This window comes from Thermocatellispora tengchongensis (genome assembly GCF_014202315.1).
GTDB classification, from domain to species: domain Bacteria; phylum Actinomycetota; class Actinomycetes; order Streptosporangiales; family Streptosporangiaceae; genus Thermocatellispora; species Thermocatellispora tengchongensis.
The window spans coordinates 57672-104696 of sequence record NZ_JACHGN010000033.1 but is presented as its reverse complement, the minus strand read 5'-3'; the positions used below and the strand labels follow the sequence as shown (position 1 = coordinate 104696).

Annotated in this window: 41 protein-coding genes and 2 pseudogenes (1 of these 43 cut by a window edge); 27 read left to right on the top strand and 16 right to left on the bottom strand. The window is 69.7% G+C overall.

What is annotated here, in order from left to right:
* Positions 1–85 (top strand): annotated as a pseudogene (locus HNP84_RS47150) (IS5/IS1182 family transposase); the annotation flags it as partial.
* A gap of 621 nt (positions 86–706) precedes the next feature.
* On the opposite strand, the gene HNP84_RS47140 reads toward HNP84_RS47150, so the two are convergent.
* Positions 707–1420, bottom strand: a complete 714-nt coding sequence (locus tag HNP84_RS47140; protein ID WP_185056662.1) for a hypothetical protein — start codon at positions 1418–1420, stop codon at positions 707–709.
* A 949-nt stretch (positions 1421–2369) separates the two neighbouring features.
* Here HNP84_RS47140 and HNP84_RS47135 point away from each other — a divergent pair.
* The gene (locus HNP84_RS47135; protein WP_185056661.1) at positions 2370–2738 is read left to right on the top strand and encodes a hypothetical protein; all 369 of its coding nucleotides are present in this window, start codon (positions 2370–2372) and stop codon (positions 2736–2738) included.
* Between the two features lie 157 nt (positions 2739–2895).
* Here HNP84_RS47135 and HNP84_RS47130 read toward each other — a convergent pair whose 3' ends face one another.
* The 3 genes from HNP84_RS47130 to HNP84_RS47120 form a co-directional block, all read right to left on the bottom strand.
* Entirely contained in the window at positions 2896–3141 is a 246-nt protein-coding gene (locus HNP84_RS47130) for a hypothetical protein (RefSeq protein WP_185056660.1), read from the bottom strand.
* Positions 3142–3296: 155 nt separating this feature from the next.
* A complete protein-coding gene (locus HNP84_RS47125; RefSeq protein ID WP_221337653.1) occupies positions 3297–4532 on the bottom strand; it encodes a ThuA domain-containing protein in 1236 nt (411 codons plus the stop codon).
* A 770-nt stretch (positions 4533–5302) separates the two neighbouring features.
* Positions 5303–6010, bottom strand: coding sequence for a FadR/GntR family transcriptional regulator (locus tag HNP84_RS47120; protein ID WP_185056659.1), 708 nt, complete (start codon positions 6008–6010; stop codon positions 5303–5305).
* A gap of 257 nt (positions 6011–6267) precedes the next feature.
* Between HNP84_RS47120 and HNP84_RS54440 the strand changes: the two genes are divergently transcribed.
* Both HNP84_RS54440 and HNP84_RS47110 read left to right on the top strand, forming a co-directional pair.
* A complete protein-coding gene (locus HNP84_RS54440; RefSeq protein WP_185056658.1) occupies positions 6268–8250 on the top strand; it encodes an alpha-L-fucosidase in 1983 nt (660 codons plus the stop codon).
* Positions 8251–8540: 290 nt separating this feature from the next.
* Positions 8541–9974, top strand: a complete 1434-nt coding sequence (locus tag HNP84_RS47110) for a glycoside hydrolase family 43 protein (protein ID WP_221337652.1) — start codon at positions 8541–8543, stop codon at positions 9972–9974.
* 546 nt (positions 9975–10520) lie between these two features.
* On the opposite strand, the gene HNP84_RS56580 is transcribed toward HNP84_RS47110, so the two are convergent.
* The 8 genes and pseudogenes from HNP84_RS56580 to HNP84_RS47075 all read right to left on the bottom strand — a co-directional run bounded on the left by HNP84_RS56580 (position 10521) and on the right by HNP84_RS47075 (position 19675).
* The gene (locus HNP84_RS56580) at positions 10521–11396 is read right to left on the bottom strand and encodes a carbohydrate ABC transporter permease (protein ID WP_221337651.1); all 876 of its coding nucleotides are present in this window, start codon (positions 11394–11396) and stop codon (positions 10521–10523) included.
* Positions 11393–12340 (bottom strand): carbohydrate ABC transporter permease, encoded by a 948-nt coding sequence (locus HNP84_RS47100; protein WP_221337650.1) that lies wholly within the window; start codon positions 12338–12340, stop codon positions 11393–11395. Before HNP84_RS47100 ends, HNP84_RS56580 begins: the two co-directional genes overlap by 4 nt.
* Positions 12341–12403: 63 nt before the next feature.
* Complete coding sequence (locus HNP84_RS47095; protein ID WP_185056657.1) at positions 12404–13723, bottom strand: ABC transporter substrate-binding protein; 1320 nt, start codon at positions 13721–13723, stop codon at positions 12404–12406.
* A gap of 60 nt (positions 13724–13783) precedes the next feature.
* Positions 13784–15877: an alpha-galactosidase gene (locus tag HNP84_RS47090; RefSeq protein WP_185056656.1), complete on the bottom strand. Its 2094-nt coding sequence runs from the start codon at positions 15875–15877 to the stop codon at positions 13784–13786.
* A gap of 117 nt (positions 15878–15994) precedes the next feature.
* Positions 15995–17146: a LacI family DNA-binding transcriptional regulator gene (locus HNP84_RS47085; RefSeq protein ID WP_185056670.1), complete on the bottom strand. Its 1152-nt coding sequence runs from the start codon at positions 17144–17146 to the stop codon at positions 15995–15997.
* 321 nt (positions 17147–17467) lie between these two features.
* Positions 17468–18622, bottom strand: coding sequence for a hypothetical protein (locus HNP84_RS54430; RefSeq protein WP_246519517.1), 1155 nt, complete (start codon positions 18620–18622; stop codon positions 17468–17470).
* Between the two features lie 444 nt (positions 18623–19066).
* A pseudogene (locus tag HNP84_RS56980) lies at positions 19067–19318 on the bottom strand (nitrilase-related carbon-nitrogen hydrolase); the annotation flags it as partial.
* Positions 19319–19417: 99 nt separating this feature from the next.
* Positions 19418–19675, bottom strand: a complete 258-nt coding sequence (locus HNP84_RS47075) for a hypothetical protein (RefSeq protein WP_185056655.1) — start codon at positions 19673–19675, stop codon at positions 19418–19420.
* Between the two features lie 652 nt (positions 19676–20327).
* Between HNP84_RS47075 and HNP84_RS47070 the strand changes: the two genes are divergently transcribed.
* From HNP84_RS47070 to boxB, 16 genes are all read left to right on the top strand, one after another.
* Complete coding sequence (locus HNP84_RS47070; RefSeq protein ID WP_185056654.1) at positions 20328–21335, top strand: amidohydrolase family protein; 1008 nt, start codon at positions 20328–20330, stop codon at positions 21333–21335.
* On the top strand, positions 21328–21615 hold the full coding sequence (locus HNP84_RS47065) for a NifU family protein (protein ID WP_185056653.1): 288 nt from the start codon (positions 21328–21330) through the stop codon (positions 21613–21615). The genes HNP84_RS47070 and HNP84_RS47065 overlap by 8 nt, the downstream gene beginning before the upstream one ends.
* Before the next feature lie 90 nt (positions 21616–21705).
* Positions 21706–22521: a FadR/GntR family transcriptional regulator gene (locus tag HNP84_RS47060; protein WP_185056652.1), complete on the top strand. Its 816-nt coding sequence runs from the start codon at positions 21706–21708 to the stop codon at positions 22519–22521.
* 82 nt (positions 22522–22603) lie between these two features.
* Positions 22604–23392, top strand: a complete 789-nt coding sequence (locus HNP84_RS47055) for an SDR family NAD(P)-dependent oxidoreductase (RefSeq protein ID WP_185056651.1) — start codon at positions 22604–22606, stop codon at positions 23390–23392.
* Positions 23385–24401, top strand: coding sequence for an alcohol dehydrogenase catalytic domain-containing protein (locus HNP84_RS47050; RefSeq protein WP_185056650.1), 1017 nt, complete (start codon positions 23385–23387; stop codon positions 24399–24401). Before HNP84_RS47055 ends, HNP84_RS47050 begins: the two co-directional genes overlap by 8 nt.
* A gap of 203 nt (positions 24402–24604) precedes the next feature.
* The gene (locus HNP84_RS47045) at positions 24605–25444 is read left to right on the top strand and encodes a fumarylacetoacetate hydrolase family protein (RefSeq protein ID WP_185056649.1); all 840 of its coding nucleotides are present in this window, start codon (positions 24605–24607) and stop codon (positions 25442–25444) included.
* A 97-nt stretch (positions 25445–25541) separates the two neighbouring features.
* Complete coding sequence (locus tag HNP84_RS47040) at positions 25542–26630, top strand: amidohydrolase family protein (RefSeq protein ID WP_185056648.1); 1089 nt, start codon at positions 25542–25544, stop codon at positions 26628–26630.
* A complete protein-coding gene (locus tag HNP84_RS47035; RefSeq protein ID WP_185056647.1) occupies positions 26627–27025 on the top strand; it encodes a metal-sulfur cluster assembly factor in 399 nt (132 codons plus the stop codon). The genes HNP84_RS47040 and HNP84_RS47035 overlap by 4 nt, the downstream gene beginning before the upstream one ends.
* A complete protein-coding gene (locus HNP84_RS47030) occupies positions 27022–28410 on the top strand; it encodes an FAD-binding oxidoreductase (RefSeq protein WP_185056646.1) in 1389 nt (462 codons plus the stop codon). Before HNP84_RS47035 ends, HNP84_RS47030 begins: the two co-directional genes overlap by 4 nt.
* A 90-nt stretch (positions 28411–28500) precedes the next feature.
* A complete protein-coding gene (locus HNP84_RS47025) occupies positions 28501–29475 on the top strand; it encodes an ABC transporter substrate-binding protein (RefSeq protein WP_185056645.1) in 975 nt (324 codons plus the stop codon).
* Positions 29472–30287, top strand: a complete 816-nt coding sequence (locus tag HNP84_RS47020; protein WP_185056644.1) for an ABC transporter permease — start codon at positions 29472–29474, stop codon at positions 30285–30287. Before HNP84_RS47025 ends, HNP84_RS47020 begins: the two co-directional genes overlap by 4 nt.
* Positions 30251–31042: an ABC transporter permease gene (locus HNP84_RS47015; protein ID WP_185056643.1), complete on the top strand. Its 792-nt coding sequence runs from the start codon at positions 30251–30253 to the stop codon at positions 31040–31042. The genes HNP84_RS47020 and HNP84_RS47015 overlap by 37 nt, the downstream gene beginning before the upstream one ends.
* A 2-nt stretch (positions 31043–31044) precedes the next feature.
* Positions 31045–31863, top strand: a complete 819-nt coding sequence (locus tag HNP84_RS47010; protein ID WP_185056642.1) for an ABC transporter ATP-binding protein — start codon at positions 31045–31047, stop codon at positions 31861–31863.
* A 9-nt stretch (positions 31864–31872) separates the two neighbouring features.
* Entirely contained in the window at positions 31873–35394 is a 3522-nt protein-coding gene (locus HNP84_RS47005; protein WP_185056641.1) for an indolepyruvate ferredoxin oxidoreductase family protein, read from the top strand.
* 367 nt (positions 35395–35761) lie between these two features.
* Complete coding sequence (locus HNP84_RS47000; protein WP_185056640.1) at positions 35762–35902, top strand: hypothetical protein; 141 nt, start codon at positions 35762–35764, stop codon at positions 35900–35902.
* A gap of 19 nt (positions 35903–35921) precedes the next feature.
* Positions 35922–37400, top strand: coding sequence for a benzoyl-CoA 2,3-epoxidase subunit BoxB (boxB, locus tag HNP84_RS46995; RefSeq protein ID WP_185056639.1), 1479 nt, complete (start codon positions 35922–35924; stop codon positions 37398–37400).
* Here boxB and HNP84_RS46990 read toward each other — a convergent pair.
* Positions 37397–38278, bottom strand: coding sequence for a PaaX family transcriptional regulator (locus HNP84_RS46990; RefSeq protein ID WP_221337647.1), 882 nt, complete (start codon positions 38276–38278; stop codon positions 37397–37399). The two genes, boxB and HNP84_RS46990, sit on opposite strands and share 4 nt — an antisense overlap.
* Before the next feature lie 190 nt (positions 38279–38468).
* Here HNP84_RS46990 and boxC point away from each other — a divergent pair, with 190 nt between their 5' ends.
* The 6 genes from boxC to HNP84_RS46960 are packed head-to-tail and all read left to right on the top strand — an operon-like array spanning position 38469 to position 44366.
* Positions 38469–40142: a 2,3-epoxybenzoyl-CoA dihydrolase gene (boxC, locus tag HNP84_RS46985; RefSeq protein ID WP_221337646.1), complete on the top strand. Its 1674-nt coding sequence runs from the start codon at positions 38469–38471 to the stop codon at positions 40140–40142.
* A 2-nt stretch (positions 40143–40144) separates the two neighbouring features.
* Positions 40145–41710, top strand: coding sequence for a benzoate-CoA ligase family protein (locus HNP84_RS46980; protein WP_185056637.1), 1566 nt, complete (start codon positions 40145–40147; stop codon positions 41708–41710).
* A complete protein-coding gene (locus HNP84_RS46975; protein ID WP_185056636.1) occupies positions 41707–42684 on the top strand; it encodes an NAD(P)/FAD-dependent oxidoreductase in 978 nt (325 codons plus the stop codon). The genes HNP84_RS46980 and HNP84_RS46975 overlap by 4 nt, the downstream gene beginning before the upstream one ends.
* Before the next feature lie 15 nt (positions 42685–42699).
* A complete protein-coding gene (fdxA, locus tag HNP84_RS46970; RefSeq protein ID WP_185056635.1) occupies positions 42700–43029 on the top strand; it encodes a ferredoxin in 330 nt (109 codons plus the stop codon).
* A gap of 5 nt (positions 43030–43034) precedes the next feature.
* Positions 43035–43895, top strand: a complete 861-nt coding sequence (locus tag HNP84_RS46965) for an amidohydrolase family protein (RefSeq protein ID WP_185056634.1) — start codon at positions 43035–43037, stop codon at positions 43893–43895.
* Between the two features lie 3 nt (positions 43896–43898).
* Complete coding sequence (locus tag HNP84_RS46960) at positions 43899–44366, top strand: gamma carbonic anhydrase family protein (protein ID WP_185056633.1); 468 nt, start codon at positions 43899–43901, stop codon at positions 44364–44366.
* Here HNP84_RS46960 and HNP84_RS46955 read toward each other — a convergent pair.
* Positions 44357–45004, bottom strand: a complete 648-nt coding sequence (locus HNP84_RS46955; RefSeq protein ID WP_312927272.1) for an SUMF1/EgtB/PvdO family nonheme iron enzyme — start codon at positions 45002–45004, stop codon at positions 44357–44359. The two genes, HNP84_RS46960 and HNP84_RS46955, sit on opposite strands and share 10 nt — an antisense overlap.
* A gap of 4 nt (positions 45005–45008) precedes the next feature.
* Between HNP84_RS46955 and HNP84_RS46950 the strand changes: the two genes are divergently transcribed.
* On the top strand, positions 45009–45257 hold the full coding sequence (locus HNP84_RS46950) for a hypothetical protein (protein ID WP_185056631.1): 249 nt from the start codon (positions 45009–45011) through the stop codon (positions 45255–45257).
* Between the two features lie 63 nt (positions 45258–45320).
* On the opposite strand, the gene HNP84_RS56575 is transcribed toward HNP84_RS46950, so the two are convergent.
* Together HNP84_RS56575 and HNP84_RS46940 are read right to left on the bottom strand one after the other, a co-directional pair.
* On the bottom strand, positions 45321–46496 hold the full coding sequence (locus HNP84_RS56575) for a glycoside hydrolase family 1 protein (RefSeq protein WP_185056630.1): 1176 nt from the start codon (positions 46494–46496) through the stop codon (positions 45321–45323).
* On the bottom strand, positions 46493–47025 hold the final stretch of the coding sequence (locus HNP84_RS46940) for a beta-glucosidase family protein (protein ID WP_221337644.1). 2020 nt of this gene lie beyond the right edge of the window; only the last 533 of its 2553 coding nucleotides appear in the window; its start codon lies off the right edge, out of view — the gene reads right to left on this strand; its stop codon occupies positions 46493–46495. The genes HNP84_RS56575 and HNP84_RS46940 overlap by 4 nt, the downstream gene beginning before the upstream one ends.

Here is a 47025-nt window from a genome sequence, read left to right as displayed (position 1 = left end):
GCGCTGCTGCCCGCACCGCGCCACCACGATCGTGCAGGCCATCCTCGTCCTGCAGCTCATCGAAGAAGGTCGCTACTCAGGATGAAAAGTGCTCACTATCTGAGCACGCAGGTCCACGCCTCCAGCAAGAAGTTCGCCGGGTTCATCGACGGCGAGCCGGTCGCCTTCCTGGCCTACCGCCACTTTCAGCATCCGCACACCCGCAACCTGAAGATGGAGCACAGATTGGTGGTTTTGCCGATCCGGCCGGCTGCTGGACGCCGAAGCGGGGCACCCAGCGCAGGCCGCTGCCCGGCGCGCGGGCGATCAAGGTGAGCGTGCCGGGCCGGCACGGCGACATCCCGGTCGTCGGTCTTGACCTGGAGGCCCTGTCGGCGCTTCTGGGGGTGCGTCATCGGCTGATGAAACTGGGCGGGCTGCTGTTGGGGGAGAGGTCGCTGATCGACTGCGGCAGGATCCAGGCCGCCGTCGTCACCTCGGACACGGGGGACCTGACCACAGGGGACGACGTGACCGGGGAGACGGACGCAATCGGCCCCGGCTCGCAGTTCCGGTGGCTTGCACCTCACGCCTTCGGTGGCGGTCGCCGATCCGTTCTCTCGCGCAGTGCTGGTCTCCACCTCGGCGACGGGCACGGACGTCTCGTCCAAGGTGGAGATCCGGGCTCGCGGTGCTTACCTGTAGGTCGAGGTCGGCGTTCGTAGAGCTATGTTTTCAGTCTCAATCCCTTGCGGGTCGCGCGGCGTGCCAACTCGACTAATTGGTGCACCGTTTCGTTGGTCAGGGACACGACTTCCTCCTTCGCTTCAACGCTCTTGAGTGCGAGTGTTGCATGCTCACCTTCTCCGGCCCCTTTTATCGCTTCCTGTGCCCAGTCGGAAAGTGCATCGAAGTAAATCCACCGATCGGCGATGCGTGTGATCGCAAGATAAGATTGCACTATTTCTTGCTCACTGCGCGCGAAAACTCTGATGTAGTCTGTGCTCAGGCGACGAAGCTCCTCTCCGACCGAGATGTAGAGCGCGTTGTACCTCGACGCGTCCACGCTTTGGGACGTATGCAGCACGTTGGCAACTTGCTTGACCGTTGTAGCAAATTCTCCGCTTGAGCTGGTGACGGCACCGATCGCCTTCGCTGCAAGGGTTTCGTGATCCTCCGACCTTATGGAGCATATTCGGCTCAGCAGGACGGCTACAAAAGTACGAAAGGCGAATTCGGATTCTTTTGCCCTTCGGTTCTCTAGGTCCCGGTTCAGCAGCCCTTCGATCATGAAGGCAGTGAATACCGCCCCGATCAAAATCCAAAGAAGTTCTTCCAGTGCATGTTGCGCGGATTTTAGATTTGGGTAGGCGAGAAAGCCCAGGGATGCGGTGGCTACCAGTAGGATGATAAGAATATGCGTGCGCGTTAGTTTGCTCATGCCGGACTCCACGGTGGACGTAGCTGTCATCTCAGTCTTCATCGCTACGGCACCGGTGATCGTGACAGGGCCTAGCTATCGGGTGTGACCGATACAGCAGAGTCGGCAGCAGTCGGAAGCTGGTAACGCCGGGAGGAGCAATTTTCGATCTTCGCCTGGTCGTTTACGCCGCCTTCGGCGATCGGCTCGGCATGCTCCCGCACCCACTGGCCGTCGAGGCCGGCCGGCCGCTCAACGACGTACCGAGCTTGAAGATCGCCTACACCAATGCGGCTACCGGCGCGGGCCTCCTCGGCCAGCCGGGCGAGATCGCCGTTCAGTGGAGCACAGACGGCACCACGTGGACCGAGGCGCGCTGCAGAACTTGGCCGAGCAGGGTGTGTGCGACTTCCGCATGTCCGGCCGCACTGTCCAGGTGTTCAACCCCGCAGCGCGACCCGGCGTCCGAGCCTGGCCCGGTGGACCTGTGGTACGTGCGCGACATCGCCGAGGCACCCGACGAAAGGCACCTTGGAGGACACCGCATCGTCGGTGCTGGTGGTCGGCGACAACGGGCTCGTCAAGATGCTCACCCACCTCGCCGCAGTGCAACCGTGGGGCATGGGAGCAGTACATCGGCGCTGGTGGCGTCTCAGATGAGGGCACCGCGACGCTCCTCGCGCAGTCCGTTGGATCGAAGCGGCTGGCTGCCCCCGACCTGCTCGCGCCGATTCGCGCCGCGCGGCTCGACCCGGTGCGAGTGCTGGGGCGGCGTATGTCGGTGGAGTGGCAGCGAGTCTCGGCGGAGAGGCTGCTCGCACCGACCTTCGAGATGAAGCCGCCGGCGACGTCCGTCGGCATGCGGCCGCTGACGACATGAGGCGGTTCGCCACTGACCTTGACCTCCGCGCCTGGCGTGGTGGCTCGTCCATTTCAAGAGGGCTTGTGACCGAGGGGTTTCGAGGGCAACGTGATTCTCACGGCGGCCGGAGTGGTCGTGCTCCTCGCGGCCGCCGCCTCTGGCCTGTACGTGCTGCTCGTGCAGCCGGGCCGGAAGCTGTCGCAGATCGCCGAGAAGTTCGGCCAGTTCTGGGACGACTGGAACGGGGTGGAGGATCGCCCGGGTATGCCCGGTCGGCCGGGGGTGATAGTGCGGCTGGAGTCCATCGAGGAGCAGCTACGGCCGACCCACGGTACGTCGCTGCGGGATGCAGTGAACCGTACGGAATCTGTGTCCGCCGGGTGGGCACCCAAGGACATCATGCAGGCGGCCGACAAGGTCGCTTCGGCCTTCCAGACCTCGACACAGCTCGCCGTGCTGGAACCGGTGACGCGCTGATGCGGTGGCCGTACACCGAGAAGCCGAAGCACATCGCGCGCACTCCGGCCGCCGGCGGTGGCGGTGCCACTGGTCGTCATCGCGGTCGGCGCGGTGCTGGTGGCGCTGGAGCCGGCTCGGCGAGGTCGGTCTCCTCAGGGTGGAGTTGCTGTCTCCTTCACCCGGGCGCGTAGCCCGGCCAGAGGATGGGCAACTCGTGGGAGGCGTCGGCGGTGAAGCGGCGTCGCCGGTTAAGGGCCTTGCGCAGGTGCTCCCGGAAGCGTTGCGGCTCCTGGACGCGGGTGTGCTCCACGTCGTGGAGACGGGCTCGAGTCAAGGACTGGGAGACCGGCGCGCTCAGCGGGGTGACCAGCGTACGCTCCTCACCGGAGACGTGTGGGGCCGGTCGAAGTCGGGGGATCACGCCGCAGCCGCGTCATCGGCCGGGCACGAGCATGGGCAGATCGCCCGGAAGCGTATCCGGGTGGCGATCAAGGCCGGGGTGTTCCGGGCGGTGGGGGGACGATCGCCCGGAACACCCCGGTGGACGGGGGGTGGGTCACCCGTCCTGGAGGGTGGTCAGTCGGTGATGTGGAAGGTGGCGTCGGCTCGGCCGATGGCGTCGTCGATCGGGTCCAGCCGCAGTGCGAAGTTGTGGTGGCGCAGATAGCGGTCCGGGTAGTTGTAGGACTGGAACGACACCACGGTGGGGTCGGCCAGTCCGGTGACGCGTTTGAACGTCGCGTCGGCCTTGAACAGCTCGCTGTCGTCGTTGCGCGCCAGGACGAAGTCGAAGCCGGTGTGCCGCAGGTAGTGTCCCGGGAACTTCACCGACTCGATGGACACGTAGTCGCCGCCGGCCGTGCCCGCCAGGCCCGGCACGATCCGCCACTGCGAGTCAGAGCTGTCGGGGTTCGCGTCGATGCGCGCATCGAAGTCGGCCTGCCGCACGTAGTGGTCGGTGTAGTTGTGCGACCGCAACCGGATCGGGTCGCCCGTCGCCGGCGGCCTGCAATCCGCGGCCAGCAGCCCGGCGGCGTAGGCGAGCCCGTTCTTCATCTGGGCCCGCATGTAGGCCTCTTCGTACGCCGTGCCCTCGTGACCCATTGCGGTGTACCAGGATCGCCCGGCGTCGATCTGCTGGCACCAGGTGATCGGGTGCGGGACGCCCGGGTTACTCCCGCCGTACGACGCCTCATCGGCCTCGATCAGGGTTCGGACGTAGGGGGCCGGGTTGACGACCCAGTCGTACCACTCGTCACTGCGCCTGAAGTCGGCCGGCACACCCTGCGTGAGCGGGTGGCTGGTGTCCTTCACGACAACGCGGCCTTCCCGGATGCCGGGGTTCTCCGGATGTCCTTCGGAGACGGCACCGACGAGGCGGGCGTAGAACGGGTTGACGTCGTGTTCATGTTCGCCAACCGACCAGCCGGCGTAGTGCATGCCCATGTAGCCGCCGCCGCCGCGGATGTAGGCCTCCAGCGCGGCGCGCTGTGCCGCGTTGAAGAGCACACCGCCCGTCTGCGCGAAGACCGCCACGTCGCGGGTGGCGAGGTTCTCGGTGGTGAAGGCCGACGGGTCGTCGGTCTCCTGGATGTTCACCGGCTGGCCGTACTGCTCGCCAAGCTGGGTGGCCAGGTCACGGACGGCCTGCCGCGCCTGCACGTTCGAGGAGTGGAAGTTGGGCTTGTAGAACAACAGGATGTTGAGCCGGCCATCATCGTGGGCAGCGGCCGGAGCACTGGCGGCGGCGGATGACGCCGCGCCGGTGGCGAGCGACAGCGCGGCGAGCACTGCGACGACGAGGGCGGACACCTTCCTGAGCGATCGACGGAAGCGTGCGGCGAGTGGCACGCGAACTGATCTGCGAGGCACTTTCATGGGGGGTCACCTTGGGGAGTCGGCTGGCATTGCGGCGAGGGCCGGTAGCGCCCTCGTAAGGCCGGCCTTGAACGTACGACTCCTGCCGTACAGAGTCAAGAACGTCATCTACACATCTGAACGATGGTTCCCGAGGGCGTTCATATATGAGAATCGTGATCGCTTGCCGGCCCGGCCTCGCCTTCGTCGAATCGTCGCGGGCGAGAGGGCTCTGATTCGACGCTTGGGACCCTTGTGGTGGTCGCGACGTCGGCACGGTGTGTTGACGTATCGCGGCCGACGGCGCCGCTCGGGCCCGCAATGCGACGAGCGTTCGGCTATGTGAACAAGGCCGGCCGCCCGTTCTGTCCGGAATGCTGCAATTGGCCGGATTTGGACGTCCTCCTTCTTGACATCAGTCTGGCACGCTGATCCAATCGTGGCCAACAACATTTCGTACGAAATTCACATAGATGAACGCTGAGTATCGGCCGGCCCGAGCACACGAGGATGCGGAAATGTGGTGCGACGACGGAACCCGCCCGGGGCCACGACGACGAGCGCGACCGTCGTCCGGCTCGGGCTCGGTCGCGACGCGTCGGGCGGGGCTGGGCCGCGCCGGCCCCGCGATCCCGGTGTGTGCTGGTGTCGGCAGCCGCGGCGGCAGGTCGCCACCGGCAACCCGGACATCAAGTGCACGATGTCCGGCATGGGGTGCCGGGACCTCACGTCGAGGGCGGCATGTCGCCGGACAGCCCGTACAAGGACTCCTCCACTCCCATCAGATGGTTCGCCATTCTGATCCAGGCCCGCTCCGGATCGCGTGCCGCGAGCGCCTTCCAGATCGCGAGGTGTTCCCCGTGGGTACGCCGGTCCGCGCCCTCCTCGTGGAGGCTGCGCCACAGCCGTGCGCGTACCGTGCGGCCGGCGAACGCGTCGAGAAGTCCGGCCAGGACCGGGTTACCGCTGTTCATGGCGATTACGCGGTGGAACTCGATGTCGATCTCGATGATGCGCTCGTGGTCGTGCGTCGCCTCGCCGGCGATCCGGATCGCCTCGTCGAGCAGCGCACGCGCCCGCGACAGTGCTTCGCCGGTGATCCTGCCCGCCGCGGGCCGCGCGGCCTCGCACTCCGGTATCCGGCGGACCGCGTGCACATGCCGCGCGTTGCCACGACCTTCGAGGTCCACGACGAACCCCATGGGGGCCAGCGGCTTCGTCACGTCGAGGTTCGTGATGTAGGTGCCATCGCCCTGACGCGTGTCGACCACGCCGGGCATCGACAGCGCGGAAATCCCTTCACGGAGGGAGCCGCGGGAGACGCCGAGGGAGTCCGCGAGCTCCTTCTCGACAGGCAGGCGATCCCCGGGGCGGAGCACCCCTTCGAGGATCATCCGTTTGACGCTGTTGACCACGTCGTCGGCACGGGGCATCGATGCTCACTTCCACCTTGATGGTGCGCGGTCGGCCTACCCAGGAGCCGATACATCTGATGATTGTGGCTGTTGAGTTACCGGCCCTCCGGTGCGCTCTGAGTTCCGGATCGGCTCTCACCTGGCTATATTGCAGATCTGCTGGTATCTGCCCAGTTCGCTGGGAGATTGACCGACTCCTTTCTGTAATCTAACGTTTGATGTATCGCGCTGTTATGCGCTGCTGGGCACCCCCCATCCCAGAGAGGATCTCCTCGATGTCCTCGTCAAGATTCGCCCTCACGCGCCGCCGACTCATCACCGCAGCCGGGTTGACCGGCGCCGCCGCTGCCACAGGCATGCTCCGGGCGGGCGCCGCCTGGGCGGCCGGCGAACCGTCCGGCTACACGCCGACCTGGCCGTCGGTCGACCAGCACCCACCGGCCCCCGAGTGGTTCCAGGATGCCAAGTTCGGCATCTACTTCCATTGGGGCGTCTTCAGCGTTCCCGCCTTCGCCAGCGAGTGGTATCCGCGGCACATGTACGAAGCGGGCCGCCCTGAGAACGAACACCACCGCAGGGTGTACGGCGAGCCCGCGCAGTGGCCGTACCACAACTTCATCAACGGCGCCCGGGACAGGGCCGGCAACTGGGTGCAGTTCGCCCCGCGGCTACGGTCCGCCGGCGGCAGCTTCGACCCGAACGAGTGGGCGCAACTGTTCGTCGACGCAGGCGCCAGATTCGCCGGCCCGGTGGCCGAGCACCACGACGGCTACTCGATGTGGAACAGCCAGGTCAACGAGTGGAACTCCGTCGCCACCGGGCCCCGGCTCGACCTCCTGCGATTGCACGCCGACGCGATCCGTGCCAAGGGTCTCAAGCTCCTCGTCTCCCTGCACCACGCGCTCAACTTCACCGGCTACTACGACCAAGTCCCGCTGCAGCCCACCGCCAGCCTGCGCAAGCTGTACGGCCAGTTGAGCGCGGCCGAGCAGCAGCAGTTGTGGTTCGACAAGCTCAAGGAAGTCATCGACGGATACCGGCCCGACATCATCTGGCAGGACTTCGCCCTGTCTGCGGTCGACGAGTCGCGGCGGCTGGAGTTCCTGGCGTACTACTACAACCAGGCCCTGGCGTGGAACAAGGACGTGGTCACCACCTACAAGGACGGTTTCAACGACCGGAACTCCGTCCATGACTACGAGCGCGGCGGCCCTGGGGACATCCGGCACCCGTACTGGCTCACCGACGACAGCGTCTCCAGCTCCAGTTGGTGCTACACCGTGGGCATCGGTTACTACTCGCTCGACGCCATGCTGCACTCGCTGATCGACCGGGTCAGCAAGAACGGCAACATGCTGCTGAACATCGCGCCCATGGCGGACGGCGCCATCCCCTCAGAGCAGCGGACGCTCCTGCTGGGCATCGGTGACTACCTTCGGCGGTTCGGCGAGTCCATCTACGCCACCCGGGCATGGGACGTCTACGGGGAGGGGCCGACGCCGATGGGCGGCGGCGCCTTCGTCGCGCCGCGGCCCGGGACCAACCGGGACATCCGGTTCACCCGCACCAAGGACAACACCGTGCTGTACGCCACCGTGCTGGGCTGGCCGGGCAGGACCCTCAACATCACGACTCTCAACGCCGACCGGATCAACCTGAGCTCCCTCACCTCGGTTCGGCTTCTCGGTCCCAAGGCCGGCAAGTACATCGACCTGCCCGATCGCACCCAGGACGGCGCCGGGCTGCGCATCACCCTGCCGGACAACGCCCCGTTCAGCGCCCCGGCGTACGTGGTGAAGCTGACCTTCGCCGGTCCCATTCCCGCTCTCGGTAGCGGCACCCCCACCGAATGGGTGCGGATCGCCAACGTCACCACCGGCCTCGTGCTGGACAGCGGCGGAGACGTGACATCGGGCTCGCAGTTGAAGCAGTGGAACTACAACGGAAGCTCCAACCTGCAGTGGCGGCTGGAGGACGTCGGCGACGGGTACTGCCGCCTCGTCAACCGCACCAACGGGATGGTGGCCGACAGTTGGGGCAACGGCGCCAGCGGCGCGACCTGCCTACAGGCGCCGTGGAACGGCGGCCACAACCAGCAGTGGCGGTTGCACAGCGCGGGCGACGGCCGCTACCGCATCGTCAACCGCGGGACCGGCACCTGCCTGGACGGCGGCGGCGACGCGACCGTCGGCGCGCGGGTGAAGCTGTGGGCGGCCGACTCCAGCACCAACCTGCAATGGACCATCAGGCCGGTGTGACGACCGCATGAGTCGCCTGCCTTGGCGGTCGCCACAACGGCCGCCGAGGCAGGGCTCCGCCTCCGCCGGATAGCCACCGGGCCGTAGTTTGTTAGCGTTCACATTTGGATGTCGCGCGCCGCTCCGGCGGTCGCCGCGGCGATCGACGTCAACGTCTCGTACGCGGCTGTCGACCGGCACCGCGGTTCACACGCCGGCGGGACAAGCCGATCGCAGTTCCCCTTCCATCACTTCCGCGCATCCGGGCCCTGTATCGGCCGCTCGTCCAACCACAACCATCGGAGGATCTCGTGACACTGGTTCCGCGGCGACTGTCGCTGATCGGTTTGATCGGCGTCGTGCTGCTCACTCTGATCGCCATTCCGGCGCGGCCTGCGGCCGCGGTCGATTCGTTCAGCGGCTATCTGATGGCCCACTTCACGGGGGAGGGCAGCTTGACCGGTGAGCAGGTCTACTTCGCCACCAGCACCGACGGCCTGCACTGGACCGACCTGAACGGTTCCCTGCCGGTGCTGACTTCGACCGTGGGTGAGCGGGGCGTCCGCGACCCATCGCTGGTGCGGTCGCCGACCGGGGACAAATTCTGGCTGCTCGCCACCGATCTGCGGATCGCGAGTGGCAAAGGCTGGCACGTGGCGGCGCACGAAGGCAGTACCTCACTGGTGATCTGGGAGTCCACGGACCTGGTGAACTGGTCGGAACCGTGGCTGGCCGACGTCGCCGGCAGCATTCCGGACGCTGGTTGCGCCTGGGCGCCGGAGGCCATCTACGACCCGGCGAGGAAGGATTACATCGTCTACTGGGCCACCATTCGTCCTGACAAGTCGCGTATCTACTACTCGCGTACTCGTGACTTCCGTACGTTCAGCGCTGCGCAGGTGTACATCGAACGGCCCGGCACGCAGGGCATCATCGACACCCAGATCCTGGAGATCGCGGGTGGTGTCGGCGGTTACCGCTACATTCGCGCCTCCGCTGACGGGCAGATCACCATTGAAGGAAGCAACCAGATCCTGTCCGGCTGGACCCGTCTGGGTGACCTCTCGGGGCTGGGCCTGACCGGTGCGCAGGTCGAGGGACCGTTCCTGAAGAAGTTCAACGACCGCAACGAATGGGCTCTGTGGGTCGACCGGTACGGCGGCGCGGGTTACCTGCCGTTGACCGCTACGAACCCGGCCGCACCCAGCGAGTACCGTATCCGGTCCGACTCCGAGTTCGAGATGGGCGCCAGCACCAAGAGACACGGGTCGATCATTCCCATCACGCAGGCGCAACTGAACGCGCTTCGTGCGAAGTGGGGCGAGACTCCCGCGGGAGTCAACCGCTTGCAGTCGTACAACTTCACCGACCGGTACGTGCGGCATGCCGGCTTCGATGCGCGTCTTGACGCCGACCCCTATATCTCTGACTCGCAGTGGCGGATCGTGCCAGGTCTGGCGAACCCGGCCGGCGACTACGTGTCCATCGAGTCGGTGAACTTCCCGGGTTACTACCTGCGGCACACCGGCTTCGACTTCGTCCTGGCGCGCAACGACGACAGCGAGCTGTTCAAGGCCGACGCGACGTTCAAACGCGTCACCGGACTGGCCGACCCCACCGCGGTGTCGTTCCAGTCCTACAACTACCCGGACCGCTACCTGCGCCACTACAGCTTCGCGCTGCGGCTGGACCCGATCGACGACGCGATCGGCCGAGCCGACGCCACCTTCCGCATCACCAGTTGATCATCCTTTGGGTGTTCCGGGCGGTCGTCCACCGCCCGGAACACCCGGCGCCCTCACCCTCAGGAGACAGCGGAGCGGCCGGCGTCGGCGCCGTTGTTCTGCTCGTGATTGACATGTCCGGGCCGGACGTCGATCGTCGCCGGAGCCCTGGTGCGGCGTCGGGCTGGTCGAACGCGGTGTAGCGCCATCGAGCCGATACGGCGCGCGGCGGTGGGCGCAGGGCCGGATCAAGGCGGTGCTGAGCCGTGGGCCCGCCTGCGCGCCGCAGGCGGGTGAGTGGCTGGGCAGACGTAGCCGCGACCAGCCCGCACGGTGCCGCTCACCTGCGGGGTGACGCCGCCGCACGCGCCGCTGGACCCGGTGCCCGACCTGGTGTTGCCGACCCTCGACGCGCCGCCACCGCCTCGGTCTAGACGGTCCCGGGCCGGCACCGCGCCGACCGGCCGGACGATGGCATCGCTGTGCGGGAGGGGGCCGACCACGTCGGTGCGGCGGCGTATCTCCTTGCTCAACCGCTGGTCATCGGCCGGGACAGTGGAAGGCGCCCTACTTGACGGCGCCGCCGGTGATCCCGGAGATGATCCTGCGCTGGGCCACCGCGAACACGACCAGCAGCGGCAGGCTCATCAGGATGATGTAGGCGAAGATGAGGTGCCAGTTGTCGAGATAGAGCCCGGCGTTGGCGACCTGGAACAGGTTCAGCGGGAGCGTGTCGAGCCTGCCGCCGATGACGAAGAAGGCATAGAAGACGTCGTTCCAGACATACAGGCAGATCAGGATGGTCGCGGTGGCCAGCACCGGCCGCAGCAGGGGCAGGATGACCGAGACGAACACCCGCACCGGGCCCGCGCCGTCCATGCGGGCGGCCTCCTCCAGCGCGATCGGCACGCTGCGGACGAAACCGGTGACGAAGAAGATGACGGTGGACATGTAGATGCCGGTGTAGACGCCGATCATGCCGAGCGGGCTGCCGGCCAGGCCGAGCTGGCGCAGCAGGAGCACGATGGTGACGACGGCGGGCGGGAGCACGATGCCGCTGATGGCCAGCGCGTACAGCACGGCGTTGAGCCTGGTGGCGCGGCGGGCGAGGACCCAGGAGGCCATCGAGCCGAGCGTGAGCACCAGCGCGACCGACGGGGCGACGACCAGCAGGCTGCCCAGCAGGGCCGCGGGCACCTCGCCCTGCTGCCAGACCTGGGCCAGGTTCTGCCACAACTGCCAGCGCGTGGGCAGGGACAGGTCCGGCGACAGCGCCTCGGCCTGCGACTTGCCGGCGGTGACGACGACCAGCCACAGCGGCACGCCCATGACGAGCACCACGAGCGCGATGACGGCGATCGGCCGGAGCCGGGCGGCGAGTCCTCGTGGCCGGGGTGGCGGGGTGCGGCGGTGGGTGGTGGGGCCGTAGGAGGGGACGGTCACAGGATCTCCTCCCTTTTGCGCAGCAGGCGGATGACGGGGAAGGCCAGCAGGGCGACCATGAGGAACAGCACCAGGCTCATGGTGGTGGCCTGTGCGAACAGTCCCTGGCCGAAGGTGCGGTAGATGAAGATGTTGAGGATCTCGGTGCTGCGGGCGGGTCCGCCGCCGGTGAGCGCCTGGACGATGTCGAAGCCGTTCATGGAGCCGAGCAGCGCGGTGGCGACGTTGAAGGTGACGGCGGGGGCCAGCAGCGGGAAGCGGATGGACCAGAACGCCTGCCAGGGGGAGGCGCCGTCGATGTGGGCGGCCTCGGTGACGTCCTCGGGTATGGTCTTCAGCCCGGCCAGGTAGATGAGCATGGACAGGCCCATCCACTTCCAGGCGTGGATGATCGCGGCCAGGACGAGGGTCCAGGTGGTGCTGCCCAGCCAGGCGATGCTCACTTGCTGGCCGGTCAGGGCCGAGAGCAGGTCGTTGAGGCTGCCGTCGGGTTTGAGCAGGGCTTGGAAGACGTAGCCGACGGCCAGGGCGGACATCAGCACCGGGATGAGGAAGATCAGGCGGGCGGCGCGGTTGAGCCGGGTGTCCTTCTCCAGCAGCACGGCCAGGCCGAAGCCGAACAGGTTCTGGAACAGGGCCACCAGGGCGGCGTAGAGGAGGGTGATGCGCAGGGCGCCGAACAGGGTGCCGTCCGACAGCAGGGACGTGAAGTTCTCCAGGCCGACGGGGCGGATGTCGCTTTTGAAGCTGGACCAGTCGGTGAAGGCGTAGATGAAGTTGAACAGGGTCGGCAGGAAGAAGAAGACGAACAGGATCGCGAAGGCGGGGGCGAGGAACCACATGGGGTGGGTGCGGTCGCGCCCGGTCGTGGCGGGCGTCTTGCGCCTGGCGGGCGCACGGCGTTCGGTGGCCGGGCGGGTGAGCGTCTCCTGACCGGTCGGCACGAGCGGCTCCTTGGTGGTGGAAAGCGGCGGGAGGCCGGGCCGCCTCCCGCCGGGGTGGAGGGGTCAGAAGCCGGAGGCTCCGGCGGCCTTGGCGAGCTGGGCGAACTGCTTTTGGGTGGCGGCGGCCACCTGCTCGGGGGTGAGGCTGCCGGTGATCATGTCGGCCAGGTTGAGGTACAGGTCGGGGTTGGCCACGGCGAGCGCCTGCATGGACCCGACCGCGGTGCGGAGTGAGGCGTGGGCGTCCAGCAGCGCCTGCGGCACGCCGTCGGGGGACGGCACGTCGGTGCGCAGCGAGATGGTCTTGCGGTCGGTGACGAAGGCGGCGTACCCGGGGCCCATCCAGTACGCCAGGAGCTGCCGGGCGGCGGCCTCGCGCTTGGGGTCGCCGGTGCGGAAGGCCACCAGCGCGTTGGACTGGTCGGGGATGAAGGTGCCGACGTTGCCCGACGGCGAGATCGGGAAGAAGCCGATCGTCTCATCCAGCTCCGCGGTGCCGGCCTTGGCCTGGAGCTGGCCGAAGAACGAGTTCACCTGCATGACCATGGCGGCCTTCCCCGACAGCAGCGCCTGGCCCTGGTCCTCGAACGTGGCGGTCTTGATGTCGGCGTTGAACAGGCCCTCGTCGATCAGCGCCTTGTACTTCTTGATCGCCTCCAGGACGGTGGCGTCCTGGAAGGTCTCCTTGCCGGTGTTGATCCGGTCCCACAGCCCGGTCTTGGCGGCGTCGGCGAGCTGGACCTGCACCCACCACTGGGTGGCCCACTTGTCGCCGGCCATCTCGAAGAACGGGGTGACGCCCTTGCCCTTGAGCGTCCGCGCGACCTCGACCATGTCGTCGAAGTTCTTCGGAATCTCGGAGATGCCGTTCGCGGCGAAGACCTTCTTGTTGTAGTAGACGCCCTCGACGGCCGGGCTGGTGATCAGTGCGGCGTACCGGGTCTTGTCCAGCAGGCCGGTCATGTCGCGCAGCTCGGGGGAGAGGCTGGAGATCCAGGGGGCGCCGTCGAGCGGCTGGAGGTTGGCGCGGGCGTTGAGCGCGGTGAGCATGGACGCGGTGGGCTGCCAGAAGGCCAGGTCGGGTTTGTCGCCGGTGGCGACCTTGGTCTGCACGCCCTGCTCGTAGGGGTCGGGGATGGTGACCACCTCGACCTTGGCGCCGGTGGCCTGGGTGAAGGCGTCGGTCACGGCCTTGGGCACGGTGTTGCTGTTCTGGGCGGCCCAGATGGTGAGCGTGACACCGTCAAGGCGGGCGGTGGGCGAGGGCCAGGCGGCCGGGGTGTCGTCCGCCGCGGGCGCGGCGGGCCCGGCGGAAGGGTCGCTGCACGCCGCGAGGGCCAGGAGGAGGGTCGCCGCGGCGGCGACACGCGGTACGAGCTTCACAGTTCGGCGTCCTTTGTCCGTGTTCGGCCACCAGTGGCATCGAACATCTTCTTCGGGGGGTCAGTGCGGGCGAAGGTGCAGGATGCGGGCGGTAGGGGCGGGGATCGCGGCGGTGACGGTCAGCTCCGCGGTCCGCGGGTCCCACGTGTGCGTCCAACCGCCCGTGGCGGGGAAGGCGACGTCCACGTCCACGGCGCGGCCGGACAGGTGCGGCAGGGAGAGCACGGTGGTCTCCGCGGCCCCGGGACGCCTCCAGAGGCCGAGGTGGGTGGTGTCCCCCGCACGCAGGCCGAGGGCGAGCCACGGGTCGTCCCAGCCGGGCAGGCCGAGCGGCCAGCACGGCGCGGCCCGCAGCAGGTCGGGGCGGAGGCCCTGGTGGAGCCGGACGCCGTCCCGTACGAGGGCGAGCTGCTCAGGGGTCATCCGGTGCAGGTTGCCGGACAGGTAGAGGCGGCCCAGGACGCCGGTGCACATCGTGAAGGCGATCTCCTCGTCCGTCATCTCGGGCTGGGGGTAGGCCCAGTTGGCGGCCTGCTCGGGCAGCATCGCCAGGGGCGCGCTGACCGCGATCGGCGGGTAGCGCAGGAAATCCTGCTGGTCGCTGGTGGACTGCACCTGCATCCGGGTCAGCAGCGCGTAGTCCACGCGCATCCCGCCGGAGCCGCAGTTCTCCAGCACCAGGTGCGGGTGCCGGTCCAGCACGCCCTCCAGCCAGGCCAGGTGGGCCCGGTTGTGCGCGAGCAGCCCGGCGCCGACGCTGGTGGCGTCGCGGTCGGTGCCCGCGCCGGGGTCGATGTTGTAGTCGAGCTTGAGGTAGCCGACGCCGAGTTCCTCAACGAGCCGGTCGACCACCTGGTCGAGATGCCTGACGGCGGCGGGGTGGCGCAGGTCCAGGTGGTAGCGGCCGTGCTCGACCACCCGTACGCCGCCGCGCTGGAGGAACGCCTCGGCGGGCAGCTTGTCGGCCATGGGACTGCGCACGCCGACGACCTCGGGCTCCAGCCACAGGCCGGGCGTCATCCCGTGGCCGGCGATCCGGGCCAGCACCTCTTCCAGCCCGCGCGGGAAACGGGTCTGGGAGGGCTGCCACTCGCCCACGCTGTCCCACCAGTCGCCGCCGTCGTCGTACCAGCCGGCGTCCACGCAGAACACCTCCGCGCCGGCCGAGGCGGCGGCGTCGACCAGGGGCAGCAGCTTGTCCGTCGTCGGGTCGCCCATCAGCGTGTTCATGTAGTCGTTGAACACCACCGGCAGCGTGGCCCGGTCGGGGTGGGGACGCCGCAGCGCGCGCCGGTAGGCGGTCAGCGCCGCTGCCGCGCCCTCGATGCCGTCCGGGGAGACGGCCACCGCGACCGGAACGGTGGTGAACGACTCGCCGGGCCCGAGCCGTTCGCTCCACTGGTGGTGAAGGTCCGTGGGGCCGGACAGGGCGACGCACACGCCGTCCACTCGGTCGCCGACCTCCCACCGCCACGCGCCGTTGTGCTCGATCTGCCACAGCCACGTGTGGCCGGTGCGCCGGTCGGTCAGCCCGCCCATCGGCACGTACTCGCCGCTCGACCAGGTGCCCGAGCTGGTCACCGCGAAGGTGCTCTTGCCGTGCTGGCCATGCCCGGACAGGTCGAGGTCGGGGAGGTGCTCGGCGAGCGGCCGCCGGGTCCAGCGGTTCTCGCCCAGCCACTCGCTGGCCGCGTGCAGCACGTCCAGGTCGTCCGCCGGTCGGTCGAGGAAGGCCGCGGCGAAGGAGGGGACGGCCAGCAGGAGCACGGGCTCCTCGCCCGTGTTCGTCACCCGGACCGACGCCTGCACGGCGGCCACCCCGTCGGGAGAGCGCAACGTCAGCTCGGCGGCCAGCCCGGACGCCTCGTCCCGCAGCCGCACCCGCAGCTCGTGCCAGCCGCCACCGGCCGACCGCTCCGACCCCGCGTACCGCAGCCGGGCGCCCACCGCCGTCTCCGTCAGCCGCTGCGCGGCCCTGGCCTTGCCCTTGCCTGGGATCAGGATCTCCACGACGGGCGGGGCGACCCGCCCCCGCCCGGTGGCCGGGCCGGCCGACAGCTCGCGCAGCCCCACCGGGCGATCCGGATGGATCTCCAGGACGGCGGTGAGTCCGGCATGGCCCCAGCTCAGGGTCTCCACGACCTCAGCAGGCATCGAACAACTCTCTTTCGTATGATCGCGAGTTGGGCGTGTGACGGGTCACACGAGCGAGTGTGAGCGGTCACATGCCGAGAAAGGAAGCCCCCTTTGCGGGATCGTTACGCGGAGGTTTCAGTGACGGGGCGGGCGCCCGGTGGACTCGCGCACCACCAGGCTCGGCGCCGCCACCGCGGGTTTCGGCTGCTCCTCGCCGGTCAGCTCGGCCACGGCGGCGTGGAAGCAGGCCCGTCCCAACCCGGCGAAGTCCATCCGCACCGTGGTCAGCGCGGGCGTCCAGAACTCCGAGCCGGGCATGTCGTCGAAGCCGACGATGCTCACGTCGCCCGGCACGTCCCTGCCCGCGTCGTACAGCGCCCTGCGCACCCCCTGGGAGATTTCGTCGTTGCCGCACAGGATCGCCGTCACGTCCGGGTCGGCGGCCAGCTTCCGTCCGGCGGCGTACGCCGAGGCGATGTCCCAGCCGCAGCTCACCACCTCGGGGACCGGCGCGCCGGCCGCCCGCAGCGCGTCGCGCCAGCCCACGAACCGGCCTCCCCCCTCGCCCTCGCACGGGACGGCCACGTGGTGCACGGTGCGGTGGCCGAGCCCCAGCAGGTGGCGGGTGGCGTCGGCGGCGGCGCGGCGCTCGTCGAGCTTGATCGCCACCCGTCCCTGGTCGGGCGCGCCCGGCTCGGCGGCGGCCACGGCGGGCACGTGTGCGGGCAGCGCCTCCAGCACCGCCACGCCCATCGGGTCGAACGCGATCACCACCACGCCGCCCGCGCTGGCGTCGCTGACGTGGTCCACGGTCTGCTTCACCTCGGCGGGCTCGGCCGACTCCACCACCCGGATGCCCACCGGCAGGCCCGCGGCGCGGGCTGCCTCCTCGATGCCCTGCAGAGTGGCGGCGTAGCCGTACAGGACGGTGTTGGAGGTGACCACGGTGATGGCGCGGGCGCGGCCCAGGCTGAGCGCGCGGGCGGCCCGGCTGGGGCGGAACCCGAGCCGGTCGATGGCGTCCAGCACCGTGGCGCGGGTCTCCGGGCGCACGCGGGGCGAATCGTTGAGCACGCGGGAGACGGTCTGGTAGGAGACTCCGGCCGCCGCCGCGACGTCGCGGATACTGGGTGCAGCCGAGCCGCGGGCGGGGGGACGGGAGGCGCGTCGAGGAGTAGGCGAGGTCACGGTCAAATGGTAAGCGCCGTCCTCCGGCGCCTCCGGGCATCGACGGCGCCACCGGCCCCACCTGGCCGAACTCGCCGGCCTGTCGTCGGCCGGCCGCATGTGCAAGCGCGCCGGTCTGTAACCGAGTCAGCCGTTGCTTGTAGGAGGTTCTGGCTTGCTCGTCCAGCATTGGCTGGTGCGATGCGCCTGCGCTCGGGCGGCCCTCGATGGGAAGGACCGCGCCGGTGGCCAGTTCGATGGCGGGAATTTCCTGGCCCGGGTGGGCGATCAGGGTGGCCAGGTGTCGCATGCCCACGCTGTCATCGGCCAGCGCGGTCCTGTCAACCCATTCCAGTTGCCACGCGAGACCATATCGGTGGCACACCACTGCGACCGGCTCCTGGCCGCGACGCACCAAGCGCGGAGCCGTCGTGGGCAGCGTCATGCCCAGCTCCGCGGCCTCCTGCTCTGCCTGGGCCGAGTGTCGGCGCGCCGTTGCGTCCCCCAGTCCGCAGTGCTGGGCCAGGGCCTGGGCCAGCCGCCATCGTGACAAGGTCGCGGCGGGCCAGTGGTCCAGCGCGAGGTTGGCCTCGACGGCCTGGCGCAGGTGTTCGACCGCCCGATCGGCTTGTCGGCTGTGAGCGAGGCCATACCGAGGGCATGGTGAGTAGAGCCGAAGCAGGCCACACCGAGGCCGGCGATCGCCGGTAGGCGGGCGAACGGGAGGAGCAGGGCGTAGACCTGGGAGGCGATCTCGACGTCGTCGAGCAGGTACGCCGCCTCCGCCACGCCGTGCATGGCCGCCAGCCAGCTCTTGGTGCGGGGCAGCAGCGCCAGATCGCCGAGCCGGGCCAGCGTCCCCCGAGCCAGGCGCTGGTCTCCGGCCGTGGCGGCGGCCACCGCCAGGGCCGGAAAGTACGCGTGGTCGGCAGTACCAAGTTCCGGGGATTTCACCAGCTCCGACAGCGCCGGGACGAGTTCGCCGATGCGGCCTTGATACCAGCGGATCGCCGCGAGCTGGGCGCCGTACCAGCCGAGGGCGTCGGCGTCGCCGGCGGTCTGCCCCCGCTCGGCGCAGGCGGCGGCCAGCGCCTCTGCCTGGGCGAGGCGGCCTGCTCGGATGGCGAGCATGACGTCGATCACCGCCACGACGAACCCGGCCGCCTGGTGATCTTTGTCCGTCAGCAGGCCGCGCAGCTCGGCCAGGGACCGTTCGGCGTGCGCGTCGCCTGCCAGGAACAGATCCACGGTTCGCCATAGCAGCCCGATGACCAGGTCGCCGCGGCGGCCGGTCCAGGCCGCCTGGCCGATCAGCTCGTGCGCGAGCTCCAGCCGGAGCGCCTGGTGAGCGGGGTCCATCAGGCAGTGGTGTGCCAGGTTCAGCGCCTCGGCCACCGCCACCGGGTCTCCGGTGCTGCGTGCCTCGGCCAGCGATGTCAGGATCGATGCGTGCCGGCCGGCGTGATAGTCCTCCTCGGCGCACAGTCTGGCCTGCAGCCGTACGCCGAGCGCCGAACGCGCGCCGACGACCGCCAGGGCCTGTCGCTGCCGCGCGCGAACCTTCGCTGCCTCGGCGGTGGTCCGGTGCTCGTGCACCCACACTCCGCCCAGCCCCAGCGCGGCCCGGGCCATCGCGCGCCCGTCGGCACAGGATTCGGCCGCCTGGTAGGCGAGGTCGAAGCACCACCGGCCGGTCTGCAGATCCCCTCGAAATACAACGCACGCTCTGCCGCCTCCAGCGATGATCCGACATCGCCGTGGGCGTCGGGGCCTTTCTCCAGATGGTGTGCAGTGCTCACGGTCATTCCCCCCAACCGCGCCTGGGCCGCGATTGACCCGGCGGTCACGGCGTTTGGTCATCCTGGTTGGTACACGTTCACTCGGAATCCCGGTCATCGACGAGATTCGGTCCCCCCGGGCTCCTGGAGCTCGACGATCGCTACCACTTCGCGGCGCCACCCCGATGACGCAGCCAGACGCCCTCCCGGGCGACGTGGCGCATGCCGGCCACCCACGCCTCATGGGAGCGGGCGGCATGAAGTTCTCCCAGCAGATCAGCCCGCCCACCCGGCCGACAGCGGTGTGGTGGACCTGCAGGTCGGAGCCGTCCCCCATGCCCCACACGAGCCGCTCGGCGTGGGTCGGCAGCCGAGGAGCCGGCCGTCGGCGTCGAAGTAAAGGATGGCGTTGTAGACCGTGCCGCCGTGCTGCTCGCGGCGGCGCGGGCAGGAACGCCTCGGGGAAGACCAGCGACTGGGCCCCGTGCGCGGCTGCGGCCTCGATCAGCCCCACCGCCTTCCGCAGGCTCGCCTCCAGATCCAGGAACACCGGTGCGGCCTCACCTTTACTTTCGGCTCCGACATGGAACCTCCCGATGATGAGCGATCGCCGTCATGGCGTCGCGGGCTTGTGGATGACCTCCTCCAGGTAGTCCATCCGGAGCACCAGCGTGTGGTCGCCGGAGACGTTGAAACGCTTGACCACGTCGAGCATCTCGGCCTTGAGGCCGGTGGCGAGGTCCGCCGCCAACGTCGCGACGGCGCGGTTGGCGGGGCCGTAGCACCTGGTGAAGAACTCCACCTGGTGCTCGGGCGAGGGGAAACGCCACAGGAAGCCCGTGCGCGAGGACAAGGTCCTGGACTTCGGCATCGACGACGTCGATGGCCGGCTGTTCGTGCGCGATGAGCTCGGCGGCTCGGTGACGGCGTTCTTTTCCAGGAGGATCGACCCATCGGTGCCCGGAACCGTCACCCGCGACGGCGAGCCGGTGACCCATCGGGTCAAGGATCTGGATCTGTCAGGTATCTGTCAGGTGTCGCCTTCGTGCTGGCCGTCCACGTCTTCGGCCGGCTCGCGGTTCACGGGCGCGATCACGGCTGCACGTCGAAGGGGCGGACAAGCGCTGCACGCGTTCCGTGCCTCCTACCAGTCAGGTGGCGACGCGGTGCCCGGTCCCGGCGTTCTCGCCCGCGCACGGGCGGCATCCGACGTGGGCATCGTCGTTCTCACCCGTGCGTCAGGGCAGAACACGGACAACGGCTGCGGCCGGGGCGAGCGCCTTCCTCGCGGAGGCCGGGGAGCACCTCATACCACTGGCCGAAGATGCGGTCGTCCGCCGCCGGATGCGGTGAATCCGGTCTGGTGTGCGATCCCCGCAGCCTGCTGCTCCGCCCGATGGTCACCTCGCCGCCGGCGATGTAACTGTTGACCCCCACTTGGTCAGCGCGTAGCCTCAAAGACAGCAAGTCACTTGGTGAATTCCTGGAAACCCGGCGTCGGGGCCGGGGGAGGAGAGGCTTCGATGCGAGGCGGCCATATCGTCTTCGACAATGTGGTGCACCTGCACAACCTGCGTGACGACAACGTGATCGAGCCCGAGGGCCGGCTCGCGCAGAACTTCTTCTACAAGCTCGTCCGCTCCATGGGCAAGGAGGGTGACTACCGGGAGTTCGCCAAGGAGTGGAGCGCCGAATACGTCGCCGACCGGCTCTTCGGCGGCGGGTCCCAGATCGACTTCGCGATGGTGCAGACCGTGCCGATGTTCGACCTCTACAAGGACGGCCTGGACGCGGTCGAGCGGCAGTACGAGCTGGTCCAGGCCGAACCCGATCGGGTGGTGTTCTGCGGCGGCACCGATCCCGTCCTGCGCGGCCTGAACACCGCGCTCCATGACATCGACCACCAGATCAAGAACCTCGGCGCGAGATCCATCAAGTTCTACACCGCGCACACCCGGGGCCGCTCGTGGCGGATGGACGACCGGCACGTCGCGTACCCGATGTACGAGCGCATGCTCGAGCACGGGGTCGACCTGGCTCAGGTGCACAAGGGCAACCCGCTCGGTCCGGAGTCGTTGCAGGCCCTCCAGGCGCACGACGTCGCGGACGCGGCGCTCGACTTCCCGGAGATGAACTTCATCATCCACCACCTCGGAGTCCCGTACGAGGACGAGACGATCACCATCGCCGCGCGGCATCCCAACATCTACCTGTCGATGTCGACCTGGATCAACCTGATCCGGGTGGCGCCGCGGCTGACCGCGGAGCGGATCGGCAAGGCGCTGGCCGGGGTCGGGGCCGACCACCTGCTCTGGGGGACCGAGGCCCCGCTCGGGCCGCACCCGCAGGACCTCCTCGACTGGGTGTGGGAGTTCCAGATGCCGGACGATCTCGTCGAGGGGTACGCGTACCCGCGTATCAGCGACGCCGACCGCGCGGACATCGTCGGCGGCAACATGCTCCGGCTGCTGAAGATGACCGTGGAATACGCCGAGGACGGCAGGCCCAGCCTGGTGCCGGCCCATGACTGAGGACGACATCGAACTGGGCGCCGAGGTCCAGCGTACGCTGGACAGCCGGATCCGCCCGCTGCTGAACGTGGACGCCGGCGACATCGAGATCACCTCGGTCCGGGACGGCCTGGTGGAGCTCGAACTGCTCGGAAGCTGCCGCCGGTGCCTGCTCAAGCTCGGGTGCCAGGCGGAGATGGTCCTGCCGACCCTGCGGTCGAGGTTCGCGGCCCGGGGTGCGACCTTCTCGATCCGGGGGGTGCCCGACCACGTGGGCGGCTCGCCGGACGGCGCGTCATGATCGGATTAGGTCCGCTAGACTACGAGTCACTTGTTGACTTCTCCGTCCGGCTGAGCGCTGGCGGGTCCGAGCGTGAACGGGGTGGTCCGGATGGCACCACGGAGGTCGTCCAGCGCGGAGTTGCCCGCCGACATGGGGCCGATGCCCCGGCAGAAGGTCGCCGACCAGATCCTTTCCGCGTTGCGCAAGGAGATCGTGTCCGGCGCGTTGCCGCGCGACTCCCGTCTGCCGACCGAGCGGGAGCTGGCGACCCGCTTCGGGGTGAGCGGCCCGACGGTCCGCGAGGCGATCCGCGGTCTGTCCGCGCTCGGCCTGGTGGAGGTGCGGCACGGCAGCGGCGCCTACGTCTCCCCGAACGTGGACAACATCGTCGCCGTCTCGCTGGGCACGCTGGTGCAGTTGGAGTCGGTCGGCATCAGCGACCTGATCCGCCTGCTGCGGGTGCTGAACTCGCACGCGGCCGAACTGGCGGTCGATCGGGCCACCGAGGACGACATCGCCAGGGTGCGCGAGGCCGCGGAGCTGACCATCACCTGCCGGACCGTGTCCGACACCGCGCACGCGATGACGAGCTTCCTCACCTCCTTCGCCGACGCGGCGCACGACCCGCTGCTCGGCGCGATCGCGCGGTTCCTCGTCCACCTCGTGGTCAAGCTGGAGATGTCGAGTTACGAGAGCCGGTCGGATGAGTTCTGGCGCAAGTGGTCCTCGTCCGCGGGCTCGCTGCGGCTCGCGATGGTCGAGCGCCTTGAGGAGCGGGACGCCGAAGGGCTCGTGAAGGCCGTCGTGGAGTACCACGACGTCGTGGCCAAGCGGATCGACACGATCCCGCAACTGCGGGACGCCCGCCTGTCCGACGCCGACTTCGAGTCCTTCATCGGTTCCCGCGGCCGCGCGGTGCCCTAGCGGCGGACTCCTCCGGGATTCGCCGGCCGGGCGGGCGCCGCGCCGAATCACTGTCCAAGTCACCAGGTAAAGGACTGGTCGTATGGGCGTACGATTGGCCGGCAAGATCATCGTTATCACGGGCGGTGGGGGCGGCATCGGCGGCGTCACCGCCGTGACGGCGGCGGCGGAGGGCGCGAAGGCCGTGGTGCTGGCCGACGTCTCCGCCGCCGCGCTGGCGCCCGTCGCGGAGCGGGTCGACTCGGCGGGATCCGAGGCCCTGCCCGTGGTGGTCGACCTCGGCACGCCGGCCGGATGCGCGGAGCTCGTGGAGCGGGCCCAGGCCGCGCACGGCCGCGTGGACGTGCTGGTGCACACGGCCGCGGTGCCGAACGCGCCGACCGGGTTCCTGTCCCTCCCCGACACGGCGTGGGCCGGCGAGGTCGCGCTCACCCTGAACGCGTCCTTCCACCTGGGGCGCGGATTCGGCCGGGTGATGGCCGCGAACGGCGGCGGCGTCCTGCTCTACACCGGGTCCATCGCCACAATGGGCGCGGGCCGGGGGCTCGCCGGGTACACCGCTACCAAGACCGGGCTGCTCGGCCTGGTGCGTGCCATGGCGGTCGAGCTGGCCCCGCACGGCATCCGGGTCAACATGGTCAGCCCAGGGGCGGTGGACACCCCGAGGTACCGCCTGCGGATCACCTCCGACACCGAGATGCGGCGGCTGCGGGAGCACTTCCCGGTGGCCCCGCTGGGCCGGATGGCGACGCCTCAGGACGTCGCCGACGCGTTCGCCTTCCTCGCCTCCGACGCGGCGAGCTACATCACCGGCCACAACCTTGTGGTCGACGGCGGTACGACCGCGCAGGTCAAGACCCCCGATGACTGAGCGCATGCGCGGCGCGGTGCTGACCGCGCTCGGCGAGCCACCGGTCGTCGGCGCACTTCCCCGGCCGGTGCCCGGGCCCGGAGAGGCGCTCGTCCGCGTCCGCCGCGTGGGCCTGTGCGCGACCGACCTGAAGATCTCCAGCGGCGTGTTCCGGCCGGCCCTCGGCCTGCCCCTGGTACTCGGGCACGAGATCGCGGGGGAGGTCGTCGAGTCCCGCGCGCCGTCGGTGGGCAAGGGCGCGCGGGTGGCCTGCCACCCGTACCTGACCTGCGGGCGCTGCCCGCCGTGCGGCGGCGGGCGGTCGAACACGTGCCGGGAGCTGCGGCTGCTCGGGCTCGACCGCCAGGGCGGCCTCGCCGAGTACCTCGCGGTGCCGGCGGGCAACCTGATCCCGCTCGCGGCCGCGACCACGTACGAGGCGGCCGCCGTCACGATGGACGCGGTCGCTACGACGTGGCACGCGCTGCGTGTGCGGGGCCGGCTGGGCCCGGGGGACCGCGTGGTCGTCGTGGGGGCGGGCGGGCTCGGGCTGAACGCCGTGCAGGTGGCCGCCGGGCTCGGCGCCCGGATCGCGGTCGTCGAGCCCGACACCGCGCGCCGGCGGGCGGCGCTGGAACACGGCGCCGACCATGCCGTCGCTCCGCAGGACGTGGGCGTCCTACGCGGCTGGGCGCCGGACGGAGCCGAGCTGGTGTTGGAGGTGTCGGGCACGCGCGCGGGGTTCGAGGCGGGCGCGCGCCTGCTCGGGACCGGAGGCCGGGTGGTGTGCTGCGGCTACTGCCCGGGCGCGGAGTTCGGTCTGGAGTCCATGGATCTCGTCGGCCGGGAGCTGACGATCGCGGGCTCGCGCGGGAACACCCGCGAGGACGCCGTGGCCGCGCTCGCCGCCGTCGAGCGCGGGGACATCCGGCCCCGGATCGACTCCGTCCACGAGCTCGACCAGGTGGGGGACGCGTTCGCGCGGCTGATGTCCGGTGAGGCGCGTGGCCGCGTGGTGGTGTCGCTGTGAGCGGCGCGAAGCGTTGACGGCTACCGAACCGCATTATAAAGTCACTAAGTCACTTGGACCAATGTTAGGGACGTGAGGGCGCAGGACTGTCAGCCTCCGCCCCGTCCACCCGGAGCAGCGGCTCGGCGAGCTGCGCGACACCTTCATCGGCACATTCAGCGACGAAGCCGACGCCTGATTCTGATTGGAAGAGGAGCCCAGCCATGCGCCTCGCTCGATTCCGGCACCAGGGCCGCGAGTCACTCGGAGCCGTGCACGGCGACGGGGTGATTCCCCTGCCGTGGCCCGACTTCGACACGCTGTTCGGCCTGGAGGACCCGGCGGCGGCCGTCCGCGCGCACACGCCTGATCCCGCGCGCGCGGTGATCCCGGATCGGTTGCTGGCGCCCGTGCGCGATCGTGCCCAGATCATCGGCACCGGTGGGAACTACGCCGACCACGTGGCGGAAGCGGCGTCGGCGTCGCTCGTCGTGACCGAGCCGGTGTTCATCCCGTTCCTCTGGGGCGCGGTGATCGGTCCCGAGGACGACATCGTGATTCCCTTCCCGGACACGCAGACGGACTACGAGGTCGAACTCGCCGTGGTCATCGGTCGCACCGCCCGCCGGCTCACCGCGGACGACGCGATGGACCACGTCTTCGGCTACACCGTCGTCAACGACGTGAGCGCGCGCGAGGTCATGGCCCGGGAGAAGATGCAGGTGATGCTGTCCAAGTCGCCGGACACGTTCCTGCCGGTGGGGCCGCACGTGGTGACCATCGAGGAGATCGCGGACCCGTACGACCTCGGCATCGCCACCTACCTCAACGGCGAGGTTCGGCAGAAGTCGCGCACGGCGGCGATGACGCACCGGATCCCGGACCTGCTCGTGCGGATCACCCGCCACTGCACGCTGCACCCCGGCGACATCGTCACGACCGGCACACCGGGCGGGGTCGGCTTCGGCCGTGACCCGCAGGAGTTCATGCGGCCCGGCGACACGATCGTCGCCGAGGTCGAGGGCGTCGGACGGCTGACCAACCGCCTGGTCGCCGGCTGGTGACCGTGGCCCCGGCGATCGTGTCGGGCCCCGAGGCCGCCCGAGTCCCGGCGACGGCTGACCGTCGCCCCAGCGCCTCCCGGCAGGAAAGTGAGCAACCATGACGACGGTGACCGAACGGCCACTCCAGGACGTGTTCGTCCTCGACTCCACCGTGCACGGCTACAACACCGTGCCGGACAACTACGTGCCGGGCCCCTACCGCGAGCGGGTGGCCGAGCAGTTGTCCAACACCCTGTACGCGGGGCACCGGGCCATCCTGCCCGACGGCGATCCCAAATGGACGCTTTCTCGGGAGAGGTTCCAGCGCGGCGCGGATCCGGAACTGCTCGGCAGCGCGCTGTTCCGCGAGAGCGACACGGACATGTGCGTCTACCACGGCGTGCCGCTGTACGGGATCTACCGCGACGGCGGCTCACCGCTGTGGGTCGGCCGCGCCATGCGCGAGCTGTATCCGGGGCGGGTCGCGCTCTACGGCCCGATCAGCCCGTGGGAGCCCGGTGCGCTGGAGGAGGCCGAGCGCCTGGTCACCGAGGACAAGGTGGTCGGCATCAAGATGTACCCGATGGACATCGTCCGCGGTGAGATCCACAGCTACCGGCTGGACGATCCGGAGATCGCCTTCCCGATCCTGGAGAGGATCCGGGAGCTCGGCATCAAGATCGTGGCCACGCACAAGGCCCTGCCACAGGGGCAGGTGCCGAGCGAGCCGTTCGCTCCCTGGGACGTCGCGGGCGCGGCCTCGGCGTTCCCGGACCTCACCTTCGAGATCGTGCACGGCGGCCTCGCCTTCCTGGAGGAGACCGCCTGGCAGATCCAGCGCTTCCCGAATGTCGCGGTCAACCTGGAGAACAGCGCGGCGTTCCTGATGATCCGGCAGCCGGCCCGCTTCGCGCACCTGCTGGGGCAACTGCTGTTCTGGGGCGGCGCCGACCGGATCTTCTGGTCCTCCGGCGTCACCGGCCGCCACCCGCAGCCGTTCCTGGAGCGCTTCTGGGAGTTCGAGATTCCCGAGCGGATGCGGGAGGAGTACGGCTACCCCGAGCTGACCTACGAGATCAAGGAACAGATCCTCGGCCTGAACCACGCCCGGCTCCTGGGCTGGGACGTCGAGAAGCTGCGAGCCGACCTGCGAAACGACGGGATCGGAATGCGCAAGGAGCTCGCCGAACCCTGGAGCGCCGCGTGATCACCGAAGCCGAGGTCCGGGCACGACTGAACACCGTCATCGACCCGTGCAGCCGGGCCGCGGGAACCCCCGGCGGCCTCGACGACCTGGGTCTCATCCGGCGCGTCGAGGTGTCCGGCGAACCCGGCGCCCTGCTCGTCCGCGTCGTCATCGGCGTCACCGAGTACGGCTGCGTGATGGGCGCGCCGTTCGCCGGCGAGGCGTACCGGCTGCTGGCGGACCTGGACGGTGTCGCCGAGGTCCGGGTCGAACTGGACGAGAAGTTCGACTGGGTGCCCGACGACATGAGCCCCGCCTACCGGGAACGGCTCGAACAGGCGCACACAGAAGGCCGCAGGCGGCTCAACCCGGTGGCGCTCGGCCTCCCCCTCTTGACCATGGAGAGAAGGACATGAGCGCGACACGACGCCTGCGGACACTGCTCGGCGACTTCACCGGCCGTACCGTCGGTCCGGACGACCCGGACTACGACGCCGGCCGCGCCGTTTGGAACGCGATGGCGGACCGGCGGCCGGCACTGATCGCACACTGCGGGTCCGCGGCCGAGGTCGCCGCGGCGGTGCGCGCCGGCCGGGCGGCCGGCGTACCGATCTCCGTGCGCGGCGGCGGGCACCAGGTCGCCGGGCTCGCGGTCCGCGACGACGCGCTCGTGATCGACCTGTCGGGACTGCGCGGCGGCAGCGTGGATCCGGCCCGCCGCGTCGCCCACGTCGGCGGCGGCAGCCTGCTCGGCGATGTGGACGCGCTGACGCAGAAGTACGGGTTCATGGTGCCGGCGGGCGTCATCTCGCACACCGGTCTCGGCGGGCTCGCGCTCGGCGGGGGAGTGGGCTGGACGTGCCGCCACTTCGGTCTGACCTGCGACAGCATCATGGGCGCCCATGTGGTCACCGCGGACGGCGAGCAGGTGTACGCGGGCGAACACGGCGACCCCGACCTGCTTTGGGCGTTGCGAGGCGGTGGCGGCAACTTCGGTGTGGTCACCACGTTCGAGCTGGCCGTCCAGAACGTCACGGACGTGCTGCTCGGCCAGGCCGTGTTCGAACTGCGGGACGCCCCCCGCGCCGCCGCCCATTTCCGGGAGGTGATGGCGGCGGCACCGGACGCCGTGACCGCGGTCCTCGTGCTCAAGCGCGCCCCGGCGCTGCCGGTGGTGCCGCCGGATCTGGTGGGCAGGCCGAGCCTGGTGATCAACGCGGTCTGGAGCGGCCCTCTCGCCCAGGGCGAGAAGGAGCTTCGGTGGCTGGTCGAGGAGGTCAACCCCGCCTCGTCACGGATCGTCCGCATGCCCTACCTCCAGGTGCAGTCGATGCAGGACGACATGCACCCGCACGGCCTGCGCAACTACATGAAGTCCCGCTATCTCACCGCGCTCGACGCCGGCGCGATCGAGTCGCTCGCCGCGGCATGCGAGGAGATCCCGGGCGCGATGTCGCAGATCGAGGTGCTCGCACTGGGCGGCGCGGTGGCGCGGGTGGCGGACGACGCCACGGCCTTCGCCGGGCGCCAGGCCGCCTACGTCGTCAACATCGTGGCCACGTGGCCGAGCGCCGCCGAGGACGAGGCGCACATCCAGTGGGCCCGGCGCGGCTACACCGCGCTCGATCGCGTGGGGTCGGACGCCGGCTACGTGAACTTCCTCGGCGAGGAGCCCGACCGGGCCCGCAGCGTCTACCCGGGACGGACCTACGACCGGTTGCAGGCCGTCAAGGTCAGAATCGATCCCGAGAACGTGTTCCAGGGCAACGTGCCCATCCTGCCGAAGTCCGTCATCCATTGACACGGCGTGCCGCACTGGTCCCCTCTTGACCTGGTGAATCTCGGGGGCTCGCCCTACTGGAAGTCCAATCCCAACGCTCGTGGAGTCACCATGATCGGACGAGTGAAGGCGCTCGCCTCCCTGCTTCTCACGGCGGGACTGCTCGCGGCCGCGTGCGGTTCCGGCGGCGCTACCGCGCCGACCTCGGCGGATGGCGTAACAGCGATCACCGTCGGCACCAGCCCGACACTGTCCAACGCCGCCCTCTACTACGCCGACGGCGAGGGCATGTTCAAGCGGAACAAGCTGGAGGTGACGCTCTCGCCGCTGCAGTCGGGTGCGGCGGCCGTGCCGCTGCTGCTCAACGGCCAGCTCGCGGTGGCGGCCAGCGACCCCGTCGCGGCCATCGTGTCGGTCAGCAAGAACGTGCCGGTGACGATCGTCGCCCCGGGCAACGTCAGCCCGACCGATCCCGCGATGGACTCCACCGCGCTGCTGGTCAAGGCGGACGGGCCCGTCAAGTCGGTGCGGGACCTCGACGGCAAGACGGTCGCGGTCAACGCCCTCAACAGCCTTTCGCACATCTCGGTCAAGCGCGCCATCGACAAGAACGGCGGCGACTCCTCGAAGGTCAAGTTCGTCGAGCTGCCGCTGCCGCAGATGGTCGACGCCGTCGCCCGGGGGCAGGTGGACGGCGCGGTGGAGAACGAACCGTACACGACGCAGGGCCTGGAGTCGGGGCTGCGCCGGCTGGTCTCCCCGCTCACCGAGGCGCTGCCCGGGGTCCCCCAGCTCGTCTACCTCTCCGCCAAGCCCTACGTGCAGAAGAACGCGGCGACCATCGACCGCTTCGCCGCGGCGCTGACGGAGGCCAACCGTTACCTCGGCGCGAATCCGGAGACGGCGCGCGCGATCGGGCGCACATCCACGCAGACACCGCCGGAGGTCCTGGAGAAGATCCTTGTGCCCGTGTACAACGACAAACCCGTCGATCGCCGCTCACTGACCACGCTCATGGACCTCATGGTGCGCTACGGCGTGATATCCGCACCGATCGACCTGAACTCCGTCATCTCGGAGCCATGATGAGCACCCAGGCGATCACCCTCAGGGCGGCCGGACGCACGATGCCCACAGGGCTGGTCGCGAAGGTGGCGACCGTCGCCGCGGCGCTGGCGTTGTGGCAACTGCTGTCGGCGACCCGCGTGCTGGACCCGGACACGATCCCGGCGCCGACGTCGATCGCGGTGGCCGCCGCGCGACTGGCGGGAGAGGTGCCGTTCTGGCACGCGTTCGGGCTCACCCTGACCGGCTGGTCGCTGGGCCTGCTGCTGTCGGCGGCCATCGCGATCCCCGCGGGCCTCCTGCTCGGCTCCAGCGACATCTGCTACCGCTCGTGCCGGTTCACCATCGACTTCCTGCGCACCATCCCGCCGGTGGCGATGGTTCCCCTCGCGCTGTTGCTGTACGGCGCCACCACGCAGATGAAACTCGTGCTCATCGTGCTCGGCTCGGTGTGGCCGCTGCTCCTGCAGACGATGTACGGGGTGCGGCAGATCGACCCGATGTCACGGGAGACCGCGCGGTCGTACCGGCTGGACCGGCTGCGCCGGACGCTTTTCATCGTGCTCCCCGGCGCCTCGCCGTTCGTGGCGACCGGGGTGCGGATCTCCGCGACGATGGCCCTGTTGCTGACGATCGGAGCCGAGCTCATCGGCAGCGCCGAGGGCCTGGGCAACGGGATCGGGCTCGCTCAGTCCGCCTCCGATGTGCCCCGGCTGTTCGCGCTCATCGCGTTCTCGGCCCTGCTCGGCGTGGCCGTCAACGCGTTCTTCGTGACCGTGGAGAGGAGGGCGCTGGCATGGCACGTGGCACACCGGCCTTCCCCCGGCCGCTGAGTCTGCTGCTGGAGGCGTGGCTGCCGATCGTGCTGTTCGCGGCCTGGTGGGTCGCCGGAGCGAACAGCGAGTCGCTGTACTTCGTGAGCCTGCGGAGCATCCTCGAGGCGTTCCGGACGCAGTGGCTGTCCGCCGGGGCCGCCGACCACATCCTGTCCAGCATGGCGAACCTCGCGGCCGGCTACGCGCTCGCGACCGCCGTGGGCATCGCCCTCGGCGTGGCGCTCGGCCTGGCGCGGCCGGTGGGGGAGGCACTCGGCCCGATTCTGGAGTTCCTGCGCTCGGTTCCCGGTGTCGCGTTGCTCCCGCTCGGCCTGCTGATCCTCGGCGTCGGCTCGGACATGAAGATCGCGCTGATCACCTACGGCGCGCTCTGGCCGATCCTGCTCAACACCATCGACGGCGTGCGCGGCGTCGATGCCGTCGTCAGGGACGTGTCGCGCAGCTACCGTGTCCCGCTGCGATTCCGCCTGACCCGCATCGTGCTGCCGTCCGCGGGCCCGCAGATCATCGCCGGCATGCGCACCAGCCTGTCGATCGCGATCACTGTCGTGGTGTTCAGCGAGATGATCGGCTCCACCGAGGGAATCGGCTACTCGATCCTGCAGGCCCAGCGCAACTTCGCGATCCCGGAGATGTGGGCGGGAATGCTGCTGCTCGGAATCCTCGGTTACCTGCTCAATATCGCGTTCCGCGGCGTGGAGCACTGGGTGCTCCGCTGGCACCGCGCCATGACCGCCGCCCCAAGGAGCTGACCATGGCCGAACCCCACACACGGCGGATCCTGGTCCGCGACGGCGAGGACGGCAATCCGGCCGAGCTGGTGCTGTCGGTACGCGGCGCCTGCAAGCGGTACGGCACCCGGGAGATCTTCGCCGACATAAACATCGACGTCACGCGCGGCAGTGTGCTCACCGTCGTCGGCCCGTCCGGAGCCGGGAAGACCACGTTGCTCCGGTGCATCGCGGGCCTGCTCGAACCGAGCGCCGGTGAGATCCTCCTCGACGGCGAGCCGGTGCGCGAGCCGCCCGAGAAGCTGGCCGTGGTGTTCCAGGACTACAGCCGCTCGCTCATGCCGTGGATGTCGGTGCGCGCCAACGTGGAGCTTCCTCTGCGCGGCAAGGGGGTCGGCAAGAAGGAGCGCCGCCGGCGGGCCCATGCCGCGCTCGCGGACGTCGGGCTGGAGACCAGCGCGGATCTGTATCCCTGGCAGCTCTCGGGCGGCATGCAACAGCGTGTGGCCATCGCCAGGGCGCTGGCCTACGGGCCCGAGGCGTTGCTGATGGACGAGCCCTTCGCATCCGTGGACGCGCAGACCCGCTCCGATCTGGAGGATCTGGTGCTCGATCTGCGCGACCGGCTCGGCATCACGGTGGTGCTGGTGACGCACGACATCGACGAGGCGGTGTATCTCGGCGACACGGTCGTCGTCCTCGGTGGCCGCCCCACCCGCGTGGACAAGGTGGTGAAGGTGCCGTTCGGGCGTGACCGGGACCAGGCCGGCACCAAGGCTCGTCCCGATTTCATCGATCTGCGCACGCGGGTGCTGGAGCGCATCCGCCAGGCGCGCGACTAGGAGGTCGCCGTGCGGCTCACGGACCGGTTGACGGCCGATACCGGTACGCACTACTTGCCGGGCATTCAGGCACTGGTGCGCTTTCCCCTGGAGCAGTCCCGCCGCGATCGCGCGGACGGGCTGCGCATCGCCACGCTCATCAGCGGCTACCCCGGATCACCCCTGTCGGGCTACGACCTGGCGCTGTCCAGGATCCCGGACCTGCTGGACGAGCACGACGTGACGTTGCTGCCCGCGGGGAACGAGGAGTCGGCCGCGACCGCCCACATGGGCACCCAGATGCTCGATGACCATCCTCATTCCCGGTGGGACGGCGTCACGTCCATCTGGTACGGCAAGGGGCCCGGCGTGGATCGCAGCGGGGACGCGCTCAAACACGGCAACTTCGCCGGCACGTCCGAGCACGGCGCGGTCGTGATCCTCTCCGGCGACGACCATGAGGCGAAGTCCTCCACCATGCCCTACCAGCAGGACTACGCGTTCACGTCCGCGGGGATCCCGATCCTGTACCCCTCGTCGGTCGCCGAGTTCCGCACCTTCGGCCTGCACGCGATCCGCCTGTCGCGCTACAGCGGATGCTGGGTCGCCATGAAACTGGTGAGCGCGCTGTGCGACGGCGGCGAGTCCGTCACCTTCGAGCCCGGCGGAGTGGACGTGGTGCTGCCGCACCTGGAGATCGGCGGCAAGCCGTTCCGCAAGCGGACCGACTTCTCCTTCTTCCCCGGCAAGAACATCGAGATGGAACGCCACCTCTACCAGGAGAAGCATCTGGCGGTACGCGAGTACGCGCGCGCCAACGGGCTCGACCGGATCGTCCAGCGGTCCGGCCGGGACACCGTCGGCATCGTCACCGCGGGCAAGTCGTTCGCGGACGTGCGGCAGGCGCTGGAAGACCTGGGCGTCGACCCTGCCGCGGCGGGAATCCGCCTGCTCCAGATCGGGCTGGTCTACCCGCTCGACGAGGAGCGGATCCGCTCCTTCGCCGAGGGCCTGCGGCGCATCGTGGTGGTCGAGGAGAAGCGAGGTTTCCTCGAACAGCAGGTGAAGGCCGCGGTGCAGAGCCTGGGCCGGCCCATCGAGGTCATCGGCAAGACCGACGCCGCCGGGCGGCCGGTCTTCCCGGTCGAAGGCGGGATGGACGCCGACCTCATCGCCATCCGGCTCACCAACCTGCTCCGCGAGGAGTTCGAGCGCGCCGGCGTGCTCGCGAACGCGCAAGCGCGGGCCGCGGAAGTCGAGTCGGTCAAGGCCCGCGTGTACACCGTGGCGGCGTCGCGCACGCCGAACTTCTGCTCCGGTTGTCCCCACAGCGCCTCGACGGTACTGGCGCCGGGACAGGTGGCATGGGGCTCGCCGGGCTGCAACTGCTTCAACAGCGTGATCGAGCAGCCCGAGCGGCACATCGACGTGATGACCCAGTACGGCGGAGAAGGCCTGCCGTGGATCGGGCTCTCCCGCTACACCGATCGCGCCCACATGGTGCAGCACATAGGAGACGGCTCGATCTACCACTCCAGCTACCTCAACATCCGCTGGGCCGTGGCCGCCGGCGTGAACATCACCTTCAAGCTGCTCTATAACGGCGTGGTCGCCAACACCGGCGCGCAGCACCCGGTCGGCGAGCACGGCCTGGCGGACCTCACGCGCGGGCTCGAGTCCGAGGGCGTGGCGAAGATCGTCATCGTGACGAAGGAACCGCGCCGGTACCGCAGGCAGCCCCTGGCCCCCGGCGTCGAGGTCCGGCACGCCGACCGGCTGGTCGCCACGGCGGAGGAGCTGTCCCGCGTGCCCGGCACGACGGTGCTGATCTACGACGAGTCGTGCGCGAACGAGCGCCGCCGGCTACAGCGGCGCGGCAAGCTGGCGATCCCGGACAAGCACGTCTACATCAACACCGACGTGTGCGAGAACTGCGGCGACTGCGGCCGTGCCAGCAACTGCATGTCGCTGCAGAAGACGCCCACGGAGTTCGGCCCGAAGACGCGCGTGCACGCATCCTCGTGCAACCAGGACTACTCGTGCATGAAAGGCGACTGCCCGGCGTTCGTGACGGTCCAGACGGCGCCGGCCACCGGCTACCGCAAACCGGCGACGCCGGCGCTCGCCGATTCCGACCTGCCCGAGCCGGAGCGCCCGCGGATCGACGAGCCGTTCCACATCCACATGCCCGGAGTCGGCGGCACCGGAGTCCTGACCTTGAACGGGATCCTGTCCGTCGCCGCGACACTCGACGGCCACCAGGTGCTCTCCTACGACCAGACCGGCGCCGCGCAGAAGTGGGGCCCGGTGATCTCCAGCCTCGTCCTCGCGCCGCCCAAGGCGCCGGTCCACGCCAACAAGGTCGGCGCCGGCCGCGCCGATCTCTACCTCGCGCTCGATCTGGTCGGTGCCGCCACACCGGTCAACCTCGACCGCTGCTCGCCGGATCGCACCGCCACCGTCCTCAACATCGACCTCTTCCCGACGGGGGAACAGATTCGCGACGTGCACGCCCAGGTCGACGAGACCGGCCTGACGACGTCCATCGCGGAACGCTGCGCCCGGCTGACCGGCGTGCCCGCCCGGACCATCGCCGAGGAGCTCTTCGGCGACTACATGCTCACCAACATCGTGGCGCTCGGCGCCGCCTACCAGGCGGGCCTGCTGCCCATCTCCGGTGCGGCGATCGAGGAGGCGATCGGGCTCAACGGGGTCGCGGTCGAGGTCAACCGGCAGGCATTCCGCTACGGTCGCCTGTGGGCACACGACCGTACGCGCATCGAGGAGCGGCTGCGGCCACCGGCGGCGGACGCGACGGCCGAGCACGCCCGGCGCCGCGCCGGGCTGGGCGCGCGGCGCCGCGCGGCGTACGACCGGCTGTGGGGTGAGACCGAGCGGTTCGACGCCGAGACCCGGCGGCTGCTCGCGGTGCGGCTCGCCGAGCTCGTCGACTACCAGGACGAGCGGTACGCGCGTGACTATCTGGACGCCGTCGCCTCCGTCGACCGGTGCGAGCGGAAGGCCGTGCCCGGCCGCCACGACCTCACCCAAGCGGTCGCGCGCAACCTGTACAAACTCATGGCGTACAAGGACGAGTACGAGGTGGCGCGGCTCTTCCTCAAACCAGGCTTCGCCGCCGAGATCGCCGCGGCCTTCGACAAGCCGGTCCGCATCACCCACCACCTCCAGCCCCCGCTGGCGCGCAGGCTCGGCCGGACCCGGAAGCTGGCCGTCGGCCCGTGGTTCCGCCCGGCGTTCCGCCTCCTGCGCCTCGCGCGCGGACTTCGCGGGACGGCGCTGGACCCGTTCAAGCGCCAGGCATCACGAGTCGAGGAACGCGAACTCATCTCCTGGTACCGGCGGATCCTCGACGAGATCCAGGCCGAGCTCTGGGAGGCCAACCACCCGGTCGCGGTCGCACTCGCCGAGCTGCCCGACCTCATCCGCGGCTTCGAGGAGGTCAAGCACCGCAACGCCGAAGCGGCCAAGGCCCAGGCCGCCGAACTGCGCGAACGGCTCCGCCGGCCGATGCTCCCGCTGACGATCGCCTGAGTCCTCGCTGCGCGAGCGCGACCGGCAGTGGCGGCTGTGGGATCCCATCGCCACCTTCACCGTGCCGTCGGGCCTGGTGCCGCCGGACGAAGTGATCATTGCCACTCCGTTGGGGGATGAGCATCCGCGCCCCCCGCCGACACGGTGGGCAGAATCTACATACCCGTGTTGTGACGTCAATAGGACGTAATCGATCGAGACCTTGCCGGCTTCGGCGACGCTCGGGGACCCGGAGTTCAGGCCCGGCGCTCAGCGTCGCGCGTCCCTGGCGACACCGGCGAATTCCTTCTACATATCTCTTTCACATCTCCATATGAATGTGGCAAGTTGGAAGGCGCGTGGATGGAGGTGTCCGAGAAGGATGGCGATGACCGAGACCGCCGCGCTGCCGGACCTGGTCGGCCTGGACGTGCGGCCGGGCATCGCCCGCTACCTCGAACGCGCCGCAACCACTGGTCCGGCTCGTCGAGCAGGGCTGCACCCGCACCCCGACTCGATCACCACCTGACGTTCCAAGGAGAGCAGCGATGAGCATCGATTCCCGTACCGGCGCCGCCCCCCTCCCCAGCGGCCCGCTCAGCCGCGTGGACTACAGCGAGCGCATCCCCAACAACGTCGACCTGGCCAGTGATCGTCGCCTGCAGCGCGCTCTCGAAGGCTGGCAGCCCAAGTTCCTGGACTGGTGGAAGCAGCTCGGCCCGGCCCTGCCGACGAAGGACGTCTACCTGCGCACCGCCGTAGCCGTCGGCCGTGACGGCTGGGCCCACTTCGACCACGTCCCGATGGACGAATACCGCTGGGGCATCTTCCTGGCCGAGCGCGACCCCGACCGCAAGGTCAACTTCGGCAAGCACAAGGGCGAGCCCGCCTGGCAGGAGGTGCCCGGCGAGCACCGCGCCGACCTGATGCGGCTCATCGTCATCCAGGGCGACACCGAGCCCGCCTCGGTGGAGCAGCAGCGCATTCTCGGCCACACCGCGCCCAGCATCTACGACCTGCGCAACCTGTTCCAGGTCAACGTGGAGGAGGGCCGCCACCTGTGGGCGATGGTCTACCTGCTGCACGCCTACTTCGGCAGGGAGGGCCGGGAGGAGGCCGAGCAGCTCCTCAAGCGCAACTCCGGCGACCTCGACGCCCCCCGCATCCTGGGCGCCTTCAACGAGGAGACCACCGACTGGCTGCAGTTCTTCATGTTCACCTACTTCACCGACCGCGACGGCAAGTATCAGCTCGGCACCCTCAAGGAGTCGGCGTTCGACCCGCTCGCGCGCACGTGCGAGTTCATGTTGAAGGAGGAGGCCCACCACATGTTCGTGGGCACCACCGGCGTGCAGCGGGTGCTGGAGCGCACCGCCGAGCTGATGAAGCGCCACGACACCGACGACGTCCTCCCTCATGGCGGCATTCCGCTGGACATCATCCAGAAGTACCTGAACTTCCAGTTCGCGGTGTCGATGGACCTGTTCGGCTCCGAGCAGTCCACCAACGCCGGCAACTACTACACCTCCGGCCTGAAGGGCCGCTGGATGGAGACGCGGCGCAAGGACGACCACGTCCTGCTCGACGCCACCCGCGAGCTGCGCTACGTCGAGGACGGACGGATCACGACCAAGACCGTGCCGATGCTCAGCGCCCTCAACCTCGACCTGCGCGACGAGTACGTCGCCGACTGCGCCAACGGCGTTCGCCGCTGGAATCAGGCGCTAGAGGACGCCGGCCTGGAAGAGCGGCTGTACCTGCCGCACGAGGGCTTCTTCCGCAAGGTCGGCGTGTACGCCGGCCACCACATCACGCCGCAGGGCGAGGTCGTGGACGAGGCCGGTTGGAACGCCCGCGCCGCCGAATGGCTGCCCACCCCCGAGGACCGCGAGAAGGTCGCCTCCCTGATGATCCCCGAGTACGAGTACGGCAAGTTCGCCGGCTGGATCGCCCCGCCGAAGACGGGCATCAACGACCAGCCGGTCGAGTTCGACTACGTGCACCTGGCCGACGAAGGGCTCATCTAGTGCCGCGTGGCGGCCTCCTCCTCCATCCGGTCCCACTCGGCCTGGGCACGCCGGTGCCACCGGCTGTGCAGGTCATGGAAGACCGCCGCCGCCCGCGGGCCCGGCCAGTCGTGGTCGAGCAGCTCGGCCGGCAGGTCGGGATCGAGGAAGGGGAAGCGCCGCCACTCCTGGATCATCAGTACCTGGTGCACGAACGCCTCCCGGTCCGAGCTCGCCGCCTGGCCCTCGAAGCTCTCGATGAAGCCGAGATACCGCTTCTCGACGTCGTCGAGATCCCACGCGGCGTTGATGAGCTTGGCGGTGTCACCGATCTCGGCCGAGGGACCCGTCCAGGCGTAGGCCCGGTCGGTGAGGTCGAGGTCGCGGATGACCTCGCGGACGGCGGCCTCCTTCGAGGCGTCGGGGATGACCCAGAGCGCGGGTGCGGGGGAGCCGAGCCCCAGCCAGGTGAGCTTGGTGCGCAGGCGGTGACGCAACCGCCGCTGGCTCTCCGGGACGCCGGCCGTGAGGACGAGCCAGCGTCCGTCCCAGGTGTGAGGGCCGCGCATGAAGCCGTAGATGCGCTCGGTCCCCTCGCGCAGCAGACGGTCCCCCGTCTCGGTCAGGTTCCAGCGCACCTTGCGGCCGTGGCGCACGGACTCCAGCAGGCCCTCGGCGGCGGTGCGGGACAACGCCTGGCGGGCGGACTTCTCCTCCACACCGAGCGCTCCCAGCGCTTCGATCAGGCTGCCCGTCCATGCCTCGCCCTCGCGCGGGAGCACGAACTCACCCAGCACCGTCAGCAACAGCGAGCGGGCGCTGGCCGAGCCCTTCTCTCGCTGCCGTGCGGCGGGCTCGGCCGCCTGCTCGATGTCCGGGCGCGGTGCGCGCGAGGCCACATCGCCCTCCTGTCGTTCGACGCTCTGATGACGCGCATTCTGCCAGGTCGGGCCCGCCTCCATGAAAACCATCGAGGTACCCCTTCTCCTGAAGACCGCGACCCCGACAAGAAATACTACGAAGTCTTGACGTATCTTTGCCTGTTCGTCGAATATCGACATGGAACTCTCTCGTTCAACGGAGCACGCCTTGACTGTCACCGCTGAAACCCCGCCGATAGTCCGCTTCGCGACTTCACCGGACCGCTACCGTCACTGGACGCTTGAGGTGGACGGGGCGGTGGCCACCGTCACGCTGCGTGTGGACGAGCACGGCGGCCTGGTCCCCGGTTACGAGCTGAAGATGAACTCCTACGACCTCGGCGTCGACATCGAGCTGTACGACATCGTGCAGCGGCTCCGCTTCGAGCACCCACAGGTCAAGGCGGTCGTGGTGACCGGAGGCTTGGACCGGATGTTCTGCGCGGGCGCCAACATCCGCATGCTCGCCCAGTCCTCGCACGCGTGGAAGGTGAACTTCTGCAAGTTCACCAACGAGACCCGCAACGGCATCGAGGACGCCACCGCCAACTCCGGCCAGACCTGGATCGCCGCGCTCAACGGCACCGCGGCCGGCGGTGGCTACGAACTGGCCCTGGCCTGCGACCAGATCGTCCTCGTCGACGACGGATCCTCGGCCGTCTCCCTGCCCGAGGTGCCGCTGCTCGGCGTGTTGCCGGGCACGGGCGGCCTCACCCGCGTCGTCGACAAGCGGCACGTGCGCAAGGACCGCGCGGACCTGTTCGCCACCAAGCCCGAGGGCTTCCGCGGCGGCACCGCGGTCGAGTGGGGGCTCGTCGACGCGGCCGTCCCGCGCAACGCCTTGGCCGAGGAGGTCGCCAGGCGAGCACAGCAGGCGGTGCGGACCTCCCGACGGCCCTCGGACGCCGCGGGCGTGCCCTTGACGCCGCTCGACCGCAAGGACGAGGGCGACACCATCGTCTACCCGTACGTGTCCGCGCGGCTCGACCGGGCGAATCACCGGGTCGAGATCACGGTGTCCGGCCCGAACGACGCCCCGCCCGCCGCCCCTGCCTCCCAGGGGGCGGACTACTGGCCCCTGGCCATGACGCGGGCGCTGGACGACCTGATCCTGCACCTGCGGACCAACGAACCGGACCTCGGCATCTGGGTCGTCCGCGCCGCCGGCGATCCCGCGCGGGTGCTGGCCCATGACGCCCAGCTTCGTGAGCTGGCCGGCGACTGGTTCGTCAACGAGGTGCGCCACTACTACAAGCGCACGCTCAAACGGCTCGACGTCACCAGCCGGAGCATCATCGCCGTGATCGAGCCGGGCACCGCCTTCGCCGGGCTGCTGGCCGAGCTGGCCCTGGCCGCCGATCGGCAGTACATGCTGGAGGGCGTCTACGAGGACCGCGACGAGGACGCCGTCCCCGCCACCATCGTCCTCACCCCGTCCAACGACGGCGACTACCCGATGGGCAACGGCCTTTCCCGCCTGGGGTCCCGCTTCTGGGGCAGGGACGCGGATCTGGCCGCCGCCCGCGCCACGTTCGGCCGGCCGCTGGACGCCTCCGCCGCGGCGGAGCTCGGCCTGGTCACCGTGGCCCTGGACGACATCGACTTCGAGGAAGAACTGCGGATCGTGCTGGAGGAACGCGCCTCGCTGTCGCCCGACGCGCTGACCGGCATGGAGGCCAACCACCGCTTCGTCGGCCCGGAAACCCTGGAAACCAAGATCTTCGGCCGCCTCACCGCCTGGCAGAACTGGGTCTTCATCCGGCCGAACGCCTCCGGCCCCAACGGCGCCCTGCGCCGCTACGGCACCGGGCGCAAGGGCGACTACGACCTTGAGCGGGTGTGAACATGAGCGGTACACAGTTCAACGCCGGCGTCTGGCTCACCCACCGCCACGTGCGGGAAGGCCGCGGGGACCGGCTCGCGGTACGAGCCGGGACGACGCTCACCTACGCCGGTCTGTCGGAGCTGGTCGGCTTGGTCACCGCGGGCCTGCGCGGGCTGGGCCTGCGGCGCGACGACCGGGTGCTGTTCGTCACCAACGACGACGTACCCATGTTCAGCGGCATTCTCTCGGCGTTCTGCGGCGGGTTCGTCGCCGTGCCGGTCTCCACCATGCTGGGCGCCAAGGAACTCGGCACGATCATCGCCGACTGCGGCGCCTGCGTGGTGGTGGCGAGCCCCGAGTACGGCCCTCAGGTACAGGAGGCGCTCACCATGGCGCCCGAGGTGCGCCACCTGGTGTGCGACGGCTGCATGCCGCTGCCGGCCCCCGCCGGCATCACCTCACTGACCTGGCAGGACCTCGTCGCGGAGGGCGAGCGGGCGCCGTCCGAGCTGCGCCGGCCCGCCGCCACGTCCGAGGACTCCTGGGCGCTGTGGCTCTACACCTCTGGCACAACCGGTGCCCCCAAGGGCGCGATGCACCGTCACGCCAACATCCGGCACGTGTGCGAGACCTACGGCGACCAGGTGCTCGGCATCCAGCCTGACGACGTCTGCTTCTCCATCGCCAAGCTCTTCTTCGCCTACGGCATCGGCAACTCGATGTTCTTCCCCCTGTCGGCGGGCGCGGCGACGCTGCTGGAGCCGCGCCGTCCCACCCCCGCCGTGACCGCCGAGCGCCTGACCGCCGACCGGCCGACGTTGTTCTTCGGGGTCCCCACCTTCTACGCCGCCCTGCTCTCCGGCGACCTGCCCGAGGACTCCTTCAAATCGGTGCGGCTGGGCATCTCGGCGGGAGAAGCCCTGCCCCCGCCGCTCCAGGAGCGGTTCACCCACCGCTTCGGCGTCGAGATCATCGATGGCATCGGCTCCACCGAGGCGCTGCACATCTTCCTGTCCAACAGGCCCGGCGAGGTGCGCCCCGGCACGACGGGGCGCCCGGTGCCCGGCTACGACATCCAATTGCGCGACGCCGACGGCGGCCTCGTACCCGACGGCGAGCCCGGCTCGCTGCATGTGCGCGGTGCGTCCATCGCGCTGGGCTACTGGCGGCGGACCGATGCCAGCCGCGCCGTGTTCGCCGGCGAGTGGCTCAGCACCGGCGACACCTACGTCCGTTCCCCCGACGGCTACTACACCTGCCTGGGCCGCAGCAACGATCTGCTCAAGGCGGGCGGCATCTGGGTCTCTCCAGTGGAGGTCGAGAGCCGCCTGCTGGAACATCCCGCGGTCAAGGAAGCCGCCGTGGTCGGCCTGGCCGACGAACACGGGCTCGACAAACCGGTCGCGTGCGTCGTCGTCCAGGAGAAGGTCACCGCGGAGGAGCTGATCCAGTGGTGCCGCGACGGCCTGGCCGCCTTCAAACGCCCACGCCAGGTGATCTTCCTCGACCAGCTGCCCAAGACCGCTACCGGAAAGATCCAGCGCTTCCGCATCCGGGAGCTGCTCACGCAGGAGGCCCGCCCGTGAATCCGATCGACACCGACGTGTTGATCATCGGAGCCGGGCCCGTGGGACTCTTCGGCGCCTACTACGCCGGGGTCCGCGGACTCCGCACTGCGGTCGTCGACTCACTGAACCAAGTGGGCGGCCAGGTCAGCGCGATGTATCCGGAGAAGCAGATCTACGACATCGCCGGCCTCCCCGCGGTCTCCGGCCGCCGCCTCATCGCCAACCTGGTCGAGCAGGCCGCCCCGTACGACCCGGTCTACGTGCTGGGCGAAGAAGCCCAGCGCCTCGAACGGCCACCCGGCGGCCGGTTCGTGGTGAAGACCAGCGCCGGCACCGAGATCGCCGCCAGGGCCGTCATCGTGACCGGCGGCATCGGCACCTTCACCCCCCGCCCTCTTCCCGCCGGGGAGGAGTTCCTGGGCAGGGGACTCGACTATTTCGTGCCCGACAGCGCGGACTACACCGGCCGGGACGTGGTCGTCGTCGGCGGCGGCGACAGCGCCGTGGACTGGGCCCTCATGCTCCACCCCGTCGCGCGGAGCGTCACGCTCGTCCACCGCCGCGCCGCGTTCCGCGCCCATCACGCCTCGGTCGAGCGGCTCAAGACCTCGCCCGTCGAGATCATCACCGACGCGCAGGTCACCGGCACCGTAGGCGGCGACCGGCTGGAACGGATCGAGCTCAGCACCGGCATCACCCTCCCCTGCCAGCGGCTCGTCGCGGCCCTCGGCTTCATCGCCGACCTCGGGCCGCTGCGGGAGTGGGGCCTCGACCTGCACGACAACCGCCACCTCGTCGTGGACTCGGCGATGCGCACCAATGTGCCCGGCATCTTCGCCGCCGGCGACATCGCCGACTACGGCGGGAAGGTCCGCCTGATCGCGACCGGCTTCGGCGAGGTGGCCACGGCCGTCAACAACGCCGCGGTGCACCTCGATCCCGCCGCCCAGCTCTTCCCGGGGCACTCGACCGACCAGCCCGCCCCGGCCTGACCAGGAGTTCTCACCATGCCGTACGTCATCGCCGCACCCTGTATCGACGTGATGGACAAGTCGTGTGTCGAGGAGTGCCCGGTCGACTGCATCTACGAGGGCGACCGCAAGCTCTACATCAACCCGAAGGAGTGCATCGACTGCGGCGCCTGTGAACCCGTCTGCCCGGTGGAGGCGATCAGCCAGGACCGGCGGGTCGCAGACGAGCACGCCGAATTCGTCGAGGACAACCATCGCTTCTTCGCCGAACTGCTGCCCGGCCGGGACACGCCGCTGGGCGTGCCCGGCGGCTCCCGCAAGACGGGCCGGATCGGCGTGGACACCCCCATGGTCGCGGGCAGGTGAGGGACATGCTCGACGGGCTGCCCCTCATCGACGCGCACGTGCACGTCCCCCTGCTCGGCACGCTCAAACCCGCCTGGCTGCGCTGGGCGCGCGACTTCGGCGAAGAGGGCGTGCTGGAGGAGGTCTGGGACCCCGAGGGCCGGCCGCGCCCGGCCCGCCTGGACGCGCTCTTCGCCGCCCAGGGCGTGGACGTGGCGCTGCTGTTCTGCGAGTACAGCCCGAAGGCGACCGGCATGCAGGCGTTCGAGGACCTGCTGCCGATCGCCGAGTACAACCCGGCCCGCTTTCGCCCGGTCGCCAACGTCAACCCGCACCTGCACTTCCCGCTCGCCGCCGAGGTGCGCCGCCAGCTCGACCTCGGCGCGGCGGCGCTCAAGCTGCACCCCGTGCACGGCGGGTTCCGCTGCGACGACGCCGCCCTCTACCCCGCCTACCAGGTGCTGGAGGAGCGCGGCGTCCCGCTCGTCGTACACTGCGGCACCAGTTCCTTCCCCGGCGCGGCCAACGAGAACGCCGACCCGGCCTACCTCATCCCGGTGGTGCGCGACTTCCCGGGCCTGAACGTGGTGCTCGCCCACGGCGGGCGCGGCTGGTGGTACGACGCGGCCGCCTTCCTCGCCCTGTCCCAGGAGACCGTCTGGCTGGAGCTGTCCGGCCTCCCGCCCAAACGGCTGCCCGAGTACTACGCCAAGTTCGACCTCGGCCGACTGGCCCGCAAATGGATCTTCGGCACCGACTGGCCCGGCGTCCCCGGTATCGCCACCAACGCGCGCGCCGTCGCCGAACTGCTGCCGGACGACGCCGCCAGAGCCGTGCTCGCCGGAAATGCCATGAAGGTGTACGCGGGCCTGCACCAGGAGAGGTGAGTCATGCCCGTCTACGCCCTCGGTGACCGGGTGCCCACGATTCACCCCGAGGCCATCCATCCCGACGCCGTTGTCATCGGAAGCGTCATCATCGGCACCGAGTCCTCGGTCCGGCCGACCGCCGTCCTGCGCGGCGACTCCGGCCGCATAGAGATCGGCGAGCGCACCTCCATCCAGGACGGCACGATCGTGCACACCACCGAGCAGTGGGCCACCGTCATCGGCAGCTGCCTCATCGGCTTCGGGTCGGTGGTGCTCAACCGCGCCGTCGTCCGCACGGGGTCGGTCGTCGCCGCCCAGGCGCCAGCCGGGCCCGGCGTGGACCGCACCCATGGCGCCCTCACGCGCATGGGCCTGCCCGATATGGTCACGCCCTTGGTCGTCTGCCCGGCCGGTGAGCAGTCCGGCTACTCCACAGGAGCGGAGTTCGTCGTCGATGGTGGCGTGACCGCGGGCGTGCGCTACGCCTGACGTGCCACTGTGCGGAAACCCGCGTTGCCCATGCTGGAGCCGGGGGTGTTCGACGATCGGGCGGCGTTGCGGTAGCGGTTGCAGTAGGAGTCGTGGCAGAGGTAGGAGCCGCCGCGCAGCACGCGGAGCACCGGGGACACCTGGGAGCGGGGGTTGCGCGCCGGCCCCTGCGCTCGGGCGCGTTTGGCGTACGCGCGCGGGTCGAACGGGTCCGCGCACCACTCCCAGACGTTGCCCACGGTCTGCCAGAGCCCGTAGCCGTTCGGCTGGTAGGTGCGCACGGGCGCGGTACCGTGCCAGCCGTCCTCGCCGGTGTCGTGGCCGGGGAAGGAGCCCTGCCAGATGTTGACCCGCCAGTCGCCGTCGAGGAGGTCGAGGAGTTCGTCGCCCCAGGGGTAGCGGGCGCCTTCCAGGCCGCCGCGCGAGGCGCGTTCCCATTCGGCCTCGGTGGGCAGCCGGCGGCCGGCCCAGGCGCAGTATGCCTGGGCGTCGTTCCAGGTCACGTGGACGACGGGGTGGTCTCCGCGTTCGCGGATGTCTGACTGCGGGCCTTCGGGGTGTTTCCAGTTCGCGCCTTTGACGCCGAGCCACCAGGGAGCGCGCGCAGAGCGGCCGACGACCTCCGCGCGCGGGTGCACCAGCGTGTGGAAGACCGCCGACAAGCCGGCCTTCTTCGCCACCTGGGCCGCGCTGGCCCTTCACTCATGCGTCTCGTCCCCGGGAGCGCCGGAGTCGGCCGGAGAAGTCGCGCAAGCGCTCGTCACCGCCGGCGCCGTCGGCACCGCTGATGCTCCCAAGCTGACGAAAATGCAGAAGTCCGCCGCAATCGACCTCGGCACGCGCAAGGTCAGGAGCGCACTGTCCGAGGTTCAGTGGAATCGGCTGAACTGAGGACGGCCGTCCCGCATCGGCAAGCCACCGGATCGCACCTTCGATCCGGTGGCTCTGCCGGTTTCAGACCGCGTTGGCGCGGGCGATGCCCCCGAGCCACGCGAGACTCGGCTTCGGCCGGCGTTCGAAGGTTTCCCGGTCTACGGCGATGAGCCCGAAGGTGGGCTCCCACCGCCCCCACTCGAAGTTGTCCAGCAGACTCCAGTGCAGGTAGCCACGGACATCGATGCCGTCATCCATCGCGTCGCGCAGGTGATTCAGGGCCTCGTCGGTGTAGGCGATGCGCCGCCGATCGTCAGCGGTGGCGATGCCGTTCTCGGTGACGAGGATCGGCACGTCCCCCACGACGTCGTGAGTGTGGCGTACGGCGATGCCGAGCGCGTCCGGCCGGTAGGCCCACCCCATGAGGGTGTTGTCGGGGTGGGGCGGATGCGGGACGACGCCCTTTTCATCGACGGGCTGGCTGGTGTACGACTGCACACCGACGAAGTCGTCGTCGCGGGCCGGTTCGAGATACATGTCCTCCCAGATGTACTGGATCTCGGCATGTTTCCGCTCCCCGCCGGGAGCCGGGACAAGTGCCTGGTTGGCGACGGTCCAGCCGACCTTCGCCCCCGTGGCCTGCCGTACGAGCGGCGCCGCAACGCGATGCGCCGCGATCAGTGCCTCGCCGATCTCGGCGTCGGGCAGCGCCCCCACGAACTGGTACTCCTCCCCCCGGGCGATGCGGCGTAGCTGCCCGTGGTTGACCGCGACGATGTTCGGCTCATTGATGGTGCAGACCCACTCGACGCCGTCAAGGATCGTGCACGCCTGCTCCACGTAGCGGGCGAACGCCTCGATCGCGCCCTCTCCGAGCCAGGCCTCCCCCTTCTCTCCGAACCAGATCGGATGCGTGAAGTGGTGCAGGGTGACCACCGGTGTGAGGCCCAGCCGCTTCGCCGTCTCGATCATGCGCCGGTAGTGGGCGAGCATCGCCCGGGAGAACCTGCCCGGGCTCGGCTCGATGCGAGACCACTCCAGGCTGAACCGGTAGGCGTTGCAGCCCGCTTCGGCGAGCAGCCGCATGTCCTCCTCGTAGCGGTGATAGCCGTCCACGGCATCGCCGCTGAACTGGACGCCGTGTTCCGCGGCGCTGAGTTCGAACTGCCACTGGTCGTTGTTGACGTTGTTGCCCTCGACCTGGTGCGCAGCGGTCGCGGCTCCCCACAGGAAGCCGTCGGGGAATGAGCGGGTCACGAACCATCTCCGATTCTGCTGTTCATCTTCGCCAGAAGCTCATCGAGCAGCGACAGCGGGAACCGGCCGCCGCTGAACGCGACCATCTGCCGCAAAGTGAGGTCCAGGGCCGGGGCGAGCACGTCCTCGTCGAGGCCCCCGAGCGCTTCCCGGAGAAGCTCTCCTCCCACGGGGTGGCCGAGCCATTCGCGGACCGTGTTGTCCTGCGTGACCGGCTCGACCGGGCCGAGCTCCCGCCTCTGCCGCGACGCGAGCCCGTCGGATGCGACGGGGCCGGCGGTGACGGTGCTGGTCAGCGGGCGGTTCGGACCGGGAAAGTGATCCTTCCCGGTGAGTGTCACCTCGCCCCGCAGCCGGATGGCGGCCGAGGAACCGCCGACGAAGAACTTGATCGACCCGGGCTCCACCACCCATCCCTCGTCCACGTCCCAGAGCGCGAACATGCTCGTCGGAACCTCGGCCGTCACCCGGGTCGCGGCTCCGGGATCGAGGTGAAGGCGGCGGAAGGCGACCAGCGTGCGCCCGCGCC

Coding starts and splice junctions, on each gene's coding strand:
- HNP84_RS47140 (WP_185056662.1), bottom strand. CDS start 1,420: ATGAGCAAACTAACGCGCACGCATATTCTTATCATCCTACTGGTAGCC.
- HNP84_RS47120 (WP_185056659.1), bottom strand. CDS start 6,010: ATGCCCCGTGCCGACGACGTGGTCAACAGCGTCAAACGGATGATCCTC.
- HNP84_RS54440 (WP_185056658.1), top strand. CDS start 6,268: ATGTCCTCGTCAAGATTCGCCCTCACGCGCCGCCGACTCATCACCGCA.
- HNP84_RS47090 (WP_185056656.1), bottom strand. CDS start 15,877: ATGCCTGCTGAGGTCGTGGAGACCCTGAGCTGGGGCCATGCCGGACTC.
- HNP84_RS47085 (WP_185056670.1), bottom strand. CDS start 17,146: ATGCGGCCGGCCGACGACAGGCCGGCGAGTTCGGCCAGGTGGGGCCGG.
- HNP84_RS47075 (WP_185056655.1), bottom strand. CDS start 19,675: ATGCCGAAGTCCAGGACCTTGTCCTCGCGCACGGGCTTCCTGTGGCGT.
- HNP84_RS47070 (WP_185056654.1), top strand. CDS start 20,328: ATGCGAGGCGGCCATATCGTCTTCGACAATGTGGTGCACCTGCACAAC.
- HNP84_RS47065 (WP_185056653.1), top strand. CDS start 21,328: ATGACTGAGGACGACATCGAACTGGGCGCCGAGGTCCAGCGTACGCTG.
- HNP84_RS47060 (WP_185056652.1), top strand. CDS start 21,706: ATGGCACCACGGAGGTCGTCCAGCGCGGAGTTGCCCGCCGACATGGGG.
- HNP84_RS47055 (WP_185056651.1), top strand. CDS start 22,604: ATGGGCGTACGATTGGCCGGCAAGATCATCGTTATCACGGGCGGTGGG.
- HNP84_RS47050 (WP_185056650.1), top strand. CDS start 23,385: ATGACTGAGCGCATGCGCGGCGCGGTGCTGACCGCGCTCGGCGAGCCA.
- HNP84_RS47045 (WP_185056649.1), top strand. CDS start 24,605: ATGCGCCTCGCTCGATTCCGGCACCAGGGCCGCGAGTCACTCGGAGCC.
- HNP84_RS47040 (WP_185056648.1), top strand. CDS start 25,542: ATGACGACGGTGACCGAACGGCCACTCCAGGACGTGTTCGTCCTCGAC.
- HNP84_RS47030 (WP_185056646.1), top strand. CDS start 27,022: ATGAGCGCGACACGACGCCTGCGGACACTGCTCGGCGACTTCACCGGC.
- HNP84_RS47025 (WP_185056645.1), top strand. CDS start 28,501: ATGATCGGACGAGTGAAGGCGCTCGCCTCCCTGCTTCTCACGGCGGGA.
- HNP84_RS47020 (WP_185056644.1), top strand. CDS start 29,472: ATGATGAGCACCCAGGCGATCACCCTCAGGGCGGCCGGACGCACGATG.
- HNP84_RS47015 (WP_185056643.1), top strand. CDS start 30,251: ATGGCACGTGGCACACCGGCCTTCCCCCGGCCGCTGAGTCTGCTGCTG.
- HNP84_RS47010 (WP_185056642.1), top strand. CDS start 31,045: ATGGCCGAACCCCACACACGGCGGATCCTGGTCCGCGACGGCGAGGAC.
- HNP84_RS47000 (WP_185056640.1), top strand. CDS start 35,762: ATGACCGAGACCGCCGCGCTGCCGGACCTGGTCGGCCTGGACGTGCGG.
- boxB (WP_185056639.1), top strand. CDS start 35,922: ATGAGCATCGATTCCCGTACCGGCGCCGCCCCCCTCCCCAGCGGCCCG.
- HNP84_RS46980 (WP_185056637.1), top strand. CDS start 40,145: ATGAGCGGTACACAGTTCAACGCCGGCGTCTGGCTCACCCACCGCCAC.
- fdxA (WP_185056635.1), top strand. CDS start 42,700: ATGCCGTACGTCATCGCCGCACCCTGTATCGACGTGATGGACAAGTCG.
- HNP84_RS46965 (WP_185056634.1), top strand. CDS start 43,035: ATGCTCGACGGGCTGCCCCTCATCGACGCGCACGTGCACGTCCCCCTG.
- HNP84_RS46960 (WP_185056633.1), top strand. CDS start 43,899: ATGCCCGTCTACGCCCTCGGTGACCGGGTGCCCACGATTCACCCCGAG.